This window comes from Scandinavium tedordense, assembly GCF_024764965.1.
Classification (GTDB): Bacteria; Pseudomonadota; Gammaproteobacteria; order Enterobacterales; family Enterobacteriaceae; genus Scandinavium; species Scandinavium tedordense.
Genome location: NZ_JALIGG010000052.1, coordinates 230029 through 280374, shown reverse-complemented (window position 1 = coordinate 280374; position 50346 = coordinate 230029). Strand labels below are relative to the sequence as shown.

The 50346-nt window shown below is 53.2% G+C and carries 46 protein-coding genes, 1 tRNA gene and 2 rRNA genes (1 of these 49 only partly in view); 22 read left to right on the top strand and 27 right to left on the bottom strand.

Translation table 11 applies throughout. The features are described 5' to 3' along the window. Window positions 1-4: 4 nt before the first annotated feature. The 3 genes from rrf (MUU46_RS07715) to rrf (MUU46_RS07705) all read left to right on the top strand — a co-directional run bounded on the left by rrf (MUU46_RS07715) (window position 5) and on the right by rrf (MUU46_RS07705) (window position 362). Window positions 5-120: ribosomal RNA gene (gene rrf, locus MUU46_RS07715) — 5S ribosomal RNA — on the top strand. Window positions 121-134: 14 nt separating this feature from the next. Continuing rightward, window positions 135-210 (top strand) — tRNA-Thr (locus MUU46_RS07710). A gap of 36 nt (window positions 211-246) precedes the next feature. Further along, window positions 247-362: ribosomal RNA gene (rrf, locus tag MUU46_RS07705) — 5S ribosomal RNA — on the top strand. Between the two features lie 93 nt (window positions 363-455). Here the strand turns inward: rrf (MUU46_RS07705) and MUU46_RS07700 are convergent. The 7 genes from MUU46_RS07700 to MUU46_RS07670 form a co-directional block, all read right to left on the bottom strand. Beyond that, complete coding sequence (locus MUU46_RS07700; protein WP_159760367.1) at window positions 456-1214, bottom strand: amino acid ABC transporter ATP-binding protein; 759 nt, start codon at window positions 1212-1214, stop codon at window positions 456-458. A 7-nt stretch (window positions 1215-1221) separates the two neighbouring features. After that, on the bottom strand, window positions 1222-2325 hold the full coding sequence (locus tag MUU46_RS07695) for an amino acid ABC transporter permease (RefSeq protein ID WP_159760365.1): 1104 nt from the start codon (window positions 2323-2325) through the stop codon (window positions 1222-1224). A gap of 9 nt (window positions 2326-2334) precedes the next feature. Further along, the gene (locus tag MUU46_RS07690) at window positions 2335-3516 is read right to left on the bottom strand and encodes an amino acid ABC transporter permease (protein ID WP_258965235.1); all 1182 of its coding nucleotides are present in this window, start codon (window positions 3514-3516) and stop codon (window positions 2335-2337) included. 68 nt (window positions 3517-3584) lie between these two features. Continuing rightward, window positions 3585-4610, bottom strand: a complete 1026-nt coding sequence (locus MUU46_RS07685) for an amino acid ABC transporter substrate-binding protein (protein ID WP_159760361.1) — start codon at window positions 4608-4610, stop codon at window positions 3585-3587. Between the two features lie 476 nt (window positions 4611-5086). Continuing rightward, window positions 5087-5308, bottom strand: a complete 222-nt coding sequence (locus MUU46_RS07680; protein ID WP_038256116.1) for a lipoprotein — start codon at window positions 5306-5308, stop codon at window positions 5087-5089. A gap of 264 nt (window positions 5309-5572) precedes the next feature. After that, window positions 5573-8683, bottom strand: a complete 3111-nt coding sequence (locus MUU46_RS07675; protein WP_258965234.1) for an efflux RND transporter permease subunit — start codon at window positions 8681-8683, stop codon at window positions 5573-5575. Window positions 8684-8695: 12 nt separating this feature from the next. Next, complete coding sequence (locus tag MUU46_RS07670; protein ID WP_258965233.1) at window positions 8696-9835, bottom strand: efflux RND transporter periplasmic adaptor subunit; 1140 nt, start codon at window positions 9833-9835, stop codon at window positions 8696-8698. A 347-nt stretch (window positions 9836-10182) separates the two neighbouring features. Here MUU46_RS07670 and envR point away from each other — a divergent pair, with 347 nt between their 5' ends. Next, entirely contained in the window at window positions 10183-10854 is a 672-nt protein-coding gene (envR, locus tag MUU46_RS07665) for an acrEF/envCD operon transcriptional regulator (protein ID WP_159760385.1), read from the top strand. Here the strand turns inward: envR and MUU46_RS07660 are convergent, their stop codons facing one another. The 13 genes from MUU46_RS07660 to acuI form a co-directional block, all read right to left on the bottom strand. Further along, window positions 10855-12957 (bottom strand): putative bifunctional diguanylate cyclase/phosphodiesterase, encoded by a 2103-nt coding sequence (locus tag MUU46_RS07660; RefSeq protein ID WP_374684994.1) that lies wholly within the window; start codon window positions 12955-12957, stop codon window positions 10855-10857. An 89-nt stretch (window positions 12958-13046) separates the two neighbouring features. After that, window positions 13047-13211, bottom strand: a complete 165-nt coding sequence (locus MUU46_RS07655) for a DUF2556 family protein (RefSeq protein ID WP_159760355.1) — start codon at window positions 13209-13211, stop codon at window positions 13047-13049. A 148-nt stretch (window positions 13212-13359) separates the two neighbouring features. After that, the gene (fis, locus tag MUU46_RS07650; RefSeq protein ID WP_000462905.1) at window positions 13360-13656 is read right to left on the bottom strand and encodes a DNA-binding transcriptional regulator Fis; all 297 of its coding nucleotides are present in this window, start codon (window positions 13654-13656) and stop codon (window positions 13360-13362) included. Window positions 13657-13681: 25 nt separating this feature from the next. After that, window positions 13682-14647 (bottom strand): tRNA dihydrouridine synthase DusB, encoded by a 966-nt coding sequence (dusB, locus tag MUU46_RS07645; RefSeq protein WP_110510633.1) that lies wholly within the window; start codon window positions 14645-14647, stop codon window positions 13682-13684. A gap of 376 nt (window positions 14648-15023) precedes the next feature. Then, on the bottom strand, window positions 15024-15908 hold the full coding sequence (gene prmA, locus MUU46_RS07640; RefSeq protein WP_110510632.1) for a 50S ribosomal protein L11 methyltransferase: 885 nt from the start codon (window positions 15906-15908) through the stop codon (window positions 15024-15026). A 12-nt stretch (window positions 15909-15920) separates the two neighbouring features. After that, window positions 15921-17372: a sodium/pantothenate symporter gene (gene panF / locus MUU46_RS07635; RefSeq protein WP_258965238.1), complete on the bottom strand. Its 1452-nt coding sequence runs from the start codon at window positions 17370-17372 to the stop codon at window positions 15921-15923. Then, window positions 17362-17604 (bottom strand): YhdT family protein, encoded by a 243-nt coding sequence (locus MUU46_RS07630; RefSeq protein ID WP_159760351.1) that lies wholly within the window; start codon window positions 17602-17604, stop codon window positions 17362-17364. Before MUU46_RS07630 ends, panF begins: the two co-directional genes overlap by 11 nt. 108 nt (window positions 17605-17712) lie before the next feature. Next, window positions 17713-19062 carry an acetyl-CoA carboxylase biotin carboxylase subunit gene (gene accC, locus MUU46_RS07625; protein ID WP_159760349.1) on the bottom strand — a complete coding sequence of 450 codons (1350 nt, stop codon included), beginning with the start codon at window positions 19060-19062 and terminating at the stop codon, window positions 17713-17715. Between the two features lie 10 nt (window positions 19063-19072). Continuing rightward, a complete protein-coding gene (gene accB / locus MUU46_RS07620) occupies window positions 19073-19537 on the bottom strand; it encodes an acetyl-CoA carboxylase biotin carboxyl carrier protein (protein WP_159760347.1) in 465 nt (154 codons plus the stop codon). Window positions 19538-19559: 22 nt separating this feature from the next. Continuing rightward, the gene (aroQ, locus tag MUU46_RS07615) at window positions 19560-20012 is read right to left on the bottom strand and encodes a type II 3-dehydroquinate dehydratase (RefSeq protein ID WP_159760345.1); all 453 of its coding nucleotides are present in this window, start codon (window positions 20010-20012) and stop codon (window positions 19560-19562) included. Between the two features lie 235 nt (window positions 20013-20247). Continuing rightward, window positions 20248-20847, bottom strand: coding sequence for a protein-methionine-sulfoxide reductase heme-binding subunit MsrQ (gene msrQ, locus MUU46_RS07610; protein ID WP_258965232.1), 600 nt, complete (start codon window positions 20845-20847; stop codon window positions 20248-20250). Further along, a complete protein-coding gene (msrP, locus tag MUU46_RS07605) occupies window positions 20848-21849 on the bottom strand; it encodes a protein-methionine-sulfoxide reductase catalytic subunit MsrP (RefSeq protein WP_159760341.1) in 1002 nt (333 codons plus the stop codon). A 78-nt stretch (window positions 21850-21927) separates the two neighbouring features. After that, window positions 21928-22902, bottom strand: coding sequence for an acrylyl-CoA reductase (NADPH) (acuI, locus tag MUU46_RS07600; protein ID WP_258965231.1), 975 nt, complete (start codon window positions 22900-22902; stop codon window positions 21928-21930). 224 nt (window positions 22903-23126) lie between these two features. Between acuI and csrD the strand changes: the two genes are divergently transcribed. The 9 genes from csrD (at window position 23127) to fucR (ending at window position 36243) form a co-directional block, all read left to right on the top strand. Then, window positions 23127-25067: an RNase E specificity factor CsrD gene (csrD, locus tag MUU46_RS07595; RefSeq protein ID WP_258965230.1), complete on the top strand. Its 1941-nt coding sequence runs from the start codon at window positions 23127-23129 to the stop codon at window positions 25065-25067. Window positions 25068-25360: 293 nt separating this feature from the next. Further along, complete coding sequence (mreB, locus tag MUU46_RS07590) at window positions 25361-26404, top strand: rod shape-determining protein MreB (RefSeq protein WP_110510622.1); 1044 nt, start codon at window positions 25361-25363, stop codon at window positions 26402-26404. Between the two features lie 72 nt (window positions 26405-26476). Further along, window positions 26477-27481 (top strand): rod shape-determining protein MreC, encoded by a 1005-nt coding sequence (gene mreC, locus MUU46_RS07585; RefSeq protein ID WP_159760335.1) that lies wholly within the window; start codon window positions 26477-26479, stop codon window positions 27479-27481. After that, a complete protein-coding gene (mreD, locus tag MUU46_RS07580) occupies window positions 27481-27969 on the top strand; it encodes a rod shape-determining protein MreD (protein WP_159760334.1) in 489 nt (162 codons plus the stop codon). Before mreC ends, mreD begins: the two co-directional genes overlap by 1 nt. A gap of 8 nt (window positions 27970-27977) precedes the next feature. Beyond that, window positions 27978-28571, top strand: a complete 594-nt coding sequence (locus MUU46_RS07575; RefSeq protein WP_258965229.1) for a Maf family protein — start codon at window positions 27978-27980, stop codon at window positions 28569-28571. Beyond that, window positions 28561-30030 carry a ribonuclease G gene (rng, locus tag MUU46_RS07570; RefSeq protein WP_159760330.1) on the top strand — a complete coding sequence of 490 codons (1470 nt, stop codon included), beginning with the start codon at window positions 28561-28563 and terminating at the stop codon, window positions 30028-30030. The genes MUU46_RS07575 and rng overlap by 11 nt, the downstream gene beginning before the upstream one ends. A 28-nt stretch (window positions 30031-30058) precedes the next feature. After that, window positions 30059-33856 carry an AsmA2 domain-containing protein YhdP gene (gene yhdP / locus MUU46_RS07565; RefSeq protein ID WP_258965228.1) on the top strand — a complete coding sequence of 1266 codons (3798 nt, stop codon included), beginning with the start codon at window positions 30059-30061 and terminating at the stop codon, window positions 33854-33856. A gap of 86 nt (window positions 33857-33942) precedes the next feature. Further along, window positions 33943-35388 (top strand): metalloprotease TldD, encoded by a 1446-nt coding sequence (tldD, locus tag MUU46_RS07560; RefSeq protein WP_159760379.1) that lies wholly within the window; start codon window positions 33943-33945, stop codon window positions 35386-35388. Window positions 35389-35523: 135 nt separating this feature from the next. Further along, on the top strand, window positions 35524-36243 hold the full coding sequence (fucR, locus tag MUU46_RS07555) for an L-fucose operon activator (RefSeq protein WP_159760326.1): 720 nt from the start codon (window positions 35524-35526) through the stop codon (window positions 36241-36243). Here fucR and aaeR read toward each other — a convergent pair. Next, the gene (aaeR, locus tag MUU46_RS07550; protein WP_159760324.1) at window positions 36240-37166 is read right to left on the bottom strand and encodes an HTH-type transcriptional activator AaeR; all 927 of its coding nucleotides are present in this window, start codon (window positions 37164-37166) and stop codon (window positions 36240-36242) included. The two genes, fucR and aaeR, sit on opposite strands and share 4 nt — an antisense overlap. 130 nt (window positions 37167-37296) lie before the next feature. Here aaeR and aaeX point away from each other — a divergent pair, with 130 nt between their 5' ends. The 5 genes from aaeX (at window position 37297) to MUU46_RS07525 (ending at window position 42279) form a co-directional block, all read left to right on the top strand. After that, window positions 37297-37500, top strand: a complete 204-nt coding sequence (gene aaeX / locus MUU46_RS07545) for a p-hydroxybenzoic acid efflux pump operon protein AaeX (RefSeq protein WP_258965227.1) — start codon at window positions 37297-37299, stop codon at window positions 37498-37500. Window positions 37501-37507: 7 nt separating this feature from the next. After that, a complete protein-coding gene (aaeA, locus tag MUU46_RS07540) occupies window positions 37508-38440 on the top strand; it encodes a p-hydroxybenzoic acid efflux pump subunit AaeA (RefSeq protein ID WP_159760321.1) in 933 nt (310 codons plus the stop codon). 5 nt (window positions 38441-38445) lie between these two features. Next, window positions 38446-40413: a p-hydroxybenzoic acid efflux pump subunit AaeB gene (aaeB, locus tag MUU46_RS07535; protein ID WP_159760319.1), complete on the top strand. Its 1968-nt coding sequence runs from the start codon at window positions 38446-38448 to the stop codon at window positions 40411-40413. Between the two features lie 83 nt (window positions 40414-40496). Continuing rightward, window positions 40497-41951 carry an NAD-dependent succinate-semialdehyde dehydrogenase gene (locus MUU46_RS07530; protein ID WP_258965226.1) on the top strand — a complete coding sequence of 485 codons (1455 nt, stop codon included), beginning with the start codon at window positions 40497-40499 and terminating at the stop codon, window positions 41949-41951. A 52-nt stretch (window positions 41952-42003) separates the two neighbouring features. Then, complete coding sequence (locus tag MUU46_RS07525; RefSeq protein WP_258965225.1) at window positions 42004-42279, top strand: barstar family protein; 276 nt, start codon at window positions 42004-42006, stop codon at window positions 42277-42279. A gap of 49 nt (window positions 42280-42328) precedes the next feature. Here the strand turns inward: MUU46_RS07525 and yhcN (MUU46_RS07520) are convergent, their stop codons facing one another. From yhcN (MUU46_RS07520) to argR, 3 genes are all read right to left on the bottom strand, one after another. Then, on the bottom strand, window positions 42329-42595 hold the full coding sequence (gene yhcN, locus MUU46_RS07520) for a peroxide/acid stress response protein YhcN (RefSeq protein ID WP_258965224.1): 267 nt from the start codon (window positions 42593-42595) through the stop codon (window positions 42329-42331). A 109-nt stretch (window positions 42596-42704) separates the two neighbouring features. Continuing rightward, window positions 42705-42968 (bottom strand): peroxide/acid stress response protein YhcN, encoded by a 264-nt coding sequence (gene yhcN / locus MUU46_RS07515; protein WP_159760311.1) that lies wholly within the window; start codon window positions 42966-42968, stop codon window positions 42705-42707. Between the two features lie 378 nt (window positions 42969-43346). Then, on the bottom strand, window positions 43347-43817 hold the full coding sequence (argR, locus tag MUU46_RS07510; RefSeq protein ID WP_159760309.1) for a transcriptional regulator ArgR: 471 nt from the start codon (window positions 43815-43817) through the stop codon (window positions 43347-43349). Between the two features lie 415 nt (window positions 43818-44232). On the opposite strand from argR, the gene mdh reads away from it, so the two are divergent. After that, on the top strand, window positions 44233-45168 hold the full coding sequence (gene mdh, locus MUU46_RS07505) for a malate dehydrogenase (RefSeq protein ID WP_258965223.1): 936 nt from the start codon (window positions 44233-44235) through the stop codon (window positions 45166-45168). Window positions 45169-45221: 53 nt separating this feature from the next. Here mdh and degS read toward each other — a convergent pair whose 3' ends face one another. From degS to zapG, 3 genes are all read right to left on the bottom strand, one after another. Beyond that, window positions 45222-46283, bottom strand: a complete 1062-nt coding sequence (gene degS, locus MUU46_RS07500; RefSeq protein WP_159760305.1) for an outer membrane-stress sensor serine endopeptidase DegS — start codon at window positions 46281-46283, stop codon at window positions 45222-45224. A gap of 88 nt (window positions 46284-46371) precedes the next feature. Beyond that, on the bottom strand, window positions 46372-47745 hold the full coding sequence (gene degQ, locus MUU46_RS07495) for a serine endoprotease DegQ (protein ID WP_258965222.1): 1374 nt from the start codon (window positions 47743-47745) through the stop codon (window positions 46372-46374). Window positions 47746-47908: 163 nt separating this feature from the next. Continuing rightward, window positions 47909-48307, bottom strand: a complete 399-nt coding sequence (gene zapG, locus MUU46_RS07490; protein WP_159760301.1) for a Z-ring associated protein ZapG — start codon at window positions 48305-48307, stop codon at window positions 47909-47911. A gap of 190 nt (window positions 48308-48497) precedes the next feature. Between zapG and zapE the strand changes: the two genes are divergently transcribed. From zapE to rpsI, 3 genes are all read left to right on the top strand, one after another. Continuing rightward, window positions 48498-49628 carry a cell division protein ZapE gene (gene zapE, locus MUU46_RS07485; RefSeq protein ID WP_159760299.1) on the top strand — a complete coding sequence of 377 codons (1131 nt, stop codon included), beginning with the start codon at window positions 48498-48500 and terminating at the stop codon, window positions 49626-49628. 217 nt (window positions 49629-49845) lie between these two features. Further along, a complete protein-coding gene (gene rplM, locus MUU46_RS07480; protein WP_110510601.1) occupies window positions 49846-50274 on the top strand; it encodes a 50S ribosomal protein L13 in 429 nt (142 codons plus the stop codon). A gap of 14 nt (window positions 50275-50288) precedes the next feature. Beyond that, window positions 50289-50346 carry the beginning of a 30S ribosomal protein S9 gene (gene rpsI, locus MUU46_RS07475; protein ID WP_110510651.1) on the top strand. Its footprint extends 335 nt past the window's final position, so the window shows 58 of its 393 coding nt (coding positions 1-58); it begins with the start codon at window positions 50289-50291; the stop codon falls past the right edge of the window.

The window sequence follows — 50346 nt, the reverse complement described above, 5'->3', positions numbered from 1 at the left end:
TTTGCCTGGCGGCAACAGCGCGGTGGTCCCACCTGACCCCATGCCGAACTCAGAAGTGAAACGCCGTAGCGCCGATGGTAGTGTGGGGTCTCCCCATGCGAGAGTAGGGAACTGCCAGGCATCAAATTAAGTGTGCTGATATGGCTCAGTTGGTAGAGCGCACCCTTGGTAAGGGTGAGGTCCCCAGTTCGACTCTGGGTATCAGCACCAGTTTTAACGGTTAAGTTCGGCAGATAAAAGAATTTGTCTGGCGGCAACAGCGCGGTGGTCCCACCTGACCCCATGCCGAACTCAGAAGTGAAACGCCGTAGCGCCGATGGTAGTGTGGGGTCTCCCCATGCGAGAGTAGGGAACTGCCAGACATCAATTAAGCAAAAAGCCCAGTCTATGACTGGGCTTTTTGCTTTTCTACGATCTGAAATAGAAAAATCCTCCCTGTTTTAGGGAGGAAAAATTCAGTGGATGACCTGCGAGAGAAACGCGCGGGTACGCTCAGATTTTGGATTTGCAAAGAATTGTTCCGGCGGTGCCTGTTCGACGATTTCACCTCTGTCCATAAAGATAACCCGGTCGGCAACGGTTCTGGCAAAACCCATTTCATGCGTTACGCATAGCATTGTCATCCCTGATTGGGCCAGGCCGATCATAGTATCGAGCACCTCCTTCACCATTTCCGGATCGAGGGCGGATGTCGGCTCATCAAACAGCATAATTTTGGGCTTCATACACAACGAGCGCGCTATCGCGACGCGCTGTTGCTGGCCGCCTGAAATCTGGCCGGGAAACTTATGAGCGTGTTCCGCGATCCTAACCCGCTCCAGATAGTGCATCGCTAGTGCTTCAGCTTCTTTCTTTGGTAGTTTTCGCACCCATATTGGAGCCAGAGTACAGTTTTGCAAAACGGTCAGATGGGGGAACAAATTGAAGTGCTGGAATACCATTCCCACCTCCTGACGTACTCGCTCGATATTGCGAATATCCTCATTGAGCTCGATGCCATCAACGACGATCCGGCCCTGCTGATGTTCTTCCAGATGATTAATGCAACGGATCGTAGTCGATTTCCCTGAGCCTGAAGGCCCGCATAAAACAATACGCTCACCCTGTTTCACGTTCAGATTAATGTCCTTCAGAACGTGAAACTGTCCGTACCATTTATTGACATTTTCCAGCGTAATCATCGCATTAGCAGGTTGTAGCAATGTTTGACTCATAGTTTCCTCAGTGCGGTGTACGCCCGGTGTTAAAGCGCTTTTCCAGATGCTGGCTGTAGCGCGACATGCTAAAACAGAAGATCCAATAGATCAGTGCGGCAAAGACATAGCCTTCCGTCGACATCCCGAGCCATGCTGGATCGACGGTCGCTTGTTGGACGCTGCTGAACAGATCGAACAGACCAATGATGATCACCAGACTGGTGTCTTTAAACAGCGCGATAATGGTATTGACGAGCCCCGGAATCACTAACTTCAGCGCTTGCGGAAGAATGACCAGCACCTGTGTTTTCCAGTAGCCCAGAGCCAGCGAACTCGCGGCTTCATATTGCCCTTTCGGGAGAGCTTGCAAGCCTCCGCGCACCACTTCTGCAACGTAGGCCGACTGGAACAACACCACACCGACTAGCGCGCGGATGAGTTTGTCGATGCTTGTCCCTTCAGACATAAACAATGGCAGCATCACTGACGACATAAACAGCACGGTTATCAGGGGCACGCCGCGCCAGAATTCGATGAAAATAACCGAAAGAATGCGTACTATCGGCATGGTCGAACGTCGTCCAAGCGCCAGTAGAATGCCGAGCGGTAATGCCCCAGCAATCCCGACCGACGCGATAATCAGCGTTAAGGTAAGGCCACCCCATTGCCGCGTCTCTACTCGCTCCAGTCCAAAGAAACCGCCAAACAGCAGAAACCACACCACGATGGGATAAATGACAGCCCAGCAGGCAATGTAACGACCTCGGCGTGGCATCGCATTCCAGAACATCGGCACGATCGACAGCAGGCCGAGAATCAGCGCAGTATTAATACGCCAGCGCTGGTCATGGGGGTAAAGCCCATACATAAACTGGCCGAAGCGCTGATGAATGAACACCCAGCAGGCACCCGCCTTCGTACAGTCGGCGCGCGTCGTCCCCACCCAGTTAGCCTGTAAAACAGCCCAGTTCAGCAATGGCGGAATGAGTTCCCACATCAGCCACAGCGCAAAGAGCGTCAACAGGCTGTTAGACCAGCTGGAGAACAAATTCTTGCGCATCCACGTCAGAGGCTGATTACGCTTTACACCGTCCGGCCGCGCAGCGTGAGACAGAAGTACTTTTGTCATCATGACCCCTTAGCGCTCAATCAGTGCCATACGGCGGTTATAGATATTCATCAGCAGTGAAATGCTCAGACTGATAATGAGGTACACCGACATGGTGATAGCGATCGTTTCAATTGCCTGACCGGTCTGGTTCAGCACCGTACCGGCAAACAGCGAAACCATATCGGGATAACCAATGGCCGCGGCCAGCGATGAGTTTTTGACAATATTCAGATACTGACTGGTGAGCGGGGGGATTACCACGCGGAGCGCCTGGGGAATAATGACCTGCCGCAGCGTCACAGGGTTGGGTAGCCCAAGCGAACGGGCTGCTTCATGCTGCCCAAAAGGCACCGCCTGGATACCAGAACGGATGATCTCGGCAATAAATGCGGAGGTATAAACCGAGAGTGCAAGCGTTAAAGCCGCCAGTTCGGGGATCAGGACCATGCCGCCGCGGAAGTTAAACCCTTGAAGTGCAGGAATATCCCAATGCAGAGCGGAGCCAAAGATCCAGTGAGCGAGCAACGGTAGCAGGATAGCCAGCACCAGTGCAGTCGGCCAGGTGCGTCGCAGTTGGCCTGTTTTTATCTGATGCGTTTTGTTATAGCGAAAAAGCCCGACGGTCAGCAGCCCGGCAATGACGAGCGCGGCAATAAAAGCCAGCAGTCCTTCACCCCATTGCGGGGAAGGAATATAGAGTCCGCGATTGCTGAGGAACAACAATTCAAAGGCGTTCACCGCCTGCCTCGGCCCGGGTAAATTACGTAGTACGGCAAAATACCAGAAGAAGATTTGCAGCAGCGGCGGAATATTACGGAACGTCTCGATATACACCGTCGACAGCTTACGCAGCAGCCAGTTTTCGGAGAGTCTCGCCAGCCCCAAAAAGAAGCCAAGGAAGGAAGCAAAGACAATGCACAGTGCAGAAACCAGCAGAGTGTTCAGCAAACCGACCAGGAAAACCCGGCCATATGTATCGCCTTGCTGATAATCAACTAAGTGTTGAACGATGCCGAAGCCTGCACTTCTGTCGAGAAAAGCAAACCCAGAGGTAATGCCCCGCTTGTCAAGATTGGTGATAGTGTTGTGTATCAAATAGATAGCAATAGCGACGACTGCCACTACCGCAAGGATTTGAAACAGCCAAGCGCGAACCGTGGGGTTGGAAAAGGAGAGCGATCCTTTTACGGTCAGGCGGCGTTGGGACATAGTAAAACCTCAATGACCAGAACATCAGGATGGGCACCGCCGAAGCGATGCCCGTCACAGCCTAAAACTTAACGAACCGGCGGCGCGTACTGGATCCCACCGTTATTCCAGAGGTTGTTCTGGCCACGTTTTATCTTCAGTGCACTGCCTTCTCCGACGTTACGGTCAAAGACTTCAGCGTAGTTTCCGACCTGTTTAACAATGTTATAGGCCCACTTGTTATCCAGCTTGAGGTCCTTGCCGAAATCACCCTCTTTCCCGAGCAGATGCGACATATCTGGCGTTGATGGGCTGGCAAATTTCTCATCGACGTTTTTAGAGTTAATCCCCATTTCTTCTGCGTTCAGCATGGCGAACAGCGTCCATCGCACAATGGAGAACCACTCGTCATCACCACGACGAACCACTGGGCCCAGCGGCTCTTTGGAAATCACCTCTGGCAGAACTATCCAGTCACCCGGTTTGCTCAGTTTAATACGTAGCGCATACAGCTGTGACTGGTCAGAGGCCAGGGTATCGCAGCGCCCAGATTCCAGCGCTTTTGCTGATTCGTCAGAGCGGTCAAAGGTCACCGGGGTGTACTTCATGTTGTTGGCTTTGAAGTAATCCGCCACGTTCAGTTCGGTATCGGTCCCGGCCTGGATACAGACGGTCGCGCCATCCAGTTCTTTTGCACTTTTCAGCCCGGCTTTATCGTGAGTCAAGAAGCCGATGCCGTCGTAATACGTTACGCCGGTAAAGGAGAGGCCCATGCCCGCATCACGGGAAGAAGTCCAGGTGGTATTACGGGACAGCAAATCCACTTCGCCTGATTGCAGGGCGGTGAAACGTTCCTTTGCGGTCAGTGGGGTGTATTTCACTTTGCTGGCATCACCAAAAACCGCTGCGGCCACGCCACGGCAGACATCCACATCAATACCGGTAAATTTGCCGTCGGCATCTGCATAAGAGAAGCCCGGCAACCCATCACTGATCCCGCACTGAACGAAGCCTTTCTTTTTCACAGCATCAAAAGTGGTACCGGCATGTGCCTGATTTGAGATTGCAAACAGTACGCCCGCCGCTGTGAGGCTGGCGATCATCATCTTTTTCATAAAGCATCCTGTGTGGCGAAAATTTATCGTTATTAATTAGACGTCCGGGGGAACGCCGAAACCTGTCTGTGGCCATGGCCATTTCCTGTAAAGCAAAGGGAATGCCAGAATTGCAACCGCCTGATATTGGGGCTTAGGGAAGCAATAAAGTGAGTGTAGACAGGAAAGAAAAAAACAAGCGCCCTGTGATGGTGCAAAATTACAACCTGTGCCACAAATCAGAGCGAAAAAATTCCAAGATTGAGACGAGAAAGAGAAATGATTTCGGCAGTTAATATTGGTGTGAGAATGAATGGCAATAAGATGTGAAATTGCTCACGCTAATTCACAGTCATAATTATTTTAAATGATGGGTACGCGATTAAAAACATGGGGTTATTTTTATGAAGGGCTGAAACAAGGCGGTTTATTTACTTTCGACGGCGATTTTGCACCGCCATGAAGCAAAAGCGCGGAGGGTCCGCGCTTGCGTTTAATTATTTGGTGAGGGCCACGATGCCGAGCGTCAATCCCGCCAGTGCGGCTGCGCCACCGGCGATAGCACCCGCCGTTTCCCAGTTATCCTGCGTCGTGCCTTTCATACAGGTATTGGTATGAACCAGCCGTCCCTGATCGTCATAAACTGGCACGCAAGGTGAGTCGTGTGCGCAGCCTGCGAGCAGAGCGGTCAGCAATGCAACTGAAATCAATCTTTTCATGATATTACCTCGATTAAACCGCGGCGGTTATAAAAAACTTGCCGTGCGGAATTGCGACGATTTTATCATTGGAGTCTGTCTGGATGAGAGCTGCAAATAATCTCAATTTATTTGCTCTGTAAACATCGTGGAGGTTTTGGTGGATATCCCGCTAATTATGTAGAAAATATGCAGGATAAAATGTCGGTTTTTTAAGGGGCGAGGATGTTCACATCTCTACAGGAAATAAAAAAGGCGCTTAAAGGGCCTTTTTTATTTTAGTTATCATTTACTTCGACTAAATCGTCCTCGGACAACCACAAAGAATACAGGAACGAAGAAGATAGCCAGTAATGTTGCGGTCAACATGCCGCCCATTACACCGGTACCTACCGCATTTTGCGCACCGCTGCCAGCACCCGAACTGATAACCAGTGGCATTACGCCGAGGATGAATGCCAGTGACGTCATCAGAATCGGTCGCAGTCGCATGCGTGACGCTTCAAGAGTGGCCTCGATCAGCCCTTTGCCCTCTTTATCCATCAGATCTTTGGCAAACTCCACAATCAAAATGGCGTTCTTGGCGGACAGACCAATGGTCGTCAACAGGCCAACCTGGAAGTAAACGTCGTTATTCAGTCCTCGGAGCGTGGCCGCGAGCAATGCGCCCAGTACGCCCAGAGGCACAACCAGCATGACCGAAAACGGTATAGACCAGCTTTCATACAGCGCTGCGAGACACAAGAACACGACTATCAACGAAATGGCGTACAACGCAGGAGCCTGATTGCCGGAAAGACGTTCCTGATAAGACATTCCTGTCCAGTCATAGCCAATACCGGCAGGCAGTTTTCTGGCCATTTGTTCCATTAAGGCCATCGCTTCACCGGTACTTCTTCCCGGTGCGGCTTCACCCAGTATTTCCATCGACGGCAGGCCGTTGTAGCGTTCCAGACGTGGCGATCCATAAACCCAGCTTGTCGATGCGAAGGCGGAGAAAGGCACCATCTCGCCATTTGCGCTACGGACATACAGATTCTTGATGTCGTCAGGCAGCATTCGGAATTTGGCATCAGCCTGGGCATATACCTTCTTCACGCGCCCCCTGTCGATAAAGTCATTCACGTAGGTGCTGCCGAGTGCAGTGGAAATGGTCTGATTAATATCGGATAGCGAAACGCCTAACGCCTGCGCTTTCTCCTGATCGATATCGAGTTTGAACTGCGGTGTGTCCTCCAGGCCGTTCGGACGCACGCGAACCAGTAAGTCAGGATGCGTTTTCACCATGCCGAGCAGTTCATTACGCGCCTGTGTCAGCCCGGTATGCCCGAGCCCGGCCTGGTCAATCAGTTCAAAGTCAAAGCCGGTTGCCGTACCCAGCTCAATAATGGCCGGGAGATTGAACGGGAAGATCATCGCATCGCGAATCTGGCTAAACGCTCCCGTCGCTCGCTTGATGATAGCCTCAACGTGGTTTTCTGTACCCGAGCGTTCATCCCAGGGTTTCAGGCTGACAAACGCCATGCCTGAGTTTTGCCCCTGACCGCTATAGCTGAAACCGTTCACGGTAAAGACGCTCGCCACATTCTCTTTCTCTTTAGTGAGATAGTAGTGGGTTACGGTATCGAGCACTTTTTGGGTTCGCTCTTGCGTAGCACCCGCAGGAAGCTGAACCATGGTCATGAATACGCCCTGGTCTTCATCGGGAAGGAAGGACGTTGGCAAGCGCAGGAATAGCAGCGCCATACCGGCAATAATAATCACGTAGATCAGCAAATAGCGCCCGGTACCTCGCAGGATACCGCCCACGCTGCTGGTGTAATGATCAACGCTCTTTTCAAACAGTTTGTTAAACCAGCCGAAAAATCCGGCTTTCGCTTCATGATGATCAACTGAAACAGGTTTAAGCAGCGTGGCGCAAAGGGCCGGTGTCAGAATCAATGCCACCAGAACGGACAGCGTCATCGCAGAGACAATGGTAATTGAGAACTGTCGATAAATAGCACCGGTCGAGCCGCCAAAGAAGGCCATCGGGATGAATACCGCAGAAAGCACCATCGCGATACCGACTAATGCACCCTGGATTTGATCCATCGATTTTTCTGTCGCTTCCTTCGGCGGGAGTTTGTCTTCCGCCATGACGCGCTCGACATTTTCCACCACCACGATGGCGTCATCCACTAACAAGCCGATGGCCAGCACCATCCCAAACATGGTCAGGGTGTTAATGGAGTAACCGAAGGCCGCGAGGACGGCAAAGGTACCCAGCAACACCACCGGTACCGCAATGGTCGGAATAAGCGTGGCGCGGAAGTTTTGCAGGAACAGGTACATGACCAGGAAAACCAATAAAACGGCTTCGAAGAGCGTTTTCACCACTTCATGAATCGAAATCTTCACGAAAGGCGTGGTGTCATAGGGATAGACGACTTTCAGCCCTTGTGGGAAGAACGGCTGCAGCTCGGCAAGCCTGGTTTTGATGGCGTTAGCGGTATTGAGTGCGTTCGCGCCTGTCGCCAGTTTAATACCCAGCCCGGATGCTGGTTGCCCGTTGATGCGTGCGACGATGTTGTAGTTTTCGCCACCCAGCTCAATATGCGCGACGTCCCGCAGGTGAACGACGGAACCATCGGCATTAACGCGCAGCGTGACGTTGCCGAACTCCTGCGGATCTTTCAGACGCGTTTGCGCGATGATGGAGGCATTCAGCTGTTGGTTGCCAATTGCCGGCGTTCCGCCAAGCTGCCCTGCGGCAATCTGATTGTTCTGCACTTTCAGTTCGTTAACGACGTCCACGGGTGTCAGTTGATATTTATTCAGCAGGTTAGCGTCCAGCCAGATACGCATGGCGTACTGTGCACCGAACAGCTGGGTATCGCCGACGCCGTTCAGGCGGCTAATGGCATCCTTAATGTTGGAGGCTACATAGTCAGAAATGTCATCCTGATTTAATGACTTATTGTCAGAAACAAAACCTGCAACCAGCAAATAGTTGCTGCTGGATTTTTTCACGCCAATACCCTGCTGCTGAACTTCCTGCGGCAGAAGCGGTGTGGCCAGCTGCAGTTTGTTCTGCACCTGAACCTGGGCGATATCCGGATCGGTGCCTGACTGGAACGTCAGGGTTATGGTCACGCCGCCAGAAGAGTCGCTGGTGGAGGACATGTACATCAGGTTATCGATACCGTTCATGTTCTGTTCGATAACCTGGGTGACGGTATCCTGCACGGTTTGGGCATCAGCCCCCGGATAGGTTGCCGTAATGGCGACAGCCGGTGGCGCGATGGTCGGGTACTGTGCGACAGGCAATTGCATGATCGCAAGTCCTCCCGCCATCATCATAATGATCGCCAGCACCCAGGCGAAAATCGGGCGCTGAATAAAGAACTTGGACATAGTGGCCCCTGATTATTTGGCGGACGAAGTGGCAGTGTCAGGCTCTGAGGTCACCGAAACGCCAGGACGTACTTTCTGCAATCCGCTGACTATCACTTTGTCACCCGTATTGAGTCCGTTACTGATAAGCCACTGATTGCCGACGGCCTGAGATGCCGTAACGCTACGGGCTTCAACCTGATTTTTCGCATTGACCACTAACACCGTGGCATCACCTCGCGGCGTGCGGGTGACGCCCTGTTGCGGCACCAGGATGGCGTTTGGCTGCACGCCTTCATCAATGCGCGCACGAACAAACATTCCTGGCAGCAGTGAGTGCTGAGGGTTTGGGAAAATGGCGCGCAGGGTGATGGAACCGGTACTTTCGTCCACGGTGACATCAGAGAATTGCAGAGTGCCTTTCAGGGAATAGGGTTGCCCGTTTTCCATCACCAGCTCGACGCTCTTGGTGTCGCTACCGTGCTCAAGGCTTTGCTGTTTGAGGCGCATAAAGTCGCTGCTGGACTGGGTTACATCGACATAAATCGGGTCCAGCTGCTGCACCGTGGCCAGCGCCTGTGACTGGCCGTTAGTGACCAGAGCGCCTTCCGTTACGCTGGATTTGCCGATACGTCCGCTAATAGGCGAAGTGACTTTGGTGTAGGCCACGTTGATGCGTGCGGTTTCTACCGCGGATTTTGCCGCCATCACGCTGGCGTCTGCCTGTTGAGCGTTAGCTACCGCCTGATCGTAATCCTGGCGGCTGACATATTGAGTGCCGAGCAGAGGCAGATAACGTTTTACGGTCAAATGCGTAATCGTTGCGGCGGCTACGGCTTTGGCTTCATCGCCTTTGGCGCTGTTCCACGCAGCCTGATAGGTGGCAGGATCTATCTGATAGAGGGACTCGCCCGCCTGAATATCGCTGCCCTCAATGAAATTACGATGCAGGATGATACCGCTGACCTGGGGACGAACTTCGGCAATGCGAAATGCCGTGGTTCTTCCTGGCAGTTCGGTTATCACGGACAGAGGGGCGTTCGTGATGACATGAACTGTCACGTGTGGTGTCGGTGGTTGTTGCGGCTGATCCCCGGCATTATCGCAGCTGCTGAGTAGCAGAGTTGATGCGAGTAAACTGGATAAAATCGAAATCCTGGCGTGAATCTTCATTGCAAGTCCTTAATTACAGATATAGCAAATTCTCCGGAAACCGGTGAAGAAATAAAAAATGCGCACGCCATAGTACAAATAAAAACGTTGAAATGTTAGCCGTAGGAATTTAAAAATGGTAGGGGAAAGCACGCATGCATAAAGGGAAAGTGCTATTTAAATTTTATGGATGGGTGAAAAATAACGTGAGTTATAATCCCTATCAATATATCGAGAGGAAGTATTTGTAATTATTATTGAATACAGATAAGAAGTGGGGGCTAATCCAGTATAAGTGCATAAAGTGCTATGTGGAAAAATGGATTGCCAATACATTAATGGTTTTTAGGATGGTATTTGGGTTCGCTATGGTCAGAAAAACAAAAGAAGAAGCGCTGATTACCCGGCAGCAGCTACTTGATGCTGCTATCGAACAGTTCTCACTGCGAGGGGTTTCCTGCACTACACTGACCGACATCGCTGATGCCGCGGGTGTGACGCGCGGAGCCGTCTACTGGCACTTCAACAACAAAGTCGAACTGTTTAATGAAATGTGGCGAGACCAAATTCCATTGCGGGATATAATACACGATCGTTTAGTTCTGAGTGAAAACGATAATCCGCTGATGTATCTTCGTGAAATGTTTGTTGTCGGTTTGCAACATATTGCACAATCGGTAAAACTTCGGGCATTGATGCAAATTTTGTATCATAAATGTGAATTCACGAAAGAGATGATGCTCGAATCTGAAATTAGAAAACGTATCTGCTTTGGTTATGAAATGCCACGTCGGGTATTAACACTATGCGTTCGGAATGGCAGTCTTCCGGCCGATACGAATATTGAATTAGCCCTAACCATTTTTCACTGTTTCTTTTCTGGCGTATTAAAAAACTGGCTACTCTTTCCTGAATATTTCAATTTGTATCAGCAAGCACCAGAGCTGGTGGATAATATAATGGCAACGTTACCTCATCACCCAGCGACATTGCCGATACCGATGGATAACGTTGCGGCGTATCACCAACAGGCGCTGTAATCAGCTTGCGTGCTGATGCCTGGCAGTGATGGCCTCGGCGCTTACCGGTTTTCCTAACAGATAGCCTTGCAAGGTGTTGCAGCCGAGTTGTGTCAGAAACTCACGCTGAGCCTGGGTTTCGACGCCTTCCGCAACCACGCGTAAATTCAACGTGTGCGCCAGCGCGACAATCGCGGAAACAATAGTGGCATCTTCGCCTTCACCCTTCAGCTCTTTCACAAAAGCCCGGTCGATTTTCAGTTCGCAGGCAGGCAGTCGCTTAAGGTGGAGCAGGCTCGAATAACCCGTGCCGAAATCATCAATGGAGGCTTTCACCCCAAGCTCAGTCAGGCGTGTCAGTACCGCGACGCTCAGTTCCGGATTGTGCATCGCCGTTGTTTCGGTTACTTCTAGGATCAGCATTTCCGGCGGAATATCATGTCGGGTCAGGCTCGCCATCACCGTTTCGATAAGCATCGGCTGTTCAAACTGCAGGGCAGAAAGATTGACTGCCATCGACCAGTTTAGCTGTCCCTGCTTGCGCCACTCGCTTAGCTGACGGCAGGCTTCATTAATGACCCAATTCCCCATGGGAATGATGATTCCAGTTTTCTCCGCCAGCGGCAGGAAAATATCGGGCACCAACAGTCCTTTGAGCGGATGTTCCCAGCGCAGGAGCGCTTCAAAGCCCATGATTTCGCCTGTCAGCGCGTGGCATTTTGGCTGATAGTGCAGACGCAGTTCTTGCCGTTCGACCGCCATCCACAAATCGTTCATCAACTGTAGCTGTTGCTGCGCAAAGGTATTCATCGAAGGCTGGAAGAAGTGGTAGCCGTTACGCCCAGTATGTTTGGTGTGGTACATCGCGGCATCGGCGTTAAACATCAGCTCGCGATCGTTTTGTCCGTCATGCGGGTAGAGCGCAATGCCCACGCTTAAGGTTACCACCAGTTCGTAAGGGTCAATGAGAAATGGTGCGTCGATCGCGTGCACCAGCGCGCTGGCGAGGCGGGCGGCATCGTCCGGGGCCGAAATGTCAGCCAGCAAAACGAACTCATCACCGCCGATACGGGCCAGCGTGTAATGTCCACTCAACGGCAGCTGTAAGCGGCCGGTGACCGCGACCAGCAGTTTGTCCCCGACATCATGACCAAAAGCGTCATTAACGGCCTTAAAGCCATCTAAATCCATGAACATCAGCGCAAACGGACGCGATTCGCGATCAGCTTTGTGGATGGCCTGGCTCAGGCGGTCCTCAAACAGTACACGATTCGGCAAGCGGGTTAAGGTGTCCTGAAGTGCCAGTTGTGCCAGTTCTTTATTCGCTTCTGCCAGCGAGGATGCCAGCAGTGAGGTGCGGGCCTGCTGGCGTGCATCAAGCATCGAAATGAGCAGCGTGATACCGAGAATAAACAGCGTCACTACGCTGACCAGCACAGCCAGCCAGTTACCGTCCAGGCCTTGGTGCGCCATTGGCATTTGATTGGGAAACTGTGCTGCCATCATCCCGGTGTAGTGCATTCCGGCGATGGCGATACCCATCAGCACTGCGGCACCAAAACGCATCAGCGCGACCTGTGCCGCTTCGTGACGCAGCCGGAAAGTGAGCCAGAGGGCGGCAAAAGAGGCGAGCAGGGCGATGACGAAGGAAAGTGACACCCAGCGATAATTCCAGATGATGGGCTCGGAGAAGTCCATGGCGGCCATACCGGTGTAGTGCATCAGCACCACGCCCGTTCCCATCACCAGGGCGCCGGGGAGTAGTCGGCGCAGGCCGAGCTTGTCGTCGCTCACTAGCCATAAGGCAAACAGGGAAGAGGCCATGGCGATTGCCATCGACAGGGCGGTCAGGCCGGGGCTGTATTGCATACTCATGGCGCTGTCCATCGCCAGCATGCCGATAAAATGCATCGCCCACACGCCGATGCCCATGGATATTCCACCGCCGCTAAGCCATATCCAGGCGGCTCTTCCGTGGCTTGTGGAGACACGCCCAGCCATGTTCAGTGCAGTCCAGGCCGCGAGAATGGCAATGAAAAAGGAAATGGCGACCAGAATAGGGTCGTAATGGTTAGCCTGCATGGTGTCATCAGCTCGTACACGGGGTGGTGAGGGCTGTGACATTATCATCGTCACGGAGGGACTTAAAGTGATTTAAGTCCATGATTTTATGAAGGGAATGCTGGCGCGATCGCCGACGTTTTTCACATTCTTCACTCGAGGTCGGAGCAGTTCACCAGCTTGAGCGGGTTGACAGAATTCATGTTGCGGCACTTATCGTTTTCAGTGGATAAAATCTCAATCCACTGCATCAGCAAACCTTCGAACACAAACATAAACAAGGCAAAGACAATCAGCCATCCGTACTTGCGAAGCATAACTGCACCTGAGAATTGATTGGGTGAATGGCAGGCAATATACACGAAAAGTGACGTCAGGAAAGGGGAGAGAAAATTGCTGGATTTCAGGCAATAAAAAAGGCGCTTCCCCATGCCGAAGAGCGCCTTTTTACCGTCATGAACGAACTTAGTTCATGCCGTATTTTTTCAGTTTCTTACGCAGAGTACCACGGTTGATGCCCATCATCAGAGCAGCGCGGGTTTGGTTACCACGCGTGTATTGCATAACCATGTCCAACAGGGGCTGTTCTACTTCAGCCAGTACCAGCTCATACAGATCATTAACATCCTGACCATTCAGTTGAGCAAAATAGTTCTTCAGTGCCTGTTTAACCGAGTCACGGAGAGGTTTCTGAGTCACCTGATCCTGAGAGTTAACGGTAGAAACGGTCAGTACGTCAGAATTTACGCGTTGTTCGAACATAGTTCTGTCAGCTCTTTATTTCTGTTTACGCAAAATTTTCGAAGTATGCCTCCAACGCCTCCAGCTGTACGCTGGCATCCTCAATGGCGTTGAATGTGCGCCGAAACTGGTCATCTGGAGCGTGTTCCTGTAAATACCAGGATACGTGTTTGCGCGCTATTCGGTACCCTTTTGTATGACCGTAAAAATCATGCAATTCCCGAACATGTGCACAAAGTAAGCGCTTCACCTCTGCCAGAGGCAGTGGAGGTAGCAGCTCCCCAGTGTCCAGATAATGCTGGATTTCCCGAAAGATCCAGGGTCTTCCCTGAGCTGCACGTCCTATCATCAGGGCATCAGCCCCCGTATAGTCGAGCACAGCTCTGGCTTTAAGCGGGTCAGTAATGTCACCATTCGCGATAATCGGAATGGAAACTTTCTGCTTAACTGCCCGAATACTGTCGTATTCAGCGTCTCCGTTAAACAAGCAGGCGCGAGTGCGTCCGTGAATAGTCAGAGCCTGAATGCCACAATCTTCAGCCAGTTGGGCAATCTCTACACAGTTACGGTGGTCCGGCGCCCAGCCAGTGCGAATCTTGAGAGTGACAGGAACGTCCACTGCCTTTACCACTTCGGTCAGGATAGACTTCACCAAACCTGGATGCTGCAAAAGGGCTGAACCTGCAAGCTTGCGATTCACTTTTTTAGCCGGGCAACCCATATTGATATCAATAATTTGGGCGCCACTTTCAACGTTAATACGTGCGGCTTCCGCCATTTCTTCAGGACAGCTACCGGCAATTTGCACGGTGCGGATCCCGGGCTCGTCAATGTGCACCATCCGTAAACGGGATTTGTCGCTCTCCCAAACCTGCGGGTTGGAGGACATCATCTCAGAAACGGTTAAACCTGCTCCCATCTCGTAGCACAGCGTCCGGAATGGTCTGTCTGTAATGCCAGCCATGGGCGCTGCGATCAGGCGATTTCTAAGCTGGTGGTGTCCGATGCGCATGAGTTAAGAAATGACCATACTGTGACTGCAAGGCGGCGTATATTACGCATTTTTTTCCTGAGATGAAAGGCCAAACTTTGAGCAATCCTCTGTCACAGATCAAAGAATCGCCAGTCACCCCAGGGACGAAAATTTAATAATCAAATAAATCATTAGGTTATATCGATAAGATGAATTTTTGAACAGATGCAATTTTGCGTAACTTATCGTTTTTTCCTGCTCAAAAGGGAGCAGAAAAGAGATAACCTGCTGGTTTTATCAGCAGATTATCCCGATTATTGCGGGCTGGATCTCATTTCATTGCTGCAGTTAAGCAACACTTTTTTGCACTTACTCGAACAAAATGTGTCCGTAACCGGGAGACCACGCACCTGTTTTATCCGTTCTTACGACCGGTGATGCGACACCACTCTTCTTTCTCAACCACTGGGTCGAGCGCGAATTGAGAGGTATAGGCTTCACAGACGCTGTCGGCCTGGCTCGCAAGAATCCCGGAAAGTCCCAATAAACCGCCCTCAACCGGCAGGACGCTGATGAGCGGGGCCAGCTCGCGTAACGGGCCAGCCAGGATATTAGCGACCACCACATCGGCTTTCATGGCGTCTGGCTGGTCCTGTGGTAAATAAAGTTCCAGCTTATCGGACACGCCATTGCGCTGCGCGTTATCGCGGCTGGCCTGAATCGCCTGCGGATCAATGTCGATCCCGATAGCTTTGGCCGCGCCGAGTTTCAGCGCCGCAATGGCGAGGATCCCCGATCCACAACCAAAGTCGATCACCGTTTTACCGTTCAGATCGAGTCCGTCGAGCCACTGTAGGCACAGCGACGTGGTTGGGTGGGTGCCGGTGCCAAACGCCAGGCCAGGATCGAGCATCACGTTAACCGCGTTTTCGTCCGGCACATCGCGCCAGCTTGGGCAAATCCACAGCCGCTCACCGAAACGCATTGGGTGGAAGTTATCCATCCATTCGCGTTCCCAGTCTTTATCTTCCAGTTGCTCAATCTTGTGAACAAAACCCGCACCCAGCAGCGGCTGATGTTCCAGAATGGCGACCACTTCCTTCATGTCGGTTTCGGCATCAAACAGGCCTATCACATCAGTATCACCCCACAGTCGGGTTTCGCCCGGTAAAGGCTCAAACACCGGCGTGTCGTGGGTGTCCTGGAAAGTGATAGAGACGGCACCCACTTCCATCAGCGCATCGCTCAGTTCTTCCGCGTTGGCACCGGTGGTGTTCAGTTTCAGTTGGATCCATGGCATGGCAAAACTCTTTTAATGATTAACAGTGATATTAGGGGCTTGCGTGGCAGGTTGACCAAAACGGTTGCCGACGACAAAAGCCAGAAGACTTAGTAGTAGCGATGGGACAATCGGGTGAAAGCCCAGGTACTGAATTTTCAGCGTAGCGAGCAGGGCGTATAGCACGCCGCCGACAATCATGGCGCTCAGCGCCCCGGTAGCGTTCGCACGTTCCCAGTAAAGGCCCAGCACCAGCGGCCACAGGAACACGGCTTCCAGCCCGCCAAACGCCAGCAGGTTCAACCAGATGATCATCTCCGGCGGTCGCCAGGCAGCCAACAGTAACAGCGCACCCAATATCAGAGTGATCAGTGCTGACATACGCTTCAGCCGCTTTTCGTTCTGTACCTGCTCCGGGCGGAAATTCAGATACAGATCTTTGATGATCGTAGCGGAACTCTGCAATAACTGCGCGTTGATCGTCGACATGATTGCCGCCATCGGTGCGGCCAGGAAGATCCCCGCTGCCACTGGCGGCAATACTTTAACCATCAGTGTGGGGATAACCAAATCCGGGACGTTGAGATCCGGAATTACGGCGCGACCCAGCGCGCCAGCCAGATGCATCCCGAACATCAGGATCGCCACGACAATCGTGCCGATAATCATGCCGCGGTGTACTGCCTTGCTGTCTTTGTACGAGATGCAACGTACTGCCGTATGTGGCAGGCCAATCACCCCAAAACAGACCAGTACCCAGAAAGAGGTCATAAAGCTCGGCGATAAAATATCGTCAGCCCCCTGCGGGGAGACCAGTTTTGGGTCGATGTGTTCCAGCGTTTGCACTGCGTGGCTCAGGCCACCCGCCGCGTGAACGACACCAATCAGCAGCACGATGGTGCCAACCAGCATCACCATGCCTTGCAGGGCATCATTGAGCACGCTGGCGCGGAAGCCGCCGAAAGCGGTGTATAGCGCGATACTGATCCCGAAAATCAGCAACCCCGTTTCGTAAGGAATACCGGCTGCGGTTTCCAGCAAGCGTGCGCCGCCGATGAACTGTACGGTCATCGCGCCGACAAACGCGACCAGCAGGCTAAGACTCGCCAGCCACACCAGCAGACGGCTCTGATAGCGGGCAAACAGCATATCGTTGAGCGTCACCGCGTTGTAACGCCGGGCAAGGATGGCGAATTTTTTCCCCAGAACACCTAGCGATAGCCACACGGCAGGTAGCTGGATCATCGCCAGCAAAACCCAACCCAGTCCGTATTTATAGGCCGCACCCGGGCCGCCGATAAACGAGCTGGCACTGATGTAGGTGGCGGTGAGAGTCATCGCCAGTACAAAGCCGCCCATCGAACGGCTGCCGAGGAAATATTCGTTGAGGAACGTGCCGGTGGCGCGCTTTCGCATCGCGTAAATCGACAGGCCAAACACCACCAACAAATAGGCGACAAGCGGCAGAATGACTTCAGGCTGCATCATCGTCCTCCAGTGGGATATCGAGATAGATGAATTTCACCATCGCCCAGCACAGTAAAATGAAGATCAGCGGAGTCAGCAAACAGGCCATTTCAAACCATCGCGGCAGGCCAGTGAAGCCCGGTATTGAATTTGGTATGTAAGCACTCGCCAACCATGCAGCGAGATAGAGGAGGGTAAGCCACAACGCCCAGCGGGCTTCTTTGTGGGCCTGAACAAAACGCGCGTCCATAAGGCTCCCAGGGTCAATTTAAAGCGGGGATTGTACCTTAAGGGGCTGGTAAGGGGAGAGAAAAAGAAAAAAGGCCGGAAGATCCGGCCTTTTGCTAAACGTTCAGGATTACTTTTCCTGAAGTCCGAGTTTTTTCTCCAGATAGTGGATGTTGGTTCCACCATGCTGGAAGCTCTCGTCACTCATGATGCGCATCTGCAGTTCAACGTTGGTTTTGATGCCGTCGATGATCAGTTCTTGCAGGGCGTTCTTCATGCGGGAAATCGCCACGTCACGGGTTTCGCCGTAACAGATGAGCTTACCAATCATTGAGTCATAGTACGGCGGTACAGTGTAACCGGCGTAGATATGAGATTCCCAACGCACACCAAAACCGCCTGGTGCGTGGAAACGGGTAATTTTACCCGGGCTCGGCAGGAAGTTGTTCGGGTCTTCGGCGTTGATACGGCATTCCACCGCATGGCCGCGAACGTGCACTTCTTCCTGTTTGATTGACAGCGGCTGCCCGGCAGCGATACGCAGCTGCTCTTTGATCAGGTCAACGCCAGTGATCATCTCGGTAACCGGGTGCTCTACCTGAATACGGGTGTTCATTTCGATGAAATAGAACTCGCCGTTTTCAAACAGAAACTCGAAAGTCCCCGCGCCACGGTAGCCGATATCCACGCAAGCTTTCGCACAACGCTCGCCGATGTAGCGACGCAGTTCCGGCGTGATGCCTGGTGCTGGAGCTTCTTCGACAACTTTCTGGTGACGACGCTGCATAGAGCAGTCACGTTCTGCCAGATAGATAGCGCTACCCTGACCGTCAGCCAGTACCTGAATCTCGATGTGACGAGGATTTTCCAGGTATTTTTCCATGTACACCATGTCATTGCTGAAAGCAGCTTTCGCTTCAGCTTTGGTCATGGAGATGGACTGGGCCAGTTCAGCGTCGCTACGCACTACGCGCATACCGCGACCGCCGCCGCCACCGGAGGCTTTGATGATAACCGGATAGCCAATGCGTTTCGCATGGGCACGGTTAGCATCCATGTCGTCGCCCAGCGGGCCGTCAGAGCCTGGTACCGTTGGAACGCCTGCTTTTTTCATCGCGTTGATTGCAGACACTTTGTCGCCCATCAGGCGGATAGTGTCAGCTTTCGGGCCGATGAAGATAAAGCCGGAACGTTCAACCTGCTCAGCAAAGTTGGCGTTTTCGGACAGGAAGCCATAACCCGGGTGGATTGCCACCGCGCCGGTGATTTCAGCGGCGCTAATGATAGCCGGGATATTCAGATAGCTTTTTACGGACGGAGCCGGGCCGATACAGACCGTCTCATCCGCTAACAGTACGTGTTTTAAATCGCGATCCGCAGTGGAGTGCACGGCGACGGTCTTGATGCCCAGTTCTTTACAGGCACGAAGAATGCGCAGTGCAATCTCGCCACGGTTTGCGATGACAATTTTATCCAGCATGTTCGCCTCGTTACTCGATGACGACCAGCGGCTCGTCAAATTCTACCGGTTGACCACTCTCGACCAGGATAGCCTTCACGGTACCCGATTTGTCGGCTTCGATCTGGTTCATCATTTTCATGGCTTCAACGATGCACAGGGTATCACCCACGTTCACCTTCTGGCCCACTTCGATGAATGCTTTCGCGTCCGGGCTCGGGGTGCGGTAGAAGGTACCAACCATCGGGGAGCGTACGATGTGGCCACTGATTTCAGCTTTAGCCGGGACTTCAGCAGCAGCTACCGGTGCAGCAGCGACCGGAGCCATCTGTGGTTGCATCATCGGGGTAGCATAAGCCTGTTGCATAACCGGGAAGCCCGCATTGGCCGAAGCGCGGCTGATGCGTACAGACTCTTCGCCTTCAGAAATTTCCAGTTCGGAGATGCCTGATTCTTCAACCAGCTCGATCAGTTTTTTAATCTTACGAATATCCATGAGTGGGTTCCGTACTCTTTGTTTAGTGTGATTGTGACAGGCGTTTAACCGCCGTCTGTAATGCGTATGAATAGCCGTCAGCGCCTAATCCGCAGATGACGCCGGCAGCGATATCAGAGAGATATGAGTGATGGCGGAACGGCTCGCGAGCGTGCACGTTACTCAGATGTATCTCGATAAACGGGATACTGACCGCCAATAGCGCATCACGAATCGCAACGCTGGTGTGCGTGAATGCGGCTGGATTGATCAGGATATAGTCAATGTTGTCTTTAGCCTGATGAATTCGGTCGATAATCGCGAACTCCGCGTTCGACTGCAAATGGTCCAGAGACACATTCAGAGTCTCGGCTTCCGTCGTTAAACGGTTTACAATTTCCGCTAACGTCTGGGAGCCATACTTCTCTGGCTCACGGGTGCCGAGCATATTCAGGTTCGGTCCGTTTAAAAGCAAAATGCGTAACTTGTCGGCCATCGTGCTGCTATCTCCTGCAATTCTCCGGTAAAAAATAAAATATACCTTCGATGCGCGCTTGTCACCTTTTCAGAGGCCAAAAACCCCTGTCAGGAAAACCAAAGTCGCACATTATAACGATTTCGTAGCAATTGGCAGCTAAATACTGGTCTTATCAGGGAAGATTATCAACCTCAAACCCGAAAAAGCCTGATGGAGCGCGGGAGTTCTGCGGGAAACTGCACATTATCGTGAATTAACGCCACCAGAGGCGGAACTTCTTAAAACGCCACGCTAAAAGCACAAAAGCGGCGATGGTGTACAGAATTGGCTGCGGTGAAAGGATCTTTACCGACCACAGGTAATGGATGGGGGCCAGGATCGCCACCAGATAGACGAAGTTATGCAATTTTTGCCAGCGCGCGCCCATTTTTCGCTGCGCACGCTGAAATGAAGTAGCCGCAAGTGCCAGCAAAATCAGCCAACTCACCAGGCCCAGCGTTAAATAAGGACGCGAGACCACTTCCTGCCCTAACAAACCCAGATTATTAATCCCGAGCTCTAGCAGCGCGTAGCTGGTGAGATGTAACGTTGCCCAGGCAAAACACCATAGCCCTAAAAGGCGACGAGTTCGTATCAATAAAGGCTGCTTAGCGTAGCGCGCCAGCGGGGAGACCAGCAAGGTGGCGAGCAGTAGTTTCAGAGCCATCCTACCGGTAAAGTGTTGAATATCCTTGGCAGGGTCAGCGCTGAAGTAGCCCTGGACGCCCGCCAAAAATAACCACACCAGCGGCAAAAAGGCCGCCAGATGCAGCAACACCTTGAGCCAGACAATCTGTTTAGCCGTTAAGCGCACTCAGAAATTCTCCCGTAAATTCAGCCCGTGATACAGCGACGCCACCTGATCGGCATAGCCGTTATACAACAGCGTCGGTTGGCGTTTGACGTCCAGTACGCCGCCCGAGCCGATAAAGCGCTCTGTGGCCTGCGACCAGCGTGGATGATCAACATGCGGATTCACGTTGGCGAAAAAACCGTATTCGTCAGGGGCCGCCAGATTCCACGTGCAGGGTGGGCGTTCGCGAGTCAGTTTTATACTGACGATAGATTTAATGCCTTTGAAGCCGTATTTCCACGGTACGGTCAGGCGGATGGGCGCACCGTTTTGCGGCGGTAACGCTTTGCCATACACGCCGGTAGTAAGCAGCGTCAGCGGATGCATCGCCTCATCGAGACGCAGACCTTCGACGTAGGGATATGAAAGACCGCCACCAATAAAGCGATCCTTCTGACCGGGCATCTGCTCAGGGGAGAAAATGGTTTTAAAGGCGACGTATTTGGCATCGCTGGTGGGCTCAACCAGTGCCAGCAGCTTATGCAGTGGAAAACCAATCCACGGCACCACCATCGACCAGGCTTCCACGCAGCGCATCCGGTAGATTCTCTGTTCGAGCGGGAAACGTTTGGTCAGCGCGTCGTGATCGAGCGTCAGCGGTTTAGCGACTTCGCCATCGATGGTCAGCGTCCACGGATCGGTTTTCAGACTCCCGGCGTTTGCCGCTGGGTCGGCTTTATCCAGCCCGAATTCATAATAATTGTTGTAGCGCGTGACTTTATCTTCCGGTGTCAGCGCCAGCTGGCTCTGCCATTCGGCAGGGCGAGAGAATTCGAGCGGTTTTCCGGACGGGGCCGGTGGCCTGTCGTTGCCTTTAAACCAGCTGAGCAAATCGGCCTGGGCGGTGGGCGCGAGCGTCATTGCGGTGGCGCTTATGCCTAACATCTTCAGCACCTGGCGGCGCTGGAGCATAAAAACGGATTCCGCCGTTACATCAGCTTCCGTTAGTTTTTTCGACTTCATGGCTTCCTCCGTCATGCTTTTTCCCTAAGCATGACGGAGGTGACTGATTAACGCGAATATGTCACGAAAATTTGAAGATTAGGCAATCTTAACCAGCGTGCGGCCCTGAATCTGATTGTTCATGATTTTTTCGGCAAACTCCGGCGCCTGAGCAAGGGTGATTTCCGTTGCGCTCTGGCTATAGAAGGAAGACGGCAAATCCTGAACCAGACGTTCCCAGGCCTGTGTGCGGCGTGCGGCAGGCGTCATTACGGAATCGACGCCCTGCAAACGGACATTACGCAGAATGAACGGCATTACCGTGGTCGGCAGTGCAAAACCCCCCGCCAGACCACATGCGGCCACGCATCCGCCGTAGTTCATTTGTGCCAGCACTTTAGCCAGCACTTTATCGCCCACGGTATCGACCGCACCGGCCCACAGCTGTTTTTCCAGCGGGCGAGTTTCGGCGAATTCATCACGGCCAATAATTCGGTTTGCGCCGAGGCTGCGCAGATAGTCGTGGGTGCTTTCTCGACCGGAAACGGCTGCAACCTGATATCCCAGCTTGTGCAGCAGCGCAATCGCCGTACTACCCACGCCGCCGCTGGCACCCGTCACGACAATTTCGCCGTCCTGTGGTTTGACTCCAGCGTCTTCCAGCGCCATCACGCAGAGCATGGCGGTAAAGCCAGCGGTACCGATGATCATCGCTTGACGTGCGTCCATTCCCTGCGGTTGAGCGACCAGCCAGTCACCCTTAACGCGGGCTTGCTGAGAAAGGCCACCCCAATGGTTTTCACCTACGCCCCAACCGGTCAGTAGCACCTGCTGGCCCACGTGAAAACGCGGGTCTTCGCAGTGATGAACCACGCCCGCAAAATCGATACCTGGCACCATCGGAAAGTTACGGATGATTTTACCTTTACCGGTAATGGCGAGGGCGTCTTTATAGTTGAGACTTGACCACTGGATATCGACAGTGACATCACCTTGTGGCAGCTGGCTTTCCTCGATGGCCTGTACCGAGGCGAGAGTTTTACCGTCGTGCTGTTCTAAGATTAACGCCTGCATAATCGTTCCTCAGTTGCTCAATGATTGGAAAATAATTTTCGAAGACTATACTCGGTAACTAAAACACGATGCCGATTTAACGCAATAAATTGCCAGATTCACTAACTCTGGTAGTATGCAGGGTCCTTTTGGCATGCTAGTTAGTGCTCACTAATTTTTTGCGGGCCACCGTGGGTGTCCGGTCAACAGCCGGGCTGTTTTTCATTAACGGAGTTAATACAGGGATGCGATTAACGACGAAATTTTCAGCTTTTGTGGCGCTTTTAACAGGCCTGACCATCTTTGTCACCCTCATTGGTTGTTCACTGAGTTTCTACAACGGTATTCAATATAAAGTGGATTACCGTGCCCGGGCTGTGGCGACGGTTATCGATTCCCGTCTGGTCAGTACCCCTTTTGATCAGCTCGACAACCAACTGGACGAAATTCTGGTTCCTGTCGATATCGTGCGCGTTGATTTCATCGTTAATGATAAGACCATCTTTAGCCACTCACGTGGCAGCAGCTATCGCCCGATGGGCAGCAGTATTCAGTATCGCGAACTGGACGTAGAGTCGGTGAAGCACCCGGGGATGACCATTCATCTGGTGTATCAGGATCCGATGGTGAATTATTTCCACTCACTTCTGACCACCGCGCCTCTCACCATTGCCATTGGTTTTATGGTATTGATTATCTTCTTTTCGGTACGCTGGCTGCGCAATCAGCTGTCGGGCCAGGAATTGTTAGAGCTGCGCTCCACGCGGATCCTCAAAGGTGAACGCGGACAGCAGGTGCGCGGTTCGGTGCACGAATGGCCCGCGCGAACCAGCAGCGCCCTCGATACGCTACTGTCGGAAATTCAGTTTGCCGGTGAACAGCGCAGTCGCATGGATACGCTTATCCGCTCCTACGCGGCGCAGGACACCAAAACCGGCCTCAGCAACCGGATGTTTTTCGATAACCAGCTCGCAACCCTGCTCGACGATCAGGAAAAAGTCGGGGCACATGGTATTGTGATGCTGATTCGCCTGCCGGAATTCGATTTGGTTCGCGAGCAGTGGGGGCGTACGGCGGCAGAAGAGCACTTCTTTATGCTCATCAATATGCTTTCCACCTTCATGATGCGTTATCCTGGTGCGTTGCTGGCACGTTATTACCGCAGTGATTTTGCCGTTCTGCTGCCACACCGCACGTTGAAAGAAGCCGACAGCATTGCCGGGCAGCTGTTAAAAGCGCTGGATTCGTTGCCGTCGACCAAAATTCTCGATCAGGATGACATGATGCACATCGGCATCTGTGCCTGGCGCAGTGGGCAAACCACAGAGCAAGTGATGGAGCACGCCGATGCAGCGGTGCGTAATGCGGTGCTTCAGGGCAGTAACAGCTGGGCAGTGTATGATGACTCCTTGCCAGAAAAAGGGCGCGGCAACGTGCGCTGGCGAACCCTCATCGAACAAATGCTCAGTCGCGGAGGCCCGCGCTTCTACCAAAAACCGGCAGTGCATTACGACGGCCGTGTTCACCATCGCGAATTGATGTGCCGTATTTATGACGGTAAAGAAGAAGTGATCGCCGCTGAATATATGCCGATGGTGATGGAGTTCGGTTTGGCGGAAGAGTACGACCGTTTACAAATCACACGTTTACTGCCTTTCCTCTCGTTTTGGCCTGAGGAAAATCTGGCTTTGCAGGTGACGGTTGAGTCGCTCATCCGGCCCCGGTTCCAGCGCTGGCTACGTGATACGTTGATGCAGTGTGAAAAAACGCAGAGAAAACGGATTATTTTTGAACTTGCAGAGGCTGATGTCTGTCAACATATCAGCCGTTTACAGCCCGTGATGCGTTTGATTCACGCGTTAGGGGTCAGAGTAGTGGTGATTCAGGCTGGTTTAACGCTGGTCAGCACCAGTTGGATTAAAGAATTGTCGGTGGAAATCGTCAAGCTGCACCCGGGTCTGGTGCGTAATATAGAGAAACGCAGTGAAAACCAGTTGCTGGTGCAGAGTCTGGTCGAAGCCTGTAAAGGGACATCGACCCAGGTTTTTGCTACCGGATTGAGAAGTCGCAGTGAGTGGCAGGTGTTAAGAGAGTGCGGTGTACTGGGTGGTCAGGGCGATTTTTTTGCCACGTCACAACCACTTGACACTAGCGTAAAAAAATATTCGCAAAGATACTCTGTTTGATCTGCCGTTTGTCGTGTTTTCACGTAGAATAACGCGCGCTGTTTCTCCGCGGGAATTATTGAGTGCCCGCCGACAGATGATACAGAACATGCCAGTGATCGTCCTTTGACAGGTTGCAATGTAAGCGAGGAGTGCTGCGGCTCTGACAGTGTCAGGTCGAAATTGTAACAAAGGAAACGAACTGCACTAATTTTCACCGTTGCAGATGATTTTTGCGCCTTGTCGCTGCTGCGTGTGGTTGGTAAAGTAAGCGGATTTTGTTTCCGCCCCAGCTTTCAGGATTATCCCTTAGTATGTTGAAAAAATTTCGTGGCATGTTTTCCAATGACCTGTCCATTGACCTGGGTACCGCGAATACCCTGATTTACGTAAAAGGACAAGGCATCGTACTGAATGAGCCTTCCGTTGTCGCCATTCGCCAGGATCGTGCCGGTTCACCGAAAAGTGTGGCTGCCGTCGGTCATGAAGCTAAGCAGATGCTCGGCCGTACGCCGGGCAACATCGCAGCTATTCGTCCAATGAAAGACGGCGTTATCGCTGACTTCTTCGTGACCGAAAAAATGCTGCAGCACTTCATCAAACAGGTTCACAGCAACAGCTTTATGCGCCCGAGCCCGCGAGTTCTGGTGTGTGTGCCGGTAGGTGCAACTCAGGTTGAACGCCGTGCAATCCGTGAATCTGCTCAAGGCGCTGGTGCCCGTGAAGTGTTCCTGATTGAAGAGCCAATGGCTGCTGCTATCGGTGCGGGTCTGCCTGTTTCTGAAGCAACCGGTTCAATGGTTGTGGATATCGGTGGTGGTACGACCGAAGTGGCCGTTATCTCCCTGAACGGCGTGGTTTACTCCTCTTCCGTTCGTATCGGTGGTGACCGTTTCGACGAAGCCATTATTAATTATGTGCGCCGTAACTACGGCTCTCTGATCGGTGAAGCCACCGCAGAGCGCATCAAGCACGAAATCGGTTCTGCTTACCCAGGCGACGAAGTTCTTGAAATTGAAGTACGCGGTCGTAATCTGGCAGAAGGCGTTCCACGCGGCTTTACCCTGAACTCCAACGAAATCCTTGAAGCGCTGCAAGAGCCGCTGACCGGTATCGTGAGTGCGGTGATGGTTGCTCTGGAACAGTGCCCGCCGGAACTGGCTTCCGATATCTCAGAGCGTGGTATGGTTCTGACTGGTGGTGGTGCGCTGCTGCGTAACCTCGACCGCCTGTTAATGGAAGAGACAGGAATTCCTGTCGTAGTTGCAGAAGATCCACTGACCTGTGTTGCCCGTGGCGGCGGCAAGGCACTGGAAATGATCGACATGCACGGCGGCGACTTGTTCAGCGAAGAGTAGTCAGCCAGAAGTCTGGGGTAGCGTTTGTGCTGCCCCTTGATTTCTTCACTGACACGAGAATACGCATAGCCTATGAAGCCCATTTTTAGCCGTGGCCCATCGCTACAGTTTCGCCTAATTCTGGCGGTGCTGGTGGCGCTTGGCATCATTATTGCCGACAGCCGCCTTGGTGCGTTCAGCCAAATCAGAACGTACATGGATACTGCTGTTAGCCCTTTCTATTTTGTTTCCAACGGTCCTCGTGAATTACTCGACGGTATTTCGCAAACTCTGGCTTCCCGCGATCAGCTTGAGCTGGAAAACCGTGCCCTGCGTCAGGAGCTGCTGTTAAAAAACAGCGATCTGCTGATGATGGGTCAGTACAAGCAGGAAAACGCCCGTCTGCGTGAGTTGTTAGGTTCACCGCTGCGTCAGGATGAACAGAAAATGGTGACCCAGGTTATCTCAACCGTTAACGATCCGTATAGCGATCAGGTGGTTATCGATAAAGGTAGCGTCAATGGCGTCTACGAAGGTCAGCCTATTATCAGTGATAAAGGCGTGGTCGGTCAGGTTGTGGCCGTCGCGAAGTTGACCAGCCGAGTGCTTCTGATTTGTGATGCGACCCATGCACTGCCGATTCAGGTGCTGCGTAACGATATCCGTGTGATTGCTGCCGGTAACGGCTGTACTGACGATTTGCAGCTGGAACATTTGCCTGCCAATACCGATATCCGTGTGGGTGACGTGCTGGTGACGTCCGGTCTCGGTGGTCGTTTCCCGGAAGGGTACCCGGTTGCAGTTGTGTCGTCGGTTAAGCTGGATACGCAGCGCGCGTATACGGTGATTCAGGCGCGCCCAACAGCCGGTCTGCAGCGTCTGCGTTATCTGCTGCTGCTGTGGGGCGCCGACCGTAACGGTGCAAACCCGATGACACCTGAAGAGGTACATCGTGTAGCCAACGAACGTCTGATGCAGATGATGCCGCAGGTTCTGCCTGCTGCCGATTCCATGGGGCCTCCAGCACCCGTTCCGCCGCCTGCGACGGGAATCACTCAGCCCGCACCGGCTGCTGCGCCTTCGTCAGGAGGGCAGTAGTGGCAAGCTACCGAAGTCAGGGACGTTGGGTTATCTGGCTCTCGTTTCTGATAGCCCTTCTGTTACAAGTTATGCCCTGGCCGGACAACCTGTTGGTCTACCGGCCAAACTGGGTTCTGCTGATCCTGCTCTACTGGATCCTCGCTTTACCGCACCGGGTCAATGTTGGCACAGGTTTCATTATGGGTGCCATACTGGATCTGATTAGCGGTTCAACGCTCGGTGTACGTGTGTTGTCCCTCAGTATCATTGCCTATCTGGTGGCACTGAAATATCAGCTGTTCCGTAATCTGGCGCTCTGGCAACAGGCGCTGGTGGTCATGATGTTATCGCTGTCGGTGGATATCGTTGTTTTCTGGTCAGAGTTTTTAGTGATCAACGTCTCTTTCCGACCGGAAGTGTTCTGGAGTAGCGTTGTTAACGGTGTACTCTGGCCATGGCTGTTCCTGCTGATGCGCAAAGTGCGCCAGCAATTCGCGGTACAATAAAGGTTTCTATGACAATGCTTTATCTTGCTTCCGGCTCCCCGCGTCGTCAGGAGCTGTTAACTCAATTGGGTGTGAGCTTCGAACGTCTGGTACCGGGCATCGAGGAGCAACGTCAGCTGCAGGAAAGCGCGCAGCATTATGTAGCGCGACTGGCTCGGGAAAAAGCGCAGGCGGGCGTCACGCTTGCCGCGCTGGACTTACCGGTGCTGGGTGCCGATACCATTGTGGTTCTGAACGGTGAAGTGCTGGAAAAACCACGGGACGCTGAACACGCGGTAGCCATGCTGCGTCAGCTTTCCGGGCATACGCATCAGGTGATGACCGCCGTCGCGATAGCCGACAGCAAACACACCATTGACTGCCTGGTGACCACGGAAGTCACGTTCAGAGTCTTATCAGATGATGATATCCGCGGTTACGTCGCGAGCGGCGAACCGATGGATAAAGCAGGTGCATACGGTATTCAGGGGCTGGGTGGCTGTTTTGTCAGGAAGATAAATGGCAGCTATCACGCTGTAGTCGGCTTACCGCTGGTGGAAACGTATGAGTTGCTGAGCAATTTTAACTCACTGCGTGAGAAAAGGGATAAACATGACGGCTGAATTATTGGTTAACGTAACGCCATCGGAAACCCGCGTGGCGTACATTGATGGCGGTATTCTTCAGGAAATTCATATAGAGCGTGAAGCGCGACGCGGAATCGTAGGCAATATCTACAAAGGTCGTGTCAGTCGTGTACTCCCAGGGATGCAGGCGGCATTTGTAGATATTGGCCTGGATAAGGCCGCGTTTCTTCACGCTTCTGACATCATGCCCCACACCGAATGCGTGGCCGGGGAAGAGCAGAAACAGTTCACCGTTCGCGACATTTCCGAACTGGTGCGTCAGGGCCAGGACCTGATGGTGCAAGTGGTCAAAGATCCGCTGGGCACCAAAGGCGCGCGTCTGACGACTGACATCACCATTCCTTCTCGTTACCTCGTGTTCATGCCGGGCGCTTCTCACGTGGGTGTGTCCCAGCGTATCGAAAGCGAATCCGAGCGCGATCGCCTGAAAAACGTGGTGACACAATACTGCGACGAACAGGGCGGATTCATCATCCGAACCGCCGCGGAAGGTGTCTGTGAAGAGGATTTATCCTCCGATGCGGCTTACCTCAAACGCGTGTGGACAAAGGTGATGGAGCGTAAAAAACGCCCGCAGACCCGCTACCAGATGTACGGCGAACTGGCGTTAGCCCAACGCGTACTGCGCGATTTTGCAGACGCACAGCTTGACCGCATCCGTGTCGATTCTCGTCTGACCTTCGAATCGTTGATGGAATTCACCGCCGAGTACATGCCGGAGATGACCAACAAGCTCGAACATTACAGTGGTCGCCAGCCGATTTTCGATCTCTTTGACGTCGAAAATGAAATTCAGCGAGCGCTGGAGCGGAAGGTGGAACTGAAGTCAGGCGGCTATCTGGTTATCGATCAGACCGAAGCGATGACCACCGTCGATATCAACACCGGTGCCTTTGTTGGCCACCGTAATCTTGACGACACCATTTTCAATACTAATATCGAAGCGACGCAGGCCATTGCGCGTCAGCTGCGCCTGCGTAATCTGGGCGGGATTATCATCATCGATTTCATCGATATGAGTAATGAAGATCACCGCCGTCGGGTGTTGCATTCTCTGGAACAGGCCCTGGGCAAAGATCGCGTTAAAACCAGCATCAACGGCTTCTCACAGCTCGGTTTGGTGGAAATGACCCGCAAGCGCACGCGCGAAAGCGTGGAGCACGTGCTGTGTCATCAGTGCCCAACTTGTCATGGTCGCGGAACGGTGAAAACGGTCGAAACGGTATGCTACGAAATCATGCGTGAAATTGTCCGCGTGCATCATGCCTATGATTCCGACCGCTTCCTGGTCTACGCCTCAGCTGCCGTGGCAGAAACCCTGAAAGGGGAAGAGTCTCATGCGCTGGCGGAAGTGGAAATCTTCGTTGGCAAGCAGGTAAAAGTCCAGATAGAACCGCTCTACAATCAGGAGCAATTCGACGTGGTGATGATGTAGTTTTGCGGGCAGTTACAAGGAGAGATGCGTGAGGCGTTTGCCTGGAATCTTACTGATCACGGTGGCAACATTGGTTGTTATCGTCGCACTGCTGGTCAGTGGCTTGCGTCTTGTTTTGCCGCAGCTGGACAAATGGCGTCCGCAGCTTGTGGAGAAAATCGCGGAGTCCACCGGACATCCCGTCGAAGCGTCACAGCTTAAAGCCAGCTGGGAAAACTACGGCCCGACACTGGAAGTACGCGATATCAAAGCCGGGCTGAAAAACGGTGGTCAGATGTCCGTTAAACGCGTGACGCTGGCGCTCGACGTCTGGCAAAGCCTATTGCATTTTCGCTGGCAGTTCCGCGAGCTGACCTTCTGGCAGCTGCAAATTCGCACTAATACCCCTCTGCAACACAATGACAGCAGCGGCCAACTGAAAACGGACCGCATCGGCGATCTATTCCTGCGCCAGTTCGATCAGTTCACGCTGCGCGACAGTCATTTAAGCTTCCTCACTCTCTCCGGCCAGCGCGCCGAACTCGCTATCCCGCAACTGACTTGGATGAACGGTAAAAACCGCCATCGCGCCGAAGGTGAACTGAGCCTGTCGAGCCTCAATGGTCAGCACGGGGTGATGAAAGTGCGCATGGACTTGCGCGATGAGAACGGTCTGCTGAATGAAGGCCGGCTGTGGGTGCAGGCCGATGACATCGACGTTAAGCCGTGGCTTGGCCGGTGGATGCAGGACAACATCGCGCTGACGTCAGCCCGTTTTAGCCTCGAAGGCTGGATAGATCTTGATAAGGGCGACATCTCTAGCGGTGACGTCTGGCTGAAGAAAGGCGGCGCGAGCTGGAAGGGGGATAAAAAATCCCATGACCTGTCCGTCGATAACCTGACGGCACACATCACCCGTGAAAATGCGGGCTGGGCATTTCATGTCCCTGATACCCGCATCGCCATAGACGGCAAACGCTGGCCACAAGGCGCGCTGGCGCTGGCGTGGATCCCCGGTCAGGACGTCGGCGGAAAAAATAACGTGCGCAGTGACGAGCTGCGTATCCGTGCCAGTAATCTCGAACTGAGCGGACTTTCTGGCCTGCTGCCAATTGCAGAAAAACTCTCACCGTCGTTAGGTGAAATTTGGGAAACCACGCAACCTGCAGGTCAGATTGACGCCCTGGCGCTGGATATTCCGTTGCAGGCGACAGAGAAAACCCGTTTCCAGGCGGCCTGGAGCAACCTGGCGTGGAAGCAGTGGAAGCTGCTGCCGGGCGCTGAACATTTCTCTGGTCGGGCAGAAGGTAGCGTCGAGCATGGCTCGGTGAATATCAGTATGGAAGACGCCAAAATGCCGTACGAGACGGTGTTCCGTGCGCCGCTTGAGATTGCCAAAGGCGTGGCGAATCTGTCATGGGTGAAAAACGAAAAAGGCTTCATGCTCGACGGGCGCGATATCGACGTGCAGGCGAAAGCGGTTCACGCCCACGGCGGCTTCCGCTGGTTACAGCCGGAAGGCGATGATCCATGGCTCGGGATTCTGGCCGGGATCAGCACCGATGACGGCGGTCAAGCGTGGCGCTACTTCCCGGAAAATCTGATGGGCAAAGAGCTGGTCGATTATCTCAGCTCGGCCATCAAAGGCGGCCAGTCGGATAACGCCACGCTGGTCTACGGCGGCAACCCGCATCTGTTCCCGTACAAGCACAACGAAGGTCAGTTCCAGGTGTGGGTGCCGTTGCACAACGCAACCTTTGCGTTCCAACCAGACTGGCCTGCGTTGACCAATCTGAATATTGACCTCAACTTCCTGAACGACGGTTTGTGGATGCAGGCGGACAAAGTCGCGCTCGGCGGCGTGACGGCGCACAACCTGAATGCGGCTATCCCGGACTACTCGAAAGAGAAGCTGATTATTGATTCGCAGATTGCCGGACCGGGCAAAGCGGTTGGGCCATATTTCAAAGAGACGCCGCTGAAGGATTCCCTTGGTGCTACGCTCGATGAGCTGCAGCTGGATGGTGATGTGAATGCTCGCTTACATCTCGATATCCCGCTTGATGGCAAACAGGTATTGGCGAAAGGCGACGTGCGTCTGGCTAATAACAGCCTGTTTATCAAACCGCTCAATAGCACTCTGAAGAACCTCAGTGGTGGATTCAGCTTTGAAAATGGTGATTTGAAAAGCGGGCCAATGACCGCCAACTGGTTTAATCAGCCGCTGAACGTGAATTTCTCAACCACCGAAGGGGCAAAAGCCTATCAGGTGGCGGTGAATATGGACGCCAACTGGCAGCTGACCCGCACCGGAATGTTGCCTCAACAGATTAACGACGCGATAAGCGGTAGCGTGCCGTGGCAAGGTAAAGTCGCGATTGAATTACCTTACAAAGGTAGCGCCAGCTATAAGGTCGATATTGCGGGTGACCTGAAGAATGTGAGTAGTCGCTTACCTGCTCCGGTGAACAAGAAAGCCGGGGAGCCGTTACCGGTGAAACTGAACGTCGAAGGTGGGCTGAGCCGCTTCGATTTGACCGGCAGCGTAGGCGCGAAAGATCATCTTAACAGCCGCTGGCTGCTGAATAAAAAGCTGACGCTCGACCGGGCCATTTGGGCGTCTGATAGCCGCAGTGTGCCGCCGTTGCCGGATTCCTCCGGCATCGAGCTGAATTTACCGCCGATGGACGGCGCGCAGTGGATGGCATTGTTCCGTAAAGGCGCCGCGGACGGCGTGGGTAATGCGGCAGCCTTCCCGGAGCGCATAACGCTGAGAACGCCCGCGCTCACCATGGCGGGTCAACGCTGGAATAATCTCAGTATCCTTTCACAGCCGACAGCAGACGGCACCCGCGTGGAAGCGCAGGGGCGCGAAATCAACGGCACGCTGACGCTGCGCGACAATGCGCCGTGGCAGGCTACCATTCGCTATCTCTATTATAACCCGTCTCCGAAAACCACCACCGGTGAGTCTCTGGGGCAGGGGCTGATGAGCAATAACCGCATTGATTTCCAGAATTGGCCAGACCTGCAGCTGCGTTGCGCGGAATGCTGGTTGTGGGGCCAGAAATATGGCCGCATTGATGGTGATTTCGCGATTAAAGGCAACACGTTATCACTGGCTAACGGCCTGATGGATACCGGTTTTTCGCGCCTGACCGTAGACGGAGAATGGGTGAACGCGCCGGGTAACGAGCGCACTTCACTGAAAGGTAAACTTCGCGGTCAGAAATTGGATGCGGCAGTGAACTTCTTTGGCGTCTCCACGCCAATCCGCGATTCGTCATTCGATTTTGATTATGACCTGCACTGGCGTGATGAACCGTGGACACCGGACGTGGCGTCGCTGAACGGCATTCTGAAAGCGCATTTGGGCAAAGGCGAGTTTACGGATATCAGCACCGGTCATGCGGGCCAGCTGCTGCGTCTGCTTAGCGTGGATGCGCTACTGCGTAAGCTCCGTTTCGACTTTAGCGACACCTTCAGCGAAGGGTTCTGGTTCGATTCTATTCGCAGCACCGCCTGGATTAAAGACGGCACGCTGCATACGGACGACACGCTGGTGGATGGTCTTGAAGCGGATATCGCGATGAAAGGCTCGGTCAACCTGGTGCGCCGTGAGCTGGATATGGAAGCCGTGGTCGCGCCGGAAATCTCCGCCACCGTGGGGGTAGCCACCGCGTTTGTCATCAACCCGATTGTTGGTGCCGCAGTGTTTGCCGCCAGTAAAGTACTGGGGCCGTTGTGGAGCAAAGTGTCGATTCTGCGTTACCACATCAGCGGGCCTATCGATCAGCCTCAAATCAATGAAGTGCTGCGCCAGGCGCGCGGCGATAAAAAGCAATGATTTGACGGACGTTACAATTTACCTCACTCTCAATAGAGACAACTGAATTTCCGCGAGCTTCGCGGCAACCAATGAGTAGCAAAACGATGAGCCTGAACCTGGTAAGTGAACATCTGCTGTCGGCGAACGGCCTGAGCCATCAGGACCTTTTTGCCATACTTGGCCAACTTGCCGAGCGTCGCCTCGACTACGGCGATCTCTATTTCCAGTCGAGCTACCACGAGTCCTGGGTGTTAGAAGACAGCATCATCAAAGACGGGTCGTACAATATCGATCAGGGCGTTGGCGTCCGTGCCGTCAGCGGCGAGAAAACCGGCTTCGCCTATGCCGATCAGATTAGCCTCCTGGCGCTGCAACAGAGCGCGCAGGCCGCTCGAACTATCGTGCGTGATACCGGTGACGGCAAAGTCCATGCCCTTGGTGCGAAAGATTATTCTCCGCTGTATACCAGCCTCGATCCGTTGCAGAGCATGAGCCGTGAAGAGAAGCTCGACATTTTGCGCCGGGTTGATAAAGCTGCGCGTGCGGCAGACAAACGTGTGCAGGAAGTCTCAGCCAGCCTGACCGGCGTGTACGAACTGATTCTGGTCGCGGCCACTGACGGCACCCTTGCTGCGGACGTTCGCCCACTGGTGCGTCTGTCTGTGAGCGTGCTGGTCGAAGACGACGGTAAACGCGAGCGCGGTTCCAGCGGTGGCGGCGGTCGTTTCGGCTACGATTATTTCCTCGGCGATGTCGATGGCGAAGTCCGTGCCGACGCATGGGCCCGTGAAGCGGTTCGTATGGCGATGATTAATCTCAATGCCGTTGCAGCACCAGCGGGCACAATGCCGGTGGTTCTGGGAGCGGGCTGGCCGGGCGTTCTGTTGCACGAAGCAGTTGGTCACGGCCTGGAAGGCGACTTCAACCGTCGCGGGACGTCTGTTTTCAGCGGGCAAATGGGGCAACTCGTCGCGTCCGAACTATGCACCGTGGTCGATGACGGCACCATGACTGACCGTCGTGGCTCCGTGTCTATCGATGATGAAGGTACGCCGGGCCAGTACAACGTGCTTATCGAGAACGGTGTGCTGAAAGGCTACATGCAGGACAAACTGAATGCGCGTCTGATGGGCGTGAAGCCAACGGGTAACGGTCGCCGTGAATCGTATGCGCATTTGCCGATGCCGCGTATGACCAACACTTACATGCTGGCGGGCAAATCCACTCCTCAGGAAATCATCGAGTCTGTCGAGTACGGGATTTACGCGCCGAACTTTGGCGGCGGTCAGGTGGATATCACCTCCGGTAAATTTGTGTTCTCGACCTCAGAAGCGTATCTGATCGAGAAAGGCAAAGTGACCAAGGCAGTGAAAGGCGCGACCCTGATTGGCTCCGGCATCGAAGCGATGCAGCAAATCTCGATGGTGGGTAACGACCTGAAGTTGGATAACGGCGTTGGCGTCTGCGGCAAAGAAGGGCAGAGCCTTCCGGTTGGCGTGGGCCAGCCAACGCTGAAAGTCGATAATTTGACGGTTGGTGGCACCGCATAATTTCTGTGCCCGCCTCGTGCGGGCATACTGTTGCGATTAAAGAAGGAAAAAGTGTGATTGTTCCTTCTTTAAGTTAGCAGCCGAAAATCAATAAATTGATTTCCTTATTTATTGTTCCAATGACGGAGACCACTGATGAAGGTCGCTCGCCATCAGCACATTGTCACACTTCTTGCCCAATCCCACAGCCTGACCACCGATGAACTGGCCGCCATACTCGGCGTCAGCAAAGAAACGGTGCGTCGTGATTTAAGTGAACTCCAGCAGCAGGGATACATTCAGCGCAGCCATGGGCGAGCGCGGGCGATTCGTCGTAATCAACAGGATAACGAAGCACCTTTTCACGCTCGACTGAAAAGACACTATGCCCACAAATCCGATATCGCCCGGCACGCGCTGGCCTGGATAGACGAGGGTATGACGATTGCTCTGGATGCCAGTTCGACCTGTTGGGTGTTGGCGCGCCAGTTGCCGGATATTCCGCTGACGGTGTTTACCAACAGTCATCCTGTATGTATGGAACTCGGCAAACGCGAGCAAATCCGGCTTATCAGTTCTGGCGGAGAACTCCAGCGTCAGTACGGCTATTACGTGAATCCGGCGCTAATCTCGCAGCTGAAAATGCTGGAAATCGATCTGTTTATTTTCTCCTGCGAAGGGGTCGATCGCAGTGGCGTGATGTGGGACCCGAGCGGGCACAACGCCAGCTTTAAATCGCTACTACTCAAAAGAGCTTCGCAGTCTTTGCTGCTGATGGACAAAAGTAAATTCAACCGATCAAGCGAAGTCCGGATTGGCCCCCTTAGCGACGTCACGCATCTCATATCGGACGCCGAGCCTGAGCAAGTACCTTAGTTTTTTCCCCGGCCTTTGATGCCCTGGAAACGCTTGGTGACATCGACAAAATAATCGGTCAGGTAGTTGATACACACCTGCACCTTCAGCGGCAGTTTGTCTTTTTCCGTGTAGACGGCGTACACCGGACGTGGATCGGATTGGTAGCGCGGCAGCAAGATCTCGAGTTCGCCACGGTTGATCTCATTGATCACCCACATCAGCGGCACGAAAGCTATCCCGGCGCCGGCGGTCAGCCAACGGTTCAGCGTCATCGGATCGTTGGTGACGTACCGCCCCTGCGGGGTAAGCTTGATGGATAAGCCTTCCGGGGCGATCAGCTCAAATTCATTGTAGGGACGGATGCTATATTCCAGCCAGGAATGGCTGGCGAGATCTGCGGGTTTTTCGGGCGTGCCTGCCTGCTGTAAATAACTTTTGGCGGCGCACAATACCATTGGCATCGAGCCGAGACGGCGGGAGAAAAGGCCAGAGTCCTGCAATGTACCAACGCGGATCACCAGATCCAGACCATCCGCAATGAGGTCCGGAGCCGGAATACCGGTAACCAGATTCACCGACAGTTCCGGGTACTCTTTGAGCATCTCCGAGGTGATCATGGCGAGGACATTTTGTGCCATAGTTGAAGAACAGCCCACGCGCAGTGTCCCAATCGGCGTGTTGTTAAAGGCATAAAGCTGTTCGTGTACGTCCTGGACTTCGTGCAGCATTCGCCGACAGCCCTGATAGTAGATTTTCCCGGCTTCTGTCAGACCAATGCTGCGGGTACTGCGGTTCAGCAGCTTTACCTGCAGTTCGTTTTCCAGCTTTGAGACGGTCTGACTTATCGACGATACGCTCATTTCGAGCTGTCTCGCCGCAGCCGTAAAGGAACCCAGTTCCACGACTTTGGCGAAAACCGACATGCGTTTTAATCGTTCCATTGTTCACTCTGACTTAAAAGTGATTTGTATCACATAATATAGATCGGGATATATAAGTTACGTTAATATACTGTTAGTTAAATAAGTAAAACTCACTACTCTTACCTGCACTCTCTTAATCAAGGTCAACATGAGTCTGTTTCCCGTCATCGTGATTTTCGGCCTCTCATTCCCGCCGATCTTCGTCGAGCTGCTATTGTCGCTGGCCATCTTCTGGCTGTTGCGTCGGATGCTGGTCCCCACTGGGATTTATGACTTTGTCTGGCATCCCGCGCTTTTTAATACAGCGCTGTATTGCTGTTTGTTCTACCTGATATCGCGTTTGTTCGTCTGAGGCCGCTGTGAAAACACTAACAAGAAAAATCTCTCGTACCGCCATCACGTTGATTTTGGTGGTGCTGGCATTTATCGCAATTTTCCACGCATGGGTTTATTACACCGAATCACCGTGGACGCGTGATGCACGCTTCAGCGCTGATGTTGTGGCCATTGCGCCGGACGTTGCAGGGCTTATCACGGATGTGAATGTGAAGGATAACCAACTGATTCGCAAAAATCAGGTCCTGTTTACTATCGATCAGCCGCGTTACCAAAAAGCGCTCGAAGAAGCTGATGCCGATGTGGCGTACTATCAGGTGCTGGCGTCAGAAAAACGTCGTGAAGCCGGACGCCGTAACCAGTTAGGCACCATGGCCATGTCTCGCGAAGAGATTGACCAGGCTAACAACCTCTTACAAACCGTTCAACATCAGTTAGCGAAAGCGCAAGCCACCCGTGATTTGGCGCGTCTTGACCTCGAACGTACTGTCATTCGCGCCCCGGCCGATGGTTGGGTGACCAACCTGAACGTGTACAGCGGTGAATTTATTACGCGCGGTTCGACCGCCGTGGCGCTGGTGAAAAAAGAAAGCTTCTACGTGATGGCCTATATGGAGGAGACGAAGCTGGAAGGCGTGCGTCCAGGCTATCGCGCGGAAATTACCCCGTTAGGCAGCACCAAAGTCATCAAGGGCACCGTCGACAGCATTGCGGCAGGTGTGACCAACGCCAGCAGCAGTAGCGATGTAAAAGGAATGGCGACCATCGATTCTAATCTTGAATGGGTGCGACTGGCACAGCGTGTGCCAGTGCGTATTCGCCTCGACCAGCAGCAGGGCAACCTGTGGCCAGCAGGCACCACTGCCACGGTTATCATCACCGGCGCGAAAGACAGAGATACGCAGAAGGCCTCCTTCTTCCAGAAGTTAGGTATGCGTCTGCGTGAGTTCGGTTAATCGCTATGGGCATTTTCTCTATTGCCGATCAACACCTGCGTTTTGCTATCAAACTGGCCTGCGCGATTGTGCTGGCCCTGTTTATCGGCTTTCACTTTCAGCTCGAAACCCCGCGCTGGGCGGTACTGACAGCCGCAATTGTGGCGGCGGGACCGGCGTTTGCCGCCGGAGGCGAACCTTATTCTGGAGCAATCCGTTACCGTGGAATGCTCCGTATTTGCGGAACGTTTATCGGCTGTATCGCCGCACTGGTGATGATCATCGGCATGATCCGCGCCCCGTTAGTGATGGTGATGGTGTGCTGTTTGTGGGCGGGTTTCTGTACCTGGGTGTCTTCACTGGTGAAAGTGGAGAACTCCTACGCCTGGGGCCTGGCGGGCTACACGGCGCTGATCATTATCATCACCATTCAGAACGAACCGCTGCTTTCGCCGCAGTTTGCCGTCGAGCGTTGCAGCGAGATTGTGATCGGGATTGTGTGTGCGATCGTCGCCGATCTGCTGTTTTCCCCACGGTCGATTAAACAAGAGATCGATCGGGAACTTGATGCATTATTGGTTGCTCAATATCAGCTGATGCAGCTCTGTATTCGTCACGGTGACAGCGAAGAAGTTGACGCCGCCTGGAGCGGACTGGTGCGCCGGACACAGGCGCTTGAAGGAATGCGCAGTAACCTGCACATGGAATCTTCCCGCTGGGCGCGCGCCAATCGACGTCTGAAAGCGCTAAATACGCTCTCTTTGACGCTGATAACTCAGGCTTGTGAAACCTATCTGATTCAAAATTTCCGTCCAGATTTAATCACGCCCGCCTGGCGTGAAATGTTCGACCAGCCTGTTGAAACGGTGCAGGACGTGCATAAGCAGCTCAAACGCATGCGCCGCATTCTTTCCTGGACCGGCGAGCACGACACGCCGATTACCTTATACAGCTGGATTGGCGCCGCGACGCGTTATCAGTTGCTTAAACGTGGCGTCGTGGGTAACGCAAAAATCAGCGCCCGTGAAGAAGATATTTTGCAGGGCGAAGTCGTAGTGAAGGTGGAATCCGCGGAGCGCCACCATGCGATGGTCAATTTCTGGCGTACCACGCTTTCCTGTGCGCTCGGCACGTTGTTCTGGCTGTGGACCGGCTGGACATCCGGCAGCGGTGCCATGGTGATGATTGCCGTGGTGACCTCGCTGGCAATGCGCCTGCCGAATCCTAAAATGGCGGGGATAGACTTCCTGTACGGCACCATTGCCGCGCTGCCGATTGGCGCGTTTTACTTCCTGGTTGTCCTGCCGTCGACCCAACAAAGTATGCTGTTGTTGTGTATCAGCCTCGCAGTGCTGGCGTTCTTTATTGGGATTGAAGTGCAGAAACGGCGGCTGGGCTCGCTCGGTACGCTGGCGTCCACCATCAACATTCTGGTGCTGGATAACCCGATGACTTTCCATTTCAGCCAGTTCCTCGATAGCGCACTCGGGCAGCTGGTGGGCTGCTTCCTGGCGTTGATGGTTATCTTGCTGGTGCGTGATAACTCCCAGGCTCGAACCGGACGCGTGCTACTGAATCAGTTTGTATCGGCCGCCGTTTCCTCCTTGACGACCAACACCGCTCGCCGCAATGAGAACCATCTGCCTGCCCTGTACCAGCAGCTGTTTTTACTCCTGAACAAATACCCGGGCGATCTCGCCAAATTCCGCCTGGCCTTGACGCTGATTATTGCGCACCAGCGCCTGCGCGACGCGCCAGTACCGATTAACGACGACCTCTCTGCGTTCCACCGCCAGCTGCGTCGTACGGCGGATAAGCTCATTTCAGCCAGCAACGACGATAAGCGCCGCCGTTACTTTGACCGCTTGCTGGAGGAACTGGATGTGTACCAGGAAAAACTGGTTATCTGGCAGGCGTCGCCTCAGGTCACCGAACCGGTCAATCGACTGGTGGGTATGCTGAGGAAATATCAGCATGCGCTCACGGTGAGTTAACCCAGAAACCGACGCCAAAAGCGTCGGTTTTTTTATGGCTATACTTAACTGTTATCACAGGACATCACCGTCAGGGGACAACTATGACCATGCAGACACTTCAAGATAACGAACTTTTTCAGACTGGATATCTGGTCGACGGAATATGGAAAACGCTTGAAACCACCTTCGACGTGGTAAACCCGGCAACCGGTGAAACGATCGCCAGGGTCGCGAAAGCCGGGAAGCAGGAAACCGAAGCTGCCATCGCGGCGGCAAGCAAAGCCTTCCCGCTATGGCGTGCGAAAACCGCTAAAGAGCGCTCAGAAATATTGTATCGCTGGTATCAGCTGATCATCGAAAACAAAACCTGGCTCGGCAGACTAATGACCACCGAGCAGGGCAAGCCGCTGAAAGAGGCCGAAGGTGAAGTTGAATACGCGGCGAGTTTCATTCAGTGGTTCGCTGAGCAAGGCAAACGCGCCAACGGCGAAATTATCCCTCCCGCCAAACCGGGCTCACGCATTCTGGCCTCCCGCGAACCGATCGGCGTTGTGGCGGCTATTACCCCGTGGAACTTCCCGATGGCGATGCTGACCCGCAAACTCGGTCCGGCGCTGGCTGCGGGCTGTACCGGCGTCATCAAACCTGCGAATAACACGCCGCTCAGCGCCTTTGCGTTGCTGCAGCTGGCGAAGAAAGCGGGCGTGCCTGATGGCGTGCTTAACGCGGTCGCCGGGACGACTCAGGAAATCAGCGACGCGATTATGGCGAGCCACGAGGTGCGTAAAATCTCCTTCACCGGCTCAACGGCGGTTGGTAAAACGTTGATGCGCAATGCCGCAGAAACCATGAAAAAAGTGTCGATGGAACTTGGCGGTAACGCGCCCTATATCGTTTTTGACGATGCGGATATCGACGCGGCGGTAAAAGGGGCGATAGCCAATAAATTCCGCAACGCCGGGCAGGTCTGCGTCAGCGTTAATCGCTTCTATATTCATGAAAAGATCTATAACGATTTCACCCACAGGCTTACCGAGGCGGTGAATGCGCTTAAGGTCGGAAACGGCGTGGACGAGGGCGTAGTGGTCGGGCCGATGATTGAACCTGCTGCCGTGAAAAAAGTACGCGAACACGTGGAAGATGCGGTCGCGAAAGGGGCCAGCGTGCTGGCGGGGGGAAAACTGCATGCGCTCGGCGGCAATTTCTGGCAGCCAACGGTACTGGGTGATTGCAGCGACAATATGCAGCTTGCGCAGGAAGAGACGTTTGGGCCGGTAGCTGCCTGCTTCAGATTCACCAGCGAAGAGGAAGTGATTCAGCGGGCGAATAACACTCCGTTTGGTCTGGCGGCTTACTTCTATACTCAAAATCTGCAGCGCGTGTTCCGCGTCTCGCAAGCACTGGAAAGCGGCATGATCGGGATTAACGAATGCGCTGTATCGACAGAATTAGGGCCGTTTGGCGGCGTTAAAGAGTCCGGGCTGGGTCGTGAAGGTTCGGTACTGGGACTGGAAGAGTTTCTGGAAGTGAAAACCCTGCATCTGGGGGGATTGTAAGCCGGAGCCCGGGTGGCGATTGTCGCCCGGCCAGGAAAGAGGCGGGGAATGCATGAAAACCTATACCTTTGATTTTGATGAAATAGGTACTCAGAACGATTTCTATCGTGAGTTTACCCGCACTTTTGCACTGAGCGGTACGGCTATTCGCGATTTGGATTCTCTCTGGGAAGTGGTCACCGGCAGTCTGCTGCCGTTGCCGCTGGAAATTGAGTTTGTCCATCTGGAAGAGAAGCAGCGTCGGCGCTACGGGGCGTTAATTCTTTTGTTTGATGAGGCGGAGGAAGAGCTGGAAGGGATGCTGAGATTCAATGTTCGTCATCAATAAAAAAGCCCCCGACAGGCGGGGGCAAGTCGTCAATTAAGACGACGAGGGTTTATTTGTACAGCTCGGCAGTGGCATGCCAGGTGTCGCCGCTACGGGCTTCGATAATACGGTAGCTGCTGGCGCCTTCCTTCTCGGCTTTTGCTGCCAGTTCATGACGCATATCCATTGGGGCGCTGCCTACCTGTGAAACCGAAACAGTACCCATGGATTGCATGCCCTGAGCCTGCTCTGCACTAATCTGATGTACTGCTGCGCCTGCGCTAAAGGAAAGAACCGATGCCAGACCCAGTGTTGCGACAATCATTGCGCTTTTCATAATCTTTACTCCTGATTCATAGACTGCGCGGCGAGAAGGTTTGAACTGCTTTTTTTATGCCTGGTGCCGCGTTGTGACGTGTTTGTTTCGTACCGACTATCAATAAAACTTATTTGTACAGTTCAGCCGTTGCGTGCCAATGGTCGCCGCTACGTGCTTCGATTACGCGGTAAGAGGATGCCCCTTTTTCCTGCGCTTTCTGATTCAGCATGTCGTGCATGTCCATTGGGGAAGAACCGACTGCACCGACGGAAACGGTGCCGATAGCTTCGCGATTTGCTGCCTGATCCGCATTGATCGAATCAGCGGCGAAAGCGCCAAAAGAAAGAACAGAAAGAATGGTCAGTGCACTCACAGTGGTTTTGATTTTCATAATTTTCACCTCGTCGAATTTTTTAGCAGGGCCTCTATTTCGTGACCCTCATCACAAAATTAATTATACACTAATCGCCGAAGAAATTAATACCAAGCTAATGGTTTCGTGTGTAATTAAGTGTCAAAAACCGTCATTTTTATAACGTAAAAGCATTAAAAAAGTCAGATCGAGTCGGGAAGTAGCTTTTCTTACTAAGAAAATCATATGGATAGAGTGAATTGATAATTTGTGCGCTTTTGATAACAACATTCACTGGCTGATTACATTTAGCCAGTGAAACGCACTTAATGTTAAATAAAAGGGGGTTTTATGTAGCGACAGGAGATGTGTGAGGGGGATAAGACGCTCTCCGGTCAGATGCCGGAGAGAGGCCGATTAAAGCTCTTGTTCGAACAGCACCAGAATGGCTTCGTACAGGTCTTTAACGGTAAATCCACGCGCTGGCGTGGTGAAGATGGTGTCGTCACCGGCAATGCTGCCGAGGATCCCTTCAGCTTTACCCAGCGAGTCGAGCAGGCGGGCAATCAGCTGTGCGGCACCGGGACTGGTATGAATGACCACCACCGAATCGTTGTAGTCGATATCCAGCACCAGGTTTTTCAGCGGGCTGGATGTGGTCGGCACGCCCAGTTCTGCTGGCAGGCAATAAACCATTTCCATTTTGGCATTGCGGGTACGTACCGCGCCAAACTTAGTCAGCATACGGGAGACTTTGGACTGATTGATATTTTCGAAGCCCTCCTCCTGTAATGCCTGAACAATCTCACCTTGAGAGCTGAACTTTTCTTCTTTTAGTAGCGATTTAAACGCTTTGATTAATTCGTCTTGCTTAGCGGAGCTTCGCATAAGTCACCCGTATCATGGCGGTAAAAACAACATTATTATGCATATGGATGAATTTTTATGCAAATGATCTGCCGTGAATAAGGCTGAAATAATGTTATGAAAGGGAAGGATTTTATCAAAAATCGTTATCAAGAAACATGCTTTCGTCACGTGTCGAAAATAACGCCAAAAGTAAATAAAATGTTATAAAAATGATGTTGTTTTGATTGTCTGGCTGGGTGTATTGTAACCAACAGTCGACTGGTTACGCCGTCGCGGTTCTCTTGTCACAGGCGGTAAAGTGAGCAATGACACCGCAATGCTGCGGGGAATGCCGCATTCTTCAATGACGTTTGTTGTCATTATTTACCTTGTGAATTAAGGTTGCCGCAACGGAGTTTCGGTAGATGAAACTAACCATAATAAGGAGTTTAGGATGAAAGTCGCAGTCCTCGGTGCAGCTGGCGGTATTGGCCAGGCGCTTGCCCTACTACTTAAGACCCAACTGCCTTCAGGCTCAGAACTCTCCCTGTATGATATCGCGCCGGTAACCCCTGGCGTGGCAGTGGATCTCAGTCATATCCCAACCGCGGTGAAAATCAAAGGCTTCTCCGGCGAAGACGCAACCCCAGCACTGGAAGGCGCTGATGTGGTGCTGATTTCTGCTGGCGTCGCACGTAAGCCGGGGATGGATCGCTCCGATCTGTTCAACGTCAACGCTGGCATCGTGAAGAATCTGGTGCAGCAGGTGGCAAAAACCTGCCCTAAAGCCTGCATTGGCATCATCACTAACCCGGTTAACACCACAGTGGCGATTGCCGCTGAAGTGTTAAAGAAAGCGGGCGTGTACGACAAAAACAAACTGTTCGGCGTCACCACGCTGGACATCATCCGCTCAAATACTTTCGTGGCGGAACTGAAAGGCAAGCAGCCGAATGACATCGAAGTGCCGGTGATTGGCGGGCACTCAGGCGTGACCATTCTCCCGTTGCTGTCTCAAATTCCTGGCGTGAGCTTCTCCGAGCAGGAAGCGGCTGACCTGACCAAGCGCATTCAGAATGCGGGTACCGAAGTGGTGGAGGCGAAAGCCGGTGGCGGGTCTGCAACGCTGTCTATGGGCCAGGCTGCGGCACGTTTCGGTCTGTCTCTGGTGCGTGCACTGCAAGGCGAAAAAGGTGTGGTGGAATGCGCCTACGTTGAAGGCGATGGCCAATATGCGCGTTTCTTCTCTCAACCGCTGCTGCTGGGTAAAAACGGTGTGGAAGAGCGCCAGTCTATCGGCAAACTGAGCGCCTGGGAGCAGCAATCGCTGGAAGGCATGCTGGACACGCTGAAGAAAGATATCGTTCTGGGTGAAGAGTTCGTCAAATAATCCTGACACCAGAATGAAAAACCGGAGCCATCGCTCCGGTTTTTTTATGCCTGTCAGTTGGTGGCGGGGTATTCCTGAATGGTGACATCAAGCGACTGCTTTTTATCATCACGCATCACCACTACCGGGATAACTGAACCTGGGCGAATTTCCGCTACCTGGTCCATGGTTTCCAGTGCCGAGACCGCAGGCTTATTGTTCACGGAGACAATGACGTCGTTGACCTGAATACCGGCTTCCGCCGCCGGGCCACCCGACGCCACTTCATTGACCACGATTCCCTGAATCTGGTCCATCGGGCCGCCCTGCGCATGCAGCGGAGCAATTTCACGGCCGCTAATGCCGATGTAGCCACGAATCACCCGCCCATCTCGGATCAACTTATCCATAATTTTGGTCGCCAGCTGGAACGGGATGGCGAAACCAATGCCTTCCGGCGTTTCGCCATCATTACTTTTATCAAAGGAAAGGGTGTTAATCCCCATCAGTTCACCGAGCGAGTTCACCAGCGCACCGCCGGAGTTACCGTGGTTGATCGAGGCGTCCGTTTGCAGGAAATTCTGGCGGCCTGATGGATTGAGGCCGATACGACCGGTGGCGCTGATTATCCCTTGTGTGATGGTTTGCCCCAGGTTGTAAGGATTACCAATCGCCAGGACCACATCGCCAATGTGCGGAGGGCGTTTAGGGTTGATAGGGATAACCGGCAGCCCGCCGTTAGCGTTGATTTTCAATACTGCGAGATCGGTCAGGCTATCGGAGCCGACGATCAGCGCTTCAAATACGCGACCATCCTGTAGTGCGACGATGATTTGGTCGGCATCGTTAATCACGTGCTTGTTGGTAATGATGTACCCACGCTGGTCCATGATGACCCCGGATCCTAGCGTCAGCATGTTATGGCTGGAATTGTTGTTCAGTGCGCGGTTGTAGACGTTCACCACCGCAGGTGCAGCGCGTTTTACCGCCTGGTTATAGCTGACAGGCGATTCATCAGCACTGTCATAAGGCGCTGATGTTAGCGGGTTAAATTGCCGCAATGACGGCATAACGGCCAGCAGAAGGCCACTGACGATACATCCGATTGCGACTGAGCGTAAGAGCTTTGCAAGCATGGTGCGATTATCACAGGTAAGGAAACAGGCGAAGCATATCACGAGTTATGCGGACATCACACGCAGGCGATGTCCGCAGCGTTTTCGCTTAATGCAACAGCAGATAAATACTTTCATTATTTCGCATGACGTTCAACGCAATGATGGCCGGCTTGGTTTCCAGCACCTTACGCATCTCGGCAATGGACTGCACGCGCTGACGGTTGATGCCGATAATCACGTCACCTTTATGCAGCCCTACCATTGCGGCTGCGCTGCCTTTATCAACGTCATCGAGCATGATGCCTTTGGTACCATCCTTCATCTGGCCGTCGCTTAGCGACGCGCCTTGCAGGGCAGGGGTAATAAGTTCCGCGCTGGCGGTCGCCGAAGTGCTTTTATCCAGCGTCACTTCTACGCTCAGCGGTTTGCCTTCACGCAGCACGCCGAGTTTGACCTTGGTGCCAGGTTCTGTGGTGGCGATACGCGAGCGCAGTTCGGCGAAGCTGCTAAGCGGTTTGTCATTCAGGCTAACAATAATGTCGCCTGCTTTAATGCCTGCTTTTGCAGAGCCAGAGCCAGGCAGCACTTCGCTGATAAATGCCCCGCGTTGAATATCCAGATTAAATGCTTTGGCGATGTCAGCGGTCATCTCCATGCCTTTAATACCGAGCAGGCCACGTTTGATTTCGCCAAACTGAATCAGCTGTTTGGCGAGCGTAATCGCCATGTTGCTTGGAATGGCAAAGCCAATCCCGATGCTGCCGCCGCTCGGAGCAAGAATGGCGGTGTTGATCCCGACCAATTCACCGTTGAGATTCAACAGCGCGCCGCCTGAGTTACCGCGGTTAATAGAGGCGTCGGTCTGGATAAAGTTTTCCAGACCTTCGAGATTCAGGCCACTGCGTCCGAGGGCTGAAATGATGCCTGACGTCGCGGTTTGTCCGAGGCCGAACGGGTTGCCGACGGCGACGGCAAAATCACCGACGCGCAGTTTATCGGAGTCGGCAATCGCGATTTGGGTCAGATGATCGGCCTTTTGCAATTGCAGCAGTGCGATATCGCTTTGCTCGTCGCTGCCCACCAGTTTGGCGTCAAACTCGCGACCGTCGTTCAATTGCACACTGATTTTCTGCGCCTGGCTGATGACGTGATTGTTGGTCAGGACATAACCCTTCGCAGCATCAATGATGACGCCCGAGCCGAGCCCTTCAAACGGCTGCGGCTGTTCATTCGGCGCATCTTCACCTAAATATTTTTTCAGCTCTTCCGGAACCTGCCCGCGTCCACTTGGGGCGGCGGTGCCTTCTACCTGAACACTCACCACAGCAGGCAGCACTTTTTCCAGCATCGGCGCAAGGCTCGGTATCTGAGCCTGGCCTGGGATCTGAGCAGGTAGAGAAGCCGACACCGGCGCTGCGACGCCAAGAGATAACCCAACACTTAACGCTAACGCACTTAATAATAAGGTTTTATTCTTCATTGATGCTGGCTCTCATAACCTGAGGAATGTGAGGGAAATACGCCCTTAAACCGTTCGATGTTATTGAATTTTCGAACGTCTAACAATGAGGTGAATGATTAAATAATAGCTGGGTAAGGCAGGAAGTGACGGGCGCAGTGGCTGCGCCCGTAAATAAAGAGGATTAATCGCGTTTAGCCGCGCTGCGAAGCAGGCCAGAAGCACCGTCAGAATAGTCGCGTGGCATCTGAACCGGCGCCTGATCGTTGCTGGCTTCAGATTCAGCCAGACGACTGCGGAACGGATTATCTTCAGCGCTCATTTCCGGCAGCAGGCTGCTGGAGCTCTTCGCCATGTGCTGATAGAGCTGACGATAGTCATGCGCCATATTGTCGAGCAGCTCAGCGCTGCGAGCAAAGTGGCTAACCAGTTCTTCACGATACTCGTCCAGCTCTGCTTTATTTTTTTCCAGTTCGTACTGCAGGGCCTGCTGTTGACGTAATTTGCGGTTCCCAAATCGCATAGCGACGGCGCCAATGATGAGACCGACGACTAAACCAATTAGCGCATATTCCCAGGTCATGAACTTCTCCCGTTGTTTTGTGGTTCCGTTAGGGTGGCAAAAAGGCTGCTCGCCCGCGCCCGATATTGCCACTATAACCGCTATTTCCTTAGAAGTGGAATCCTGGCGTGTCATCGCGTACTGTAGAACGGCCTTTTTTTCGACAACCGTGAACTGCTGCACGTTGCTTTTCAGGAAATAACAATAACTTATGCAAAGCATGACCCCCACATCGCGATATCTTCAGGCCCTTAACGAGGGCAGTCATCAGCCCGATGACGTTCAGCGTGAGGCCGTCTCCCGGCTGGACACTATCTATCAGGAACTGATTCACCTTCCGGCGACAGCGGCTCCCGCCAGTAGTGGCCTACGAGCCAAGTTTGGCAAACTGCTGGGCAAGCGTGAATCGACGACAAACGCGCCGGTTCGCGGCTTATATATGTGGGGCGGCGTGGGGCGAGGCAAAACCTGGCTGATGGACATGTTCTATCAAAGCCTGCCGGGTGAACGGAAACAGCGCCTGCATTTCCATCGCTTTATGCTGCGAGTGCATGAAGAATTGATGGCGTTGCAGGGCCAAAGCGATCCGCTGGAAATCGTCGCGGACCGCTTTAAATCCGAAACCGACGTGCTGTGCTTTGACGAGTTCTTCGTTTCAGACATTACCGATGCGATGCTGCTCGGCGGCCTGATGAAAGCGCTATTCGCCCGCGGAATTACGCTGGTGGCCACGTCTAACATCCCGCCTGATGACCTGTACCGCAACGGCTTGCAGCGTGCGCGTTTCCTACCGGCCATCGAGGCTATTAAAGAACACTGCGACATCATGAACGTCGACGCCGGTATTGATTACCGCCTGCGTACGCTGACTCAGGCTCATCTGTGGCTGTCGCCGCTGAATGACGATACCCGCCAACAAATGGACAAACTGTGGCTGGCGCTGGCCGGTGTGAAGCGTGAGCAGATGCCGGTGCTGGAAATCAACCATCGTCCGCTGCCGACGCTTGGCGCAGAGAATCAGACCCTGGCGGTTTCGTTTGCGACGCTGTGCGTGAATGCCCGTAGCCAGCATGATTACATCGCGCTTTCGCGTCTGTTCCACACGGTCATGATGTTTGACGTGCCGGTGATGACGGCACTGATGGAAAGCGAAGCGCGTCGTTTTATTGCGTTAGTGGACGAATTTTACGAACGTCACGTGAAGCTAGTGGTCAGCGCGCAGGTGCCGTTGTATGACATCTATAAAGGAGAGCGTCTGAAGTTTGAATTCCAGCGCTGCCTTTCTCGATTACAGGAGATGCAAAGTGAAGAGTACCTCAAGCGTGAGCATCTGGCGGGTTAAAAACCGTTTCTAATCACAAAAAGGGGTCGACCTTTGAAGTCGACTTCTCTATAATCCTGCGACCCCACGTTACAACTAAAGTTTTTTTCCCAAAACTTTTGTCGTGCCGGCATAGGCTATTCGAAGGGGTAGGTTTGCTGGACAATGTCGTGTGAACCTCAACTTTTAAACGTTTGGGTGTTCACCAACGTGTAACTATTTATTGGGTAAGCTTTTAATGAAAACTTTTACAGCTAAACCAGAAACCGTACAGCGCGACTGGTATGTTGTTGACGCGACCGGTAAGACTCTGGGTCGTCTGGCTTCCGAACTGGCTCGTCGCCTGCGCGGTAAGCACAAAGCGGAATACACTCCGCACGTGGATACCGGTGACTACATCATCGTTCTGAACGCAGAAAAAGTTGCTGTAACCGGCAACAAGCGTGAAGACAAGGTGTATTACCATCACACCGGCCACATCGGCGGTATTAAAGAAGCGACCTTTGAAGAGATGATTGCCCGCCGTCCTGAGCGTGTAATTGAAATCGCGGTTAAAGGCATGCTGCCAAAAGGCCCGCTGGGTCGTGCTATGTACCGTAAACTGAAAGTTTACGCGGGTAACGAGCACAACCACGCGGCACAGCAACCGCAAGTTCTGGACATCTAATCGGGATTATGGCAATGGCTGAAAATCAATACTACGGCACTGGTCGCCGCAAAAGTTCCGCAGCTCGCGTGT

Coding starts and splice junctions, on each gene's coding strand:
- MUU46_RS07700 (WP_159760367.1), bottom strand. CDS start 1,214: ATGAGTCAAACATTGCTACAACCTGCTAATGCGATGATTACGCTGGAA.
- MUU46_RS07695 (WP_159760365.1), bottom strand. CDS start 2,325: ATGACAAAAGTACTTCTGTCTCACGCTGCGCGGCCGGACGGTGTAAAG.
- MUU46_RS07690 (WP_258965235.1), bottom strand. CDS start 3,516: ATGTCCCAACGCCGCCTGACCGTAAAAGGATCGCTCTCCTTTTCCAAC.
- MUU46_RS07685 (WP_159760361.1), bottom strand. CDS start 4,610: ATGAAAAAGATGATGATCGCCAGCCTCACAGCGGCGGGCGTACTGTTT.
- MUU46_RS07680 (WP_038256116.1), bottom strand. CDS start 5,308: ATGAAAAGATTGATTTCAGTTGCATTGCTGACCGCTCTGCTCGCAGGC.
- MUU46_RS07675 (WP_258965234.1), bottom strand. CDS start 8,683: ATGTCCAAGTTCTTTATTCAGCGCCCGATTTTCGCCTGGGTGCTGGCG.
- MUU46_RS07670 (WP_258965233.1), bottom strand. CDS start 9,835: ATGAAGATTCACGCCAGGATTTCGATTTTATCCAGTTTACTCGCATCA.
- envR (WP_159760385.1), top strand. CDS start 10,183: ATGGTCAGAAAAACAAAAGAAGAAGCGCTGATTACCCGGCAGCAGCTA.
- MUU46_RS07660 (WP_374684994.1), bottom strand. CDS start 12,957: ATGTCACAGCCCTCACCACCCCGTGTACGAGCTGATGACACCATGCAG.
- MUU46_RS07655 (WP_159760355.1), bottom strand. CDS start 13,211: ATGCTTCGCAAGTACGGATGGCTGATTGTCTTTGCCTTGTTTATGTTT.
- fis (WP_000462905.1), bottom strand. CDS start 13,656: ATGTTCGAACAACGCGTAAATTCTGACGTACTGACCGTTTCTACCGTT.
- dusB (WP_110510633.1), bottom strand. CDS start 14,647: ATGCGCATCGGACACCACCAGCTTAGAAATCGCCTGATCGCAGCGCCC.
- prmA (WP_110510632.1), bottom strand. CDS start 15,908: ATGCCATGGATCCAACTGAAACTGAACACCACCGGTGCCAACGCGGAA.
- panF (WP_258965238.1), bottom strand. CDS start 17,372: ATGCAGCCTGAAGTCATTCTGCCGCTTGTCGCCTATTTGTTGGTGGTG.
- MUU46_RS07630 (WP_159760351.1), bottom strand. CDS start 17,604: ATGGACGCGCGTTTTGTTCAGGCCCACAAAGAAGCCCGCTGGGCGTTG.
- accC (WP_159760349.1), bottom strand. CDS start 19,062: ATGCTGGATAAAATTGTCATCGCAAACCGTGGCGAGATTGCACTGCGC.
- accB (WP_159760347.1), bottom strand. CDS start 19,537: ATGGATATTCGTAAGATTAAAAAACTGATCGAGCTGGTTGAAGAATCA.
- aroQ (WP_159760345.1), bottom strand. CDS start 20,012: ATGGCCGACAAGTTACGCATTTTGCTTTTAAACGGACCGAACCTGAAT.
- msrP (WP_159760341.1), bottom strand. CDS start 21,849: ATGAAGTCGAAAAAACTAACGGAAGCTGATGTAACGGCGGAATCCGTT.
- acuI (WP_258965231.1), bottom strand. CDS start 22,902: ATGCAGGCGTTAATCTTAGAACAGCACGACGGTAAAACTCTCGCCTCG.
- csrD (WP_258965230.1), top strand. CDS start 23,127: ATGCGATTAACGACGAAATTTTCAGCTTTTGTGGCGCTTTTAACAGGC.
- mreB (WP_110510622.1), top strand. CDS start 25,361: ATGTTGAAAAAATTTCGTGGCATGTTTTCCAATGACCTGTCCATTGAC.
- mreC (WP_159760335.1), top strand. CDS start 26,477: ATGAAGCCCATTTTTAGCCGTGGCCCATCGCTACAGTTTCGCCTAATT.
- MUU46_RS07575 (WP_258965229.1), top strand. CDS start 27,978: ATGACAATGCTTTATCTTGCTTCCGGCTCCCCGCGTCGTCAGGAGCTG.
- rng (WP_159760330.1), top strand. CDS start 28,561: ATGACGGCTGAATTATTGGTTAACGTAACGCCATCGGAAACCCGCGTG.
- tldD (WP_159760379.1), top strand. CDS start 33,943: ATGAGCCTGAACCTGGTAAGTGAACATCTGCTGTCGGCGAACGGCCTG.
- fucR (WP_159760326.1), top strand. CDS start 35,524: ATGAAGGTCGCTCGCCATCAGCACATTGTCACACTTCTTGCCCAATCC.
- aaeR (WP_159760324.1), bottom strand. CDS start 37,166: ATGGAACGATTAAAACGCATGTCGGTTTTCGCCAAAGTCGTGGAACTG.
- aaeX (WP_258965227.1), top strand. CDS start 37,297: ATGAGTCTGTTTCCCGTCATCGTGATTTTCGGCCTCTCATTCCCGCCG.
- aaeB (WP_159760319.1), top strand. CDS start 38,446: ATGGGCATTTTCTCTATTGCCGATCAACACCTGCGTTTTGCTATCAAA.
- MUU46_RS07530 (WP_258965226.1), top strand. CDS start 40,497: ATGACCATGCAGACACTTCAAGATAACGAACTTTTTCAGACTGGATAT.
- MUU46_RS07525 (WP_258965225.1), top strand. CDS start 42,004: ATGAAAACCTATACCTTTGATTTTGATGAAATAGGTACTCAGAACGAT.
- yhcN (WP_258965224.1), bottom strand. CDS start 42,595: ATGAAAAGCGCAATGATTGTCGCAACACTGGGTCTGGCATCGGTTCTT.
- yhcN (WP_159760311.1), bottom strand. CDS start 42,968: ATGAAAATCAAAACCACTGTGAGTGCACTGACCATTCTTTCTGTTCTT.
- argR (WP_159760309.1), bottom strand. CDS start 43,817: ATGCGAAGCTCCGCTAAGCAAGACGAATTAATCAAAGCGTTTAAATCG.
- mdh (WP_258965223.1), top strand. CDS start 44,233: ATGAAAGTCGCAGTCCTCGGTGCAGCTGGCGGTATTGGCCAGGCGCTT.
- degS (WP_159760305.1), bottom strand. CDS start 46,283: ATGCTTGCAAAGCTCTTACGCTCAGTCGCAATCGGATGTATCGTCAGT.
- degQ (WP_258965222.1), bottom strand. CDS start 47,745: ATGAAGAATAAAACCTTATTATTAAGTGCGTTAGCGTTAAGTGTTGGG.
- zapG (WP_159760301.1), bottom strand. CDS start 48,307: ATGACCTGGGAATATGCGCTAATTGGTTTAGTCGTCGGTCTCATCATT.
- zapE (WP_159760299.1), top strand. CDS start 48,498: ATGCAAAGCATGACCCCCACATCGCGATATCTTCAGGCCCTTAACGAG.
- rplM (WP_110510601.1), top strand. CDS start 49,846: ATGAAAACTTTTACAGCTAAACCAGAAACCGTACAGCGCGACTGGTAT.